Raw genomic sequence first — 55,158 nt, forward strand, 5'->3', positions numbered from 1 at the left:
GGTGCCGGATCAGCGTGATGGCGAGGACGAGGGCGCAGACGAGCGCCATGGCGATGGCCAGGACCAGCCATTCGGACACGTGGATTCTCCCGTGGCCGGGGGCGCCGCGACGTCGGACGGCGCGGTGGGCGCGGCCGGCGCGGTCGGCCCGTACGGCGCGGCCGGTCCTGGGGGCGCGGTCGGCGTCGGCCCGGTCGGCGGCGCGCCGCCGCCGCCGAGCCAGGCTCCGGCCAGACTGCCCAGGACCCCGCCCGACTTGGCCAACTGCTCCTGGAGCTGGCCGGCGATGCGCTGGACCTCCTCGCGGGCCCGCTCCTGGGCCTCCTTGGCCTGGCTGCGGGCCTGCCGGGCCTCCTCGCGGGCCCGGCGGCTCTCGTCCTTGGCCCGCCGCGCCTGCTCCTTCCACTCCTGCCGCGCCTTGCGCAGTTCCTCCTTGGCCGCCGTCCACGACTCGTCCTCGACCGGGGTCGCCGACGCGGAGGCCGCGGCCCGCATCTCGCGGCGCAGGTCACCGGCCGCTCCCCGGACGTCGTCGCGCATCTCCGCAGCCAGTTCGGTGACCGAGTCGCGGATCTCCAGCTCCAGGTCGGCGAGTTCGCCGCCGCGGTCGGCCAGTTCGGCCCGGCCCGCCTCGGTGATCGAGTACACCTTGCGCCCGCCCTCGGTGGCGTGCGTGACCAGCCCCTCGGCCTCCAGCTTGGCCAGCCGCGGGTAGACGGTGCCCGCGGAGGGCGCGTACAGGCCCTGGAAACGCTCCTCCAGCAGGCGGATCACCTCGTACCCGTGCCGCGGGGCCTCGTCCAGCAGCTTGAGGAGGTAGAGGCGGAGGCGGCCGTGGGCGAAGACGGGCGGCATGTCAGAGCACCTTCTTCTCGAGCGCGAGGGGCGCGGCGGGGGTGTCGGCGTCGGCCTGCGGGCGGCGCAGCAGTGCGATGGCCCCGGAGACCGTGGTGGCGCGCAGGGTGCCGGCGCCGGAACCGAGGGTTCCGGTGATCCGCTTGGAGCCCAGCTGGCCGGAGACCCGCAGGTCCTCGAAGGCGTTGGAGACGCCGCCGGTGGCCGTGTTGGCCTCCACGCGGGCGTCGGCGGGGTGCGGGAGCCGGATCGCGACCTGGCCGGAGACGGAGTTCACCGCGATGTCCACCGGGCGCGGTGCGGACGGTTCGAGGTCCAGGTCGATGAGCATGTCTCCGCTGACCGAGTCCCCCCGTACGCTCGCGCCCGCGCCGTCGACCACCGTCAGGCCGCCGGAGACCGAGTGGAAGCCGAGGTCACCGGTGACCGACTGCGCCTCGACGTTGCCGGAGACGGTGTGCGCCTTGACCCTGCCCGACAGTCCGGCCAGCGTGGCGCCGCCGGAGACGGCGTTGACCTCGGTGCCGCCGCGGATTCCGGAGACGAAGGAGGTGGCGTCGACCACGCCCACCGCCACGTGCGCGGCGGCGGGGACGGTGAGGGTGACGGCGGCGCTGCGCTCCCAGGCCTTGCGACCGGAGGCCGAACTCGACCAGGCCTTCCAGGGCTTGGTCTCCCACCACTTCTTGAAGCCCTGCGAACCGTTCCAGGGCAGGTCCTCGTAGGAGACGGTGAGGGTGCCGCCCTCCTGCACCACGTACAGGGGCGGTCCGTCGACCTCGGTCACCTCCAGGCGGGCCGGGCCCTCCTCGGCGGCGACCACGTTGACCGTGCCGCTCACGAGGCGGACGCGGAGCCCGGTCACCGGCTCGTCGAAGGTGAGCTTCTGCGCTTCGGCGATGTGCCACGTCGAATGCGACGCCTGCTCGGCCATGGGCTGATCCTCCTCGTGCGTTCACGGACGGGTCTCGACGCACGCAACATATCGCGTCTCCTGCGAACACGATATATCGCGGTCGGGGGAAGTCAAGAGTGGTCGCGACATGCCTATTGAGGGCTAAATGAGGCAATTCGCCTTGGCGTGTGGGCATGCCGATGTCCCGCACCACGGTTGGCCTGAGGGCGGGATGGACGAAGCACAGGCCTGGCGCCGGTCCTGCCGCGGCCCCCCGCCACCCGTCCTCCGGCTGCTGCGGCCGCGCACCCTCGGGCCGCTGCGGCCAGGCACCCTCGGGCCGCTGCGGCCACCCGCCCTCAGGCCGCTTCGGCCGCCTCCGCCGACTCCGCCGCCTTGATCGCCTCGGCCGCCTCGATCACCTCGGCCGCCTGCGCCGCCTCGGCCTCCGCCAGCAGGGGGCTCGCGTGGCGGTGGAGCCACGCCCGGTAGGGCGGCGTGCGCAGGGCCACCTCGCGATAGGCGGCGCGCAGGTCCTCGTAGAGCTCCGGGTGGGCGCCCGGCCGGGTCGCCAGGAGCAGCCGTACGGCGAGCGGGTCGCCGACCAGCGGCCGGATCGCCATGTCCTCGCGCGGACCGGAGGTCGGCTGGCAGGGGGCCACCGCCTCGCCGGAGACGATCAGCGAGCTCGCGGTGTGGTAATCGGCGTGCAGGACCGGCGGGTCCAGCCCCGCACCGGCGAACACCCGCCGCAGACCGTCCCATTCACCGTCGACCGACGGGTCCACCATCCAGCGGTCGCCGGCCAGGTCCTGTAAGGACACCACCGCGTGCCGGGCGGCCGGGTGCTCCCGGGACATCGACACGAACTGCGGCTCGCGCTCCATCAGCACGTGCACCTGCAGTCCCGCCGGCACCCGCAGCGGACTGCCCTCCACCTCGTGGACGAACGCCACGTCCAGCTGCCCCGACGCCGCCATACGCAGCAGCGCGTTCGGGGACACGTCCACCACCAGCGAGGTCTCGGTGTCCGGCAGCCGCCGGTGGATCCGCCGGAGCCAGCCCGGCAGCGCGCGGCTGGCCGTGGAGCCGATCCGCAGCCGCGGCCCGTGGGCCAGCGCCCGGGCCTCCGCCACCAGCGCGGCCATCTCGGCGAGCAGCGGCCGGGCCCGTCCCAGCACGGTGCGGCCGAAGGGGGTGGGCCGGCAGCCGGTACGGTCGCGCAGGAACAGCTCGCCGTCCAGGGCGCGTTCGATGCGGCGCAGCTGGGTCGTGAGGGAGGGCTGGCTCACGCCGAGCTGCCGGGCGGCCTTGTGCAGACTGCCGGCGTCGGCGATGGCGCACAGGGCGCGCAGGTGCCTGACCTCAAGCTCCATGTCCCGAGGGTAGGCCGCGGCCGGTACACCGCACCAGCCACCTATAGCCCCCCGAATCCCGCCATTCTCACACCAGTTGATCTGTCGAAATCTTCCCGATAGGCCCGCGCTATCGGGCAGTGACATCATCCGCCGGGCGCTTGCGCTCCCTCAGACTCCGGTTCGAACGACCCACCCCCCACCGCACCGGACGAGTAGGAGCTCCCCCACATGCGCCACTCCCGTAAGGCCGTGCTGGCCACCACCCTTGGCCTCGGCATGGCCGCCGCCCTCGGCGGCGTCGTCCCCACCGCCAGTGCAGCCACCGCCGGCAGCACCGCGAGCTACGCCGCCTACGAGCGCTCGCAGGAGAACCAGGCCGCCAACAAGGCCTTCTTCGAAGCCGTTCAGCGCTCGGTCGCCGAGCAGCGCGCCGCGAACCCGGGCGCGCTGGCCGTGACCGTCACCTACAACACCCGCAACGCGCCGAGCTTCCGCACCCAGATAGCCCGCTCCACGCAGATCTGGAACAGCTCGGTGACCAACGTCAAGCTGCAGGAGGTCTCCTCCGGCGGGAACTTCTCCTACCGCGAGGGCAACGACCCGCGCGGTTCCTACGCGAGCACGGACGGCCACGGCCGCGGCTACATCTTCCTCGACTACCGGCAGAACCAGCAGTACAACTCCACCCGGGTGACCTCGCACGAGACGGGCCACGTGCTGGGGCTTCCGGACCACTACTCGGGCCCGTGCAGCGAGCTCATGTCGGGCGGCGGGCCGGGCACCTCGTGCACCAACGCCACGCCGAACTCCACCGAGCGGGCGCGCGTCAACCAGCTGTGGGCCAACGGCTTCGCCGCCTCCGGCCTGGGGTCGAAGGGCTAGGACCCGGTCCCCTCCGGAGCCGCGTACCGCGGGCACTGCGGGTTGCGGCAAGGACCCGCCACCCACTCCGGAATGAAGATCCCGAGGGACTTGCGCCGTCGGATCACCGTCTCGACGGGGCTCCCGCAGGCCGGGCACGTGTGCTGCGCGTGCCCGGCTTGGGGGGCGACCGTCTCCTGCGTCTGCTGCTGCTCGTCACCGGCCATACCTCCACGGTAGGCCGGTTTCGCGCGTCCGGCGGATCAGCGCCTGCGCGTGTACGTGCTCACGATCTGCCCTCCGTCGTAGTGCTCGAGGCCGGTCAGCTCCAGCTCGCGGACCGCGAAGCCGGCGCGGGCCATCGGGATGCCGGATCCGGCGAACACGGGGTACGTCTTGACGACGAACTCGTCGATCTCCTCGGCGAGCTGTCCGGCCAGGTCGGCGCCGCCGCTGAGCCAGATCCCCAGGCCCGGCTGCTCCTTCAGCCGCCGCACGCGTGCCGCGACGTCGCCCGAGATGACGTCGACGGCCGGGTCGGGCGAGGCGCCGAGGGAGCGGGAGGCGACGTACTGGTCCAGATGGGCGTACGGGCTGGTGATCCCCAGCCGCAGCCCCTGGTCGTACGTGGCGCGCCCCATCAGGATCGCGTCGAAGTGCTCCCCCACCGCGTCCTGGATCCCGACGGCCGCCCGCACGTGGGTGGGCAGGGTCTCGGGGAACTGCCCGAACAGCGCGTCGGCGTAGTCCGCGACCACCCACCGGTTGAAGAAGTCGCCGTCTCCGTCCGGGTCGGCGATGAAGCCGTCGACCGACGTCGCGACGAGGTACGTGAGCTTGCGCAAGCGGTTCTCTTCCGTTCGACAGTGCCACCGCACCGGGGCACGTCAAATAAAGTACTTCAGATGAAGTGGTTACGCAAACCGCATGCGCGCACGCCCGGCGCCGAGGCCCCCGGGGCCCCGCGCCCTCGGCGACCCGGCCCGTGCCTACCCGCGCGGCTTGCGCCACATCGGCCACATCAGCGGCCCGTCCGGGAGCCGTACCGCCTCCCCCGTGAACTCCCAGCCGAGCCGTTCGTACAGCCCCTTGCTGCGCTCGCTGCTGGCCTCCAGGTACGCCGGCAGGCCCTCCCGGTCGCAGCGCTCCAGTACGGGCCGCATCAGCTCGGTGCCCAGCCCCTCCCCCTGCCGGCCCGGGGCGACGGCGATCATCAGCAGGTACTCGTGCTCCTCCGCCGTGGGGTGCACCGCGCCGGTGAGCCGGCCGACCAGCTCGCACCGTTCGTTGTCCGGGTCCGCGGCCGCCCGCATCCTGGCCGGGACCTCGTCCTCCCCCTCCGGCTCGCCCGCCGGGATCCGCAGCCACAGCGCCGCCGCGGACCCGTCCACCGCGTAGTCGATCCGGCCCTCGGCCAGGGCCACGTCCACGAAGACTCCGAGGAACGCGCCGTGCACCGCGGCCCGGTGCTCCGGGTCGGGGAAGACCCAGCTGCTCACCGGGTCGGTGCGGAACGCCTCGTCGAGCAGCCGCGCCACTGCGTCCCGGTCCGACTGATCCGCCTGACGTATCTCCAGCCCCATGGGCCTCACCCTTCGCTCAATCATCAACAACCTTGAGCGATCCTAGAGTTGGGCCCGATACGCGGACAGTCCGGTTCCGGCACCCCTCGGCGCCCGAACCGGACCGTCCCCACCTGGAGCGCCCGTACTGCCCGTACTGCCCGTACTGCCTGTGAAGCGGACGTCTGCCGCGTGCTCACCGCGTACGGCGCGTCACGAACTCCGCGAGCGCCAGCAGTCCGCCCGCCGCCCCGAGGTCCGGAACGGCCCGGGACAGCTGCTGCACGGCCCGGCCCATCCGGTCCGCGGCATGGGCCTGCGCCCAGTCGCGCCCGCCGGCCCGGTCCACCGCGTCGGCCGCCCTGCGCACGTCGTCCCCGGTCATGGGACCCGCGTACAGGGCCGCCAGCTCCTCCCCCGCCCCGGTGCCCGAGGTGAGGGCGGCCACGACCGGGAGGGACTTCTTGCGGGCGAGCAGATCTGCCCCGGCGGGCTTGCCGGTGTGCCCCGGATCCCCCCAGATGCCGATCAGGTCGTCGATCAGCTGGAAGGCCAGCCCGGCCTCCCGCCCGAAGGCGTCCATCGCGTCGACCTCGTCCGGCCCGGCGCCCGCGTACAGCGCGCCCAGGGCGCAGGCGCAGCCCAGCAGGGCCCCGGTCTTGGCCGTCGCCATCGTCAGGCACTCGTCGAGGGAGACGTGCGTGCGCTGCTCGAAGGCGCAGTCCGCCTGCTGGCCCGCGCACAGCTCGATGACGCAGGCCGCGAGCCGCGCCGAGGCCGCCGCCGCCGCGGGATGCGGATCCTCCGCGAGCAGCCGCAGCGCGAGCGCCATCATGGCGTCGCCCGCGATGATCGCGTCCGGCGTTCCGAAGACCGTCCAGGCCGTGGCCCGGCCGCGCCGCCGGGCGTCCTTGTCGATGACGTCGTCGTGCAGCAGCGTGAAGTTGTGTGCCAGTTCCACGGCCGCCGCCGCCCGGACCGCGTCCTCCACCTGCCCGCCCGGCCCCTGCAAGGCCTGGGCCGAGGCCAGCACCAGGGCCGGCCGGATGGCCTTCCCGGCGTTGCCCGCGGCCGGTGTGCCGTCCGCGTGCTCCCAGCCGAAGTGGTACATCGCGACGCGCCGCATCGAACCGGGCAGACTCTCGACCGTCCGGCGCAGGTGCGGGTTGACCGTTTCTCTTGTCCGTTCCAGCAGGGCCGCGGCCTCATGCCCCTCGCCGGTCACGATCGCCTCGGTGGTCGCCATGGCGTGTCCGTCTCCCCGTCGCTCTTCGGCCGGCCGCCTCAGCGCCACCGGCCGATCTCGACGTTCTCCAGCACGCCGAGCGCGTCCGGCACCAGCACCGCTGCGGAGAAGTAGGCGGTGACCAGGTACGAGATGATCGCCTGCTCGCTGATCCCCATGAAGCGGACCGAGAGGCTCGGCTCGATCTCGTCCGGGATGCCCGGCTGGTGCAGGCCGATCACGCCCTGCTCGTCCTCACCGGTACGCATGCACAGGATGGACGTGGTCCGGGCGTCGCTGATCGGGATCTTGTTGCTCGGGAAGATCGGCACCCCGCGCCAGGCCGGCACCCGGTTGCCGGCGATGTCCACCGACTCCGGGTACAGGCCGCGCTTGTTGCACTCGCGGCCGAAGGCGGCGATGGCCTTGGGGTGCGCGAGGAAGAACTTGGAGCCGCGGCGCATGCTGAGCAGCTGGTCCATGTCGTCGGGGCTGGGCGCGCCGTCGTGCGGCTGGATGCGCTGGTCGTACTCGGCGTTGTGGAGCAGGCCGAAGTCGGGGTTGTTGAGCATCTCGTGCTCCTGGCGCTCGCGCAGCGCCTCGACCGTGAGCCGCAACTGCTGCTCGGTCTGGTTCATCGGCTGGTTGTAGAGGTCGGCGACGCGCGTGTGCACCCGCAGGACCGTTTGTGCAATGGAGAGTTCGTACTCCCGCGGGCGGGCTTCGTAGTCCACGAAGGTGCCGGGGAGCACGGCCTCGCCCTGGTGGCCGGCGGAGAGGTCGATGGCCGCCTCGCCGTACTTGTTGGTGCGCTGCGCGGGCTGCGTCCGTACGTGCTCCACGTGCTCGCGCAGCGATTCGACACGGTCGGCGAGCAGCTGGAAGTCCTGCCGGGACAGCACGAGCGCGGTGCCGGAGGTGGCGGCGCGGGCGGTGTACTCCCAGATCGCCTCGCCGTCGACCAGGGAGTCCTCACCGAAGTACGCGCCGTCGGCGACGGTCCGCAGGACGGCGTCGTCCCCGTAGGGGCCGGGGCCCACGTGGTCGATGCGGCCGTGGGCGAGGAGGAAGACCTGGTCGGAGGCGCTGCCGAAGGAGGTGAGCTCCTCGCCCGCCTCGAAGTCGACCTGCCGGCACCGCTGGGCGAGCTCGCCGAGGACCTCGAGGTCCTCGTACTCCCGCAGCAGCGGGAGCTCACCGAGCTCGGCCGGGATCACCTGGACCTGGGTCCCGGTCTTGATGAACTCGACGCGCCCGTCGCCGACCGAGTAGCTCAGCCGCCGGTTGACGCGGTACGTGCCGCCCTGCACGGAGACCCACGGCAGCATCTTGAGCAGCCACCGGGAGGTGATCTCCTGCATCTGCGGCGCGGACTTGGTCGTGGTTGCCAAGTTCCTTGCGGCCGATGTCCCGAGACTGCGCTGCGGGGGCGTCTGGGCCTCGGTTTCGGAACCCGCCTGGACCGACATGTATTTCCCTTTCGATCACTCCATGAATCTGCGGTACACAGCCTTTCAGTACGGAACGTGATGGGACCATTACACAAAAGGGTGGGACTACTCCGTCCGAGTGCGGGGCACTCTCTAGGGTTCACCAACGCCCCATGCGCCCCTCTGGCCCCACCGGTTTCAGCCAGCGCCCGCGCGAGGGGCCCCGGCACCTCCGGCACCCCGCTGTCCGGATCGGCTCGCTCGCCGTACGAATCCGCTGGCGCGGAAGCTACTCCTCCACTACACCGGAGTGTAGTGACGTGGATACACAGGGTGTCCACGGGAGGAGGGGGTCATGGCCGCACCCATGTCCGCGGACCGGTTCGTCACCGCGTTGCGCCACGAGGGTCTGACCGTCGTCGAGGTGGGCACCTGGCGTACCCACAACCGCAACCACAAGGGCCCCTGGGGGCCGGTGCACGGGGTGATGATCCACCACACCGTCTCGAACGGCACGGCGAACACCGTGTCCCACTGCCGCCGGGGCGACTCCGACCTCCCCGGCCCCCTCTGCCACGGCGTGATCACCAAGGACGGCCGGGTCCACCTGGTCGGTTACGGGCGGGCCAACCACGCGGGCGCCGGGGACTCCGACGTCCTGGCGGCGGTCATCGCCGAGAAGGGGCTGCCGCCGGACCGCCGCGCGAACACCGACGGCAACCGGCACTTCTACGGCTTCGAGTGCGAGAACCTCGGCGACGGCGAGGACCCCTGGCCGGCGGTCCAGCTCGACGCGATCGCCCGCGCCGCGGCGGCCCTGTGCCGCGTCCACGCCTGGACGGCCCGCTCGGTGATCGGCCACCTGGAATGGCGGCCGGGCAAGATCGACCCCAAGGGCTTCACGATGGACTCCCTGCGGGGCCGCGTCGCCGAGCGCTTGAAGTAGCCGCCCGCCCGTGCGGGTCATGGCCCTGACGTGCGGGGAGAGGGGCGGTGCGGCGCACAATGGGCGGGTGAGCCATCCCGAACTGCGGCAGCGCCCGCCCTCTCCGCTGCACGAGGTCCGCGACGAGCGGTTCTCCGTGCACGGGGTGCGGCTGCTGCTGAAGCGGGACGACCTCGTGCATCCGCAGCTGCCGGGGAACAAGTGGCGCAAACTCGCGCCCAACCTGCGGGCCGCCTTGGAGGGCGGGTACCGGGCCGTGGTCACCTTCGGCGGGGCGTACTCGAACCACCTGCGGGCCACCGCGGCGGCGGGGCGGCTGCTCGGGCTGGACACCGTCGGCATCGTGCGCGGCGAGGAGCTGGCCCGCCGGCCGCTCAACGACGTGCTCGCGCGGTGCGCGGCCGACGGGATGCGGCTGCACTTCGTGTCCCGGTCGGAGTACCGCCACAAGGCCGAGCCCGAGGTGCTCGCCCGGCTGCTGGAGGGGGCCGGCGCGAGCGGGGCCTACGCGGTCCCCGAGGGCGGCAGCAATGCGCGGGCGCTCACCGGCTGCGCCGAGCTGGGCAGCGAACTGCGCGGCGCGGCCGATGTGGTGGCCGTGGCCTGCGGGACGGGCGGGACCCTGGCCGGGCTGGCCGCCGGGCTGGGGCCCGGACAGCGGGCGCTGGGCGTACCGGTCCTGGCGGGCGGCTTCCTGGGGGCGGAGATACGTTCCCTCCAGCGGGCCGCCTTCGGTGGTCCGGCCGGGGACTGGGCCCTGGCGGAGGAGTTCCACCACGGCGGCTACGCCCGTGTACCGGCCGCGCTGGAGGCCTTCGCCGCCGACTTCGAGTCCCGCCACGGCCTCCCCGTCGAGCGGATCTACGTCGCCAAGCTGCTGTGGGCCCTGACCGAACTGACCGGCTCCGGGGCCTTCCCCCGCGGCACCACCCTGGCGGCGGTGATAACGGGCCGCCCGTGAACCGGGCGACGCCGCCGCCCCTGCGGAGCGGATCGCCGCCGAGCGGGCCGGTCCGTACCCGGCGCAGGCCGCGGCGACGCCGGCGGGAGCGCCCCCTCGCGAGAGGATCCCGCTCCCGCTCCCCCGTGCGCGCCGACGCCGTCAGGTCTCCTCGCGGTACGCCGCCGCCTCTTCCAGGTCCAGACGGCGCAGCAGCCCGCGCAGCATCTCGTCGTCGATGCGGCGGCTGTCGCGCAGGGACACGAAGACCTCCCGCTCCGCCTCGATCATCTCCCGCGCCAGGCGCCGGTAGACCTCGTCCGCCGATTCCCCCGTCACCGCGTTGACCTCGCCCAGCCGCTCCCACACCGCGTTGCGCCGCCGCTCCAGCACCGTGCGCAGCCGGTCCGCCAGCGGTGGCGGCAGCTGGTTCGCGGGCGATTCCAGCAGCTCCGCCAGCCGCTCGTCCGCCGCCCGCGAGGCCTCGCTCTGCGCCTGCGCCTCCGCCAGCGTCTCGGCCTGGAGGTCCCGCGGCGGCAGTCGCAGCATCCTGATCAGCGGCGGCAGGGTCACTCCCTGGACGACGAGCGTGCCGATGACCGTCGTGAACGTGAGGAACAGGATCAGGTTCCGGTGCGGCACGGACATCGGCACCGAGAAGGCGATGGCCAGCGAGACCACCCCTCTCATACCGGCCCACCCCACGATCACCGGCGCCTTCCAGTCGGTGTCCGGCTCCCGGGTGCGGATCCGCTCCGAGATCCAGCGCGGCATGAAGGTCGCCGGGAACACCCACAGGAACCGGCTCACCACCACCGCGAGGAACACCGCGACCGCGTACCAGGCCGCGGCCGCACCCTCGTACTCGCCGAGCCCCTTGAGCACCACCGGCAGCTGCAGTCCGATCAGCGCGAAGACCACCGACTCCAGCACGAAGGCGACCACCTTCCACACCGCCTCCTCCTGGAGCCGGGTGGCGAAGTCGACCTGCCAGTTGCGGTGCCCCAGATAGAGCGCCACCACGACCACCGCCAGCACCCCGGAGGCGTGCACCCGCTCGGCCGCCGCGTACGCCACGAAGGGGATCAGCAGCGAGAGGGTGTTCTGGAGCAGCGGCTCCTTCAGCCGCTTGCGCAGCTGGTGGATCGGCACCATCAGCAGCAGGCCCACGCCGACCCCGCCCACCGAGGCCAGCAGGAACTCCGCGATCCCGCCCGCCCAGCCGGCGCTCGTCCCGACCGCGGCGGCGAGGGCCACCTTGTACGCGGTGATGGCCGTGGCGTCGTTCACCAGGGACTCGCCCTGCAGGATCGTCGTGATCCGGTGCGGCAGCCCGAGCCTGCGGGCGATGGCGGTGGCGGCGACCGCGTCCGGCGGTGCGACCACCGCGCCCAGCACCAGCGCGACCGGCAGCGACAGTCCCGGCACCACCAGGTAGGCGGCGTAGCCGACCGCGAGCGTCGCGAACAGCACGTAGCCGACGGACAGCATCGCGATGGGCCGGATGTTCGTCCGCAGGTCCAGGTACGAACTGTCCACGGCAGCCGTGTGCAGCAGCGGGGGGAGCAGCAGCGGCAGCACGATGTGCGGGTCGAGGGTGTAGGAGGGCACGCCCGGCAGGTACGCGGCGATCAGCCCGGCGGCGACCAGCAGCAGCGGCGCGGGCACCGGTGTCCGGCGGGCCGCACCCGCGACGGCCGCACTGCCCGCTACCAGTGCCACCAGCGGCAAGACCTCCATCGAAGATCCCATCCGTGTCGTCGGAGCCATCGCGCACCCGCACCCTGGCCGTACGCTGGCCATCATGAGCGAGTGCACCCACGTTGCCGAACTGCCGCGCCCCGAGCCCGCCCCCTCTGACCGGACCTGTCCCGAATGTCTGGCGCTCGGCAGCCACCCGGTGCAGCTGCGGATGTGCCTGGAGTGCGGGTACGTGGCCTGCTGCGACTCCTCCCCCTACCGGCACGCCACGGCGCACCACGAAAAGACCGGCCATCCGGTGATGCGGAGCTTCGAGCCGGGAGAGATCTGGCGCTGGTGTTTTGTCGACGGTTCGATCGTCTGAGGCGGGGTAGGTCAACCCTCCGCCGGTTCCCCCGATTTGGGCCCGCAGACCCCTAGCCACTGTGTGTACCCATGGGCTTACCATCAGTCACTGGCCGTGGGAAGGGGTGCCCCCAGCGGGCGCCACGAGGGGTGCCGCGACACGATCGCCCGGATCGCGGTAGCGTCACCGGCGAACAGAGCTCGTACCACCTTGGAGGTGAGGGTGTCCCAGATCGCAGGCGAGCCCGGGACCCAGGACTTCGTGGAAGTCCGGCTGCCCGCTGCGGGTGCCTACCTGTCGGTGCTGCGAACGGCCACGGCCGGTCTCGCAGCACGTTTGGACTTCACCCTCGACGAGATCGAGGACCTCCGCATCGCGGTGGACGAGGCCTGCGCGATCCTGCTCCAGCAGGCCGTGCCGGGCTCCGTCCTCAGCTGCGTCTTCCGGCTGGTGGACGATTCGCTGGAGGTGACCGTCTCGGCGCCCACCACGGACGGCCGTGCGCCGGAGCGCGACACGTTCGCCTGGACCGTACTGTCGGCGCTGGCCGGCAAGGTCGAGTCGACGGTAGAGGAGGACCGGACGGTGAGCATCAGCCTCTACAAACAGCGCGGCGCGGGACCAGGCCCGGCGTGAGCGGCGGGGAGATCCCGGTGCGGGGCGGGGATCGGCCCCGGGTACGGCACGAGGTCGACGGCGGCATCCCGGAGCAGCAGCACGCCCGGCCGCACCCGGCTGACACGGATGCGGAAGACGGCTTTTTGGACTCGGCGGAGCGACGGGCGGGCCCTATGAGCGACAACCAGCACGAAGAACCACGGCCGGCACAGCCACCGGCGGCCGCTGCCACGGCCTCCGGGGCGCCCGTGATCCCGGCGGCGCCCGCGTTCCAGGCGACCGCGCCGCTGCCGGATCCGCGTGACCGCAGCGGGGCGCGGGCCCTGTTCATCGAGCTGCGGGCGCTGCCCGACGGCTCGGTGGAGAAGGCCGAGCTGCGCAACCGGCTCGTACGGATGCACCTCCCGCTGGTCGAACACCTGGCCAGGCGGTTCCGCAACCGCGGCGAGCCCCTCGACGACCTGACCCAGGTCGCGACCATCGGCCTGATCAAGTCGGTGGACCGGTTCGACCCGGACCGCGGGGTCGAGTTCTCCACGTACGCCACGCCCACGGTGGTCGGCGAGATCAAGCGGCACTTCCGTGACAAGGGCTGGGCGGTACGGGTGCCCCGGCGCCTGCAGGAGCTGCGGCTCTCGCTGACGACGGCCACGGCGGAGCTGTCCCAGCAGCACGGCCGCTCCCCCACGGTGCACGAACTGGCCGAACGGCTGGGGATCTCCGAGGAGGAGGTGCTGGAGGGGCTGGAATCGGCCAATGCCTACAGCACGCTCTCACTGGACGTGCCGGACACCGACGACGAGTCGCCGGCGGTCGCGGACACGCTGGGTGCGGAAGACGAGGCCCTGGAGGGCGTCGAGTACCGCGAGTCCCTCAAGCCGCTGCTGGAAGGCCTGCCGCCGCGGGAGAAGCGGATCCTGTTGCTCCGGTTCTTCGGGAACATGACCCAGTCGCAGATCGCCCAGGAGGTCGGCATCTCCCAGATGCACGTCTCCCGCCTGCTGGCCCGCACCCTGGCCCAGCTGCGCGAGAAGCTCCTCGTCGAGGAGTAATACAGGGCCGCCGGGAGGACCGGGAGGAAACGGACGAGACTATCGGGCCTGTTCGCCGGGCCCGATACCCAGCGCCTCGGTCGCCGTCGGATTGACCAGCAGGGCCGCGACCGCCACCGCCGCCACGGCCAGGGCCACCGCGGCGGCGACCATCGCGCCGCCGGTGCTGTACAGCGTCCAGGCCACCGGCAGCGCCATCAGCTGGGTGATCAGCGCGGGGCCGCGGCTCCAGCGGCGGCCCAGGCGCAGCCCGCGGGCCGCGATCAGCGGCAGCGCGGCGAGGGCGAGCAGGGTGATGCCGCCCGTCTCCGCCTGCTGCGGGGAGTCGGGGTCGCCGGCGATGCCCACGAACAGCATGTAGACGCCGAGGCCGGCCAGCGCCAGGCCCTCCAGGGCCGTCAGCGCGGCGGCGGCGGTCAGCCGGCCGGGCAGCGGAGCGGAGGCTTCGGTGGTGGGGGTGGCGGCGGGGGCGGCGGCTTTCGCGGGCTGCTTCTTACTCACTCCAGCAGGGTAGCCGCGCACCCCGGAGGCCGGAGGGGACGGGCAGTAGGGTCGCGTTTCGAAGGGGTGGGTAGTCTGGCGCTCATGCGTGCACTTCTCGTGGCCAACCCAGCAGCGACGACCACCAGTGCGCGCACGCGCGACGTCCTGACCCACGCCCTGGCCAGCGAGATGAAGCTGGAGGCGGTGACCACCGAGTACCGGGGCCACGCCCGGGACCTGGGCCGCCGGGCGGCGCACGAAGGGCTCGACCTGGTGGTGGCCCTCGGCGGCGACGGCACGGTCAACGAGGTGGTCAACGGACTGCTGCACGAGGGGCCGGATCCGGAGCGGCTGCCCCGGCTGGCCGTGGTGCCCGGCGGCTCCACCAATGTCTTCGCCCGCGCGCTCGGCCTGCCCAACGACGCGGTCGAGGCGACCGGAGCCCTGCTGGACGCCCTGCGGGAGCAGCGCGAGCGGATCGTGGGCCTGGGCCTGGCGGCCGGCACCCCGGGCACGGAGGACGAGTCGGTCCCGGCCCGCTGGTTCACCTTCTGCGCGGGCTTCGGCTTCGACGCGGGCGTCGTGGGGCGGGTCGAACAGCAGCGCGAACGCGGCAAGCGTTCGACGCACGCCCTGTACGTACGACAGCTCGTGCGCCAGTTCTGGGACGAGCCGAACCGCCGACACGGCACGGTCACCCTGGAGCGGCCGGGCGCGGATCCGGTGACGGATCTGGTGCTGTCCATAGTCTGCAACACCTCGCCGTGGACGTTTCTGGGCAATCGCCCGCTTTACGCCTCTCCGGAGGCGTCGTTCGATACTGCGCTTGACGTACTGGCCCTCAATCGTTTGTCAACTCCGGCCGTCGCGCGCTACGCGACACAGCTTCTGACCTCGACTCCTGAACGAGGTCCGCACGGCAAGCACGCGGTGTCTCTGCACGATCTGACCGACTTCACCTTGCATTCGAAGGTTCCCCTTCCGTTCCAGATGGACGGAGACCACCTCGGTCTGCGCACCAGCGTTCGGTTCACAGGCGTACGGCGGGCACTGCGTGTGATTGTGTGAGTGGAAGGGGCCAAAGTCCTTTCACTCGAACGTTTACACGCCGGTCCACCCCCACGAAGTAGGGCTGTGACCTAGTAGACACCGACGAATCAAAAAAAACTTTCCGGAAGGGGTTGTATCCCCGTCCGAGGTTTGCGAATCTCTACATGGCGATCGGGACAGCCCGCAGAACCGGCACCCACACAGACCGCCAGAACCCCTCCACGAATCTTCGGACCACACCAGGCAACTGGGTGTCGGCCCTTCCCCCACGGGGGGATTCGTGAAAGCGTTCACATTCACAAGCAACGTGCAAGTCACATCAAGAGAGGTAGCAGCCATGGACTGGCGTCACAACGCCGTTTGTCGTGAGGAAGACCCGGAGCTGTTCTTCCCCATCGGCAACACCGGTCCTGCGCTGCTGCAGATCGAGGAAGCCAAGGCCGTCTGCCGCCGCTGCCCCGTCATGGAGCAGTGCCTGCAGTGGGCGCTCGAGTCCGGTCAGGACTCCGGCGTCTGGGGCGGTCTCAGCGAGGACGAGCGCCGTGCGATGAAGCGCCGCGCCGCTCGCAACCGGGCGCGCAACGCCAGCGCCTGACAACGACTTTCGAGCCTCGACGCGCAGCGCGTAGTACCCGTATAAGCGCTTTGCAACGTGCTCTTGAGCCCCGGACCGGGAACCCTTCGGTCCGGGGCTCAGTGCTGTCCCGGGACTGATCCGTCACACTGGGTGACGGAGGCCGCCGACGTTACTTCTGCGGGCTGGACGGTATGTCGAGGACCACTTTGGTGCCGCGCGGCTCGGCGCGGACCATGTCGAACGTGCCGCCCAGCTCCCCCTCCACGAGGGTCCGTACGATCTGCAGCCCGAGGTTGCCGGCCCGCTGCGGATCGAACCCCTCGGGCAGGCCGCTGCCGTCGTCCAGCACCGTGATCAGCAGCCGCCCGTCGGTGCGACCGGTTCCGCTGCGGACGGCCGAGACCTCCACGGTGCCCCGCTCCCCCTGGGTGAAGGCGTGCTCCAGGGCGTTCTGCAGGATCTCGGTCAGCACCATCGACAGCGGAGTGGCGACCTCCGCGTCCAGGATCCCGAACCGGCCGGTGCGCCGGCAGTCGACCTTGCCCGGCGAGATCTCCGAGACCATCGCGATCACCCGGTCGGCGATCTCGTCGAACTCCACCCGCTCATCCAGGTTCTGCGACAGCGTCTCGTGCACGATCGCGATCGAACCGACCCTGCGCACCGCCTCGTTGAGCGCCTCGCGGCCCTGCGGCGAATCCATGCGCCGGGACTGGAGCCGCAACAGCGCCGCCACGGTCTGCAGGTTGTTCTTCACCCGGTGGTGGATCTCCCGGATGGTCGCGTCCTTGGTGATCAGTTCACGTTCGCGACGGCGCAGTTCGGTGACGTCGCGGCACAGCACCAGGGAACCGATCCGGGTGCCCTTCGGCTTGAGCGGGATGGCGCGCAGCTGGATGACCCCGCCGTTGCCCTCGACCTCGGTCTCCCTGGGGGCCCAGCCGCTGGCGAGCTTGACCAGGGCCTCGTCCACCGGGCCGCGGGAGGGGGCGAGTTCGGTGGTGGTGTCGCCGAGGTGCTGCCCGACCAGGTCGGAGGCGAGGCCGAGCCGGTGGTAGGCGGAGAGCGCGTTCGGCGAGGCGTACGTGACCACACCGTCCGCGTCGAGGCGGATCAGGCCGTCCCCGACGCGCGGCGAGGCGTCCATGTCGACCTGCTGGCCGGGGAACGGGAAGGAGCCCGCCGCGATCATCTGGGCCAGGTCGGAGGCGGACTGGAGGTAGGTGAGCTCCAGCCGGCTCGGTGTACGCACAGTGAGCAGGTTGGTGTTGCGGGCGATCACGCCCAGTACCCGGCCCTCCCGGCGCACGGGGATCGACTCGACGCGCACCGGCACCTCCTCGCGCCACTCCGGGTCGCCCTCGCGCACGATGCGGCCCTCGTCGAGCGCCGCGTCCAGCAGGGGGCGGCGGCCGCGCGGCACCAGGTGCCCGACCATGTCGTCCTGGTACGAGGTGGGGCCTGTGTTCGGGCGCATCTGCGCGACCGAGACGTACCGGGTGCCGTCGAGGGTGGGCACCCACAGCACCAGGTCGGCGAAGGACAGGTCGGAGAGCAGCTGCCACTCCGAGACCAGCAGGTGCAGCCACTCCAGTTCGGTTTCACTGAGAGCGGTGTGCTGGCGTACGAGGTCGTTCATGGAGGGCACGTTGCGAGCGTACCCCGGGTACGCCTCATGACTTTCCCCACGGATGTACTCGGGAGTACACAGGAGGGGCCTCGGGCGCGTACTGTTGGAGGAAGTGACGGCATTCCGGGTCCTGTCATTGGATGGACAGAACAGAATGGTCTAGTCCACAATTGCTCTAAGCTTCCGCCCTCCCCGCACAGGAGGACGGATCGAGGTAAGCCGCGCGCTCTGCCCTGACCGCGCAGGCACCTCCCAACCGGCCGCGGGAACCGCACACCCTCGGCCGTAAGTACTCCGGGCTACGGTGCCGGACGGGTTGAGGGTCCCGTCGGGCACCGTGGCCCAGAGGAAATCGCGGCGAGGAAATCGCCCTGCCTCCCGTTATCCCGCGCCCCGAGCGCGTTGACGCCCCCTTGACCGGCGCCCGTGGCCCGTCAGGGGCTCCTGCCGACTACCCCGGTCTCCCCGCCTGCGCCGCCACTCCTGGCAAGCCTGGGCGCCCTTCAGCGGTCCACCCACAGCGGCTTAGCCGCACCCCCCGGCCACCCCCTCTCCATGCCGTCGATGGCCTGCCCGCCGGGATGCGCCCGCGGGGATTCGGACCACCATGGAAATGGGTGCGAACCCGCGTGCGACGGGCCCGATTCTGCTAGATTGGTCTATACCACCACACGCCCACACCCTTCTGAGATCGGCAGGCCCCGCGTGGAAGTTGTCATCGTCCCGGACGCCCAGGCAGGCGGCGAACTCATCGCGGAGGCCATGGCCGCACTGCTCCGCCGCAAGCCCGACGCCCTGCTCGGCGTGGCGACCGGCTCTACCCCGCTGCCCATCTACGAGGCCCTCGCCGCCAAGGTCCGGGCGGGTGAGGTCGACGCGTCCAAGGCGCGGATCTGCCAGCTCGACGAGTACGTGGGCCTGCCGGCCGGGCACCCCGAGTCCTACCGGGCGGTCGTGCTGCGCGAGGTCGTCGAGCCCCTCGGGCTGTCCGAGGCCTCCTTCATGGGACCCGACGGCTCGGCCGAGGACATCGTCGGCGCCTGCGAGGCCTACGACCGCGCGCTCGCCGAGGCCGGCGGTGTGGACCTCCAGCTGCTGGGCATCGGCACGGACGGGCACATCGGCTTCAACGAGCCGTGCTCCTCGCTGGCCTCCCGCACCCGGATCAAGACGCTGACCGAGCAGACCCGCGTGGACAACGCGCGGTTCTTCGACGACGACATGGACCAGGTGCCGCACCACGTCATCACGCAGGGGATCGGCACCATCCTCGACGCCCGCCACCTGGTGCTGCTGGCCACCGGCGAGGGCAAGGCCGAGGCCGTCGCGCAGACGGTCGAGGGTCCGCTGTCCGCGCTGGTACCGGCCTCGGCCCTGCAGCTGCACCGGCACGCGACCGTCGTGGTGGACGAGGCGGCCGCCTCGAAGCTGAAGCTGGCCGACTACTTCCGGCACACGTACGCCAACAAGCCGGCCTGGCAGGGTCTGTAGGCCCGGCCGCCACGAAGGGCCGGGCTCCCCTCTCCGGGGGCCCGGCCCTTCGTGCGTCGCGGGTGCGGGTGCCGCTGCGCGGGGCTCCCGGACGCTGCCCCACCCCGCGCCCCAATCGCCGGCGGGGCTCAAAGACCCGGGGCGCCGCCCCGCTCCGGGCGGCGCCCCGGAAGCGGCGGCGGGGCTACGCGCCCGCGAGGATCTCCGCGGCGGCCCGGCCGCACGCCGCGGACGCCCCGTGCGTCGCCACGTACAGGCGGCCCCGCGGCTCGGCCCGCGGGAGGCCCATCTCGACCACCACCGTGTCGGGCCGCGCCGCGACCAGCGCGTCGAGCACCTCCGTCATCCACGGGTGCCGGTGCGCGTCGCGCACCACCGCGACCACGGGCCGGGCCCCCGCCGAGGCCAGGACGTCCCCCGCCGAGGCACCCTCCGGGTAGACGCCGGCGGCCGTCCCCGGCACCAGCGCGGCCAGTTCGGCGGCCACGCCCCACGGGGTCTCGTCGCCCACCGCGATGTTCGCGACGGGGGCCAGCGTGGCCACGTACGGGGCGGCCGTGAGCGGGCCCCCCGCACCGGTGACGGCCACCGCCCGGCGGGCCGCCTCCAGGCCGACGCCGGACGCGCGGCTCCCCTCCGGCCGCGCCTCCTGCCGGGCCCGGAGGGTCCACTCGGCCAGCGCGCGGACCCGGGCGGCGGCCTCGGCCAGCCGCTCCTGCGGCAGCACGCCCTCCCGTACGGCCGCGACCAGCGCGTCCCGCAGCCGCAGCACGGTCGCCTCGTCGGCGAGCCCGCCGCCCACGCAGATCGCGTCGGCGCCGGCCGCGATGGCCAGGACCGAGCCGCGCTCGATCCCGTACGTCCCGGCGATGGCGTTCATCTCCATGCCGTCGGTGACGATCAGCCCCTCGTAGCCGAGCTCCTTGCGCAGCAGACCGGTCAGGATCTGCGGGCTGAGGGTGGCCGGGCGGGTCGGGTCCAGGGCGGGCACCAGGATATGCGCGCTCATCACCGCCTTGGTACCGGCCTCGATGGCGGCCCTGAAGGGCACCAGCTCGCGGGCCTGGAGGGTGTCCAGGTCCACGTCGATGCGCGGCAGCGCGTGGTGCGAGTCCACGTTGGTGTCGCCGTGGCCGGGGAAGTGCTTGGTGCAGGCGGCGACGCCGGCGGCCTGGAGACCCTCGACGTACGCGGCGGTGTGCCGGGCCGTGAGGTGGGTGTCGGCGCCGAAGGACCGTACGCCGATCACCGGGTTGTCCGGGTTGGAATTGACGTCCGCGGACGGGGCCCAGTTGAGGTTGACCCCGCACTCGGCGAGGCGCCGGCCCAGCTCGCGGGCCACCTCCCGGGTGAGGGAGGTGTCGTCGACGGCGCCGAGCGCCAGGTTGCCGGGGAAGGAGGAGCCGCCGCGGACCTCCAGGCGGGTGACGTCGCCGCCCTCCTCGTCGATGGCGACCAGCACGTCCTCGCGTTCCGCACGCAGCTGCGCGGTCAGGGCGGCGAGCTGCTCGGGCGAGGCGATGTTGCGGCCGAACAGGCCGACGGCGGTGAGGCCTTCGCCGACCCGGCGGAGCAGCCAGGCGGGGGCGGTGGTGCCCTCGAAGCCGGGCTGGAGGACGGCGAGGGCGTCGCGGGTGACCGTGTCGACCCGGTGCGCAAGGACAGTCATGGTGCCGTTATCCCTTCACGGCGCCGGCGGTCATGCCGCCGACGGCCTTGCGCTGGAGGAAGATGAAGATCAGCAGGACCGGCACGGCGAACAGGGAGGACGCGGCCATGGTGGCGCCCCAGTCGTTGCCGAAGGCGGTCTGGAACTCGGTGAGCCAGAGCGGCAGGGTCTGCGCGGACTTGTCCTTGTTCAGGATCAGGACCATCGCGAACTCGTTCCAGGCGGTGATGAAGCCGAAGAGCGAGGTGGACATCAGGCCGGGGGCGAGCAGCGGGAAGATCACCTTGCGGAAGGCCTGGCCGCGGGTGCAGCCGTCGATCTGGGCGGCCTCCTCCAGGGTCACCGGGACGGCGGCGATGAAGCCGCGCAGGGTCCAGATGGTGAAGGGGAGGACCATCACGAAGTAGATCGCGGTGAGCAGGGGGAGGCTGTTCAGCATCTCGCTGTCGCGGGCGATCATGTACATCGCGATGACCATGACCTCCCAGGGGGCCATCTGCGCCATCATCACGGCGAGGACGAGGCCCTTGCGGCCCTTGAACTTCATGCGGGCGATGGCGAAGCTCGCGGCGAGCGCGACGAGCAGGGCCAGCAGGACGGCGCCGACGGTGACCAGGACGCTGTTGGTGACGTACGTCCAGAACCGGTCGACCCCGGTGGCCTTGGTGAAGTTGTCCAGGGTCGGGGTGAAGACGAAGACCGGGTCCTTGGTGAGGATCTCGCCGGACGGCTTGAGCGCCGAGGAGAACATCCAGTACACGGGGAAGACGAAGACGAGGGCCAGCAGGAGCGCGCCGAGGTTCTTGGCGACGGCTCCCGGGCGGACCGGCCGGCGGGTGCGGAGCTTCTGCGCGGGCCGGGCGGACGGCGCGGGCGGGCCGGACGGCGCGGGCTTCGGGGCGGTGGTCGTGCTCACTGCTCCTCCTCCTGCTTCAGGATCAGGCGGAAGTAGAAGGACATGACGACCACGAGGATCACGATCGTCAGGACGGAGATCGCGGCGGCGAGGCCGTAGTGGGCCTGGCTCTGGCCCTCGACGTAGGCGAAGACCGGCAGGATCTCGGAGGCGCGGTCGGGGCCGCCCTTGTTCATCGCGTAGACCTGGGTGAAGGCCTTGAAGACCCAGATCACCTCGAGGAACGTGGTGACGAGGAAGAAGGGCTTGAGGTTCGGGAAGACGATCTTCCAGAAGGTCTGCCAGCCGTTGGCGCCGTCCATCCGGGCGGCCTCGTACAGCTCGGAGCTGACGGTGGTCAGGCCGGCGTACATGTTGAGCGCGACGAAGGGGATGGAGCCCCAGACCACCAGGATCGTGACGATCACCAGGGTGGAGAGGCCGGTCTCCATCCAGTTGTGCTGCTCGTAGCCCGCGAAGCCGGCGGTGCGCATGAGCCAGTTCATGACGCCGAACTGCTCGTCGAACAGCCACTTGAAGACCTGGACGGAGGCGACGATCGGCATGGCCCAGGCCATGACCAGCGCCATCGACAGGACCAGGCGCATCTTCTTGCCGAGCTTGTTCAGCAGGATGCCGATGAGGCTGCCGAACACCATGATGAGTGCGACGTTGGCCAGGGTGAAGCCGAAGCTCCGGGCGACGACGGTCCAGAAGTTCACGTCGCCGAGCAGCTCGGTGTAGTTGCCGAGCCCGGCGAAGGGGTACTTCCGCTGGATGAACTCGATCTTGTTGATGTCCTGGAAGGACAGGATCACGTTCTTGATCAGCGGATAGAGCAGGAGGGTCGCGAGGCTGAGCACCGCGGGCCCGATCAGCAGGTAGGGCAGCCACCCCGACGGGAGCGACCTGCCGGCCCCGCGAGGAGACGTACGGCCGCGGTCGCTCCCGCTGACCGGTGCCTTCGGCGGCGGCACGGCGGACTTCATCGGTGCGTCCTGTGGAGCGCTGGTCGCCGCCCCCTGGGAGTGCACAGTCATGGTCTTCGTTTCCTCGCGGTTGACTGTGGAGTCACATGCGCGACCGGGGGTGCGGCAGGCGCTGCGGGCGCCCGCCGCACCCCCCGGTGCGTTCACACTGCTGGGTGGTGCGGGTGCTGCGGGTGCAGCCGGTACTGCGGGGCGGGACTACTTGTTGATGCGGTTCGCGATTTCCTTGTCCGCGTCCGCGCCCGCCTTGGCGGCGTCCTCACCCTTCAGGACCTTGGTCATGAACTCCTTGATGGGGTTCGGCTCGGTCTCGACGTTCGCCCAGCCCGCGGTGACCGGCGTGATCTTGCCGTTGACCCCGGCCTTGCCCATGGCCTCCGCGAACGAGCCGGGGGCGGGGGTGAAGTTGGCGCCGGCCTGGTTCGGGAGCAGCGCGCCCTTGGTCTCGGCGGCGTACTTGGTCATCTGGTCCTTGCCTGCGGCGAGGGCCAGCCACTCCTTGGCGAGCTCCTTGTTCTTGGAGCGCTCGGCCACCGCGAGGTTCGAGCCGCCGAGGAAGACGGTGCTGGTCTTGTCGGCGGTCTTGCCCGGGATCGGGAAGTAGCCGAAGTCGGCCTCCTTGCCCGCCTCCTTCAGGGCCTTCTCGGCGCCGCCGGCCTCCCAGCCCAGACCGATCCAGGAGGCGACGCCGCCCTTGGGAACGATGTCGGTGGACTGCTGCGGGTTGGCCTCGTCCTTGTCCTTGGGGGCGGTGGAGAAGGACTGCAGCTTCTTGTAGAACTCCATCGCGGAGGCGGCCTGCGGGGTGCCCAGTCCGCCCTTCCACTTGCCGCCGTCCTTGACGGCGAGGTCGCCGCCCTCGTCCCAGATCAGGCCGGCGAGGACGTACCAGCTCTGGCCCGGCAGGTAGATCGGCTGCGAGGCCGGGTCGGCCGCCTTCAGCTTCTCCAGGCCGGCGATCCACTCGTCGCGGGTCTTCGGCGGGGTGACACCCGCCTTCTCGAAGGCCTTCTTGTCGTAGATGACGACGCGGTTGGCGGCGTACCAGGGGGCGGAGTAGAGCTTGCCGTCGACCTCGGCCGAGGCGAGCATGCTCTTCTGCCAGGCGTCGGCGCCGAGCTTGGCCTTGTCCTTCGTCAGGTCGGCGAGGCCGCCGGTGACCGCGTAGCCGGCGGTCTGGGTGTTGCCGAGCTCAAGGACGTCCGGAGGGGTGTTCTCGGAGAGGGCGGTGGTGACCTTCTCCTGGATGCCGGTCCACTTCTGCTCCTCGACCTTCACCGTGACACCGGGGTGCTTGGCCGAGAACTCCTTGTTGACCTCTTCGATCCAGGCCTTCGGCGCGGAGCCGTCCATCACCCAGACGGTGATCTCCTTGGGGCCCGCGTCGGCCGTGGCCTTGCCGTCGTCGCCGTTGCCGCACGCCGCGACTCCCGCCAACATGCCCGCCACACTGACCGCCACGATGAGCTTGCGCTTCACGCCACCCTCCTCAGGGATGCCTGCCTGCACTTCCCTTGCCCGCCGCGGTGACATACGCGAAGTACTGCCGTGGGGCCGGGATCTGATCCATATTGGTTTAGACCAGTAGCTGGAGCTTGGCCTAGACCTTTAGGGGTGTCAAGGGTCTAATGAGCGGGTGCTCGGTCCGTTATCGGACCGACACCTGGGGAGAGAGAAGGCCTGTCCCCCCGCACGTGTCACGATGTGACCGCACATATCGGAGGAGCCGGTGACGGCAGCGAAACTGGAGTCGGGAAGGCGGGCGGCGATGGCCACCGAAGGGGCGATCACGGAGCCGGAAGGCGGGGCGGCCACCCGCACGGCGCGTGTACCCAAGTACTACCGACTCAAGCGGCACTTGCTCGACATGACCGAGACCCTGCCGCCCGGCACCCCGGTGCCGCCGGAGCGCACGCTCGCGGCCGAATTCGACACCTCGCGGACCACCGTCCGCCAGGCCCTCCAGGAGCTCGTCGTCGAGGGCCGCCTGGAGCGGATCCAGGGCAAGGGCACCTTCGTCGCGAAGCCCAAGGTCTCGCAGGCCCTGCAACTCACCTCGTACACCGAGGACATGCGCGCCCAGGGGCTGGAACCGACGTCCCAGCTGCTGGACATCGGCTACGTGACGGCCGACGACACCCTGGCCGGGCTCCTCAAGATCAGCACCGGTGGACGGGTCCTGCGCATCGAGCGGCTGCGGCTGGCCAGCGGTGAGCCGATGGCCATCGAGACCACCCACCTGTCGGCCAAGCGCTTCCCCGCCCTGCGCCGTTCGCTCGTCAAGTACACCTCGCTCTACACCGCCCTCGCCGAGGTCTACGACGTCCACCTCGCCGAGGCCGAGGAGACGATCGAGACCTCGCTGGCGACCCCGCGCGAGGCCGGCTTGCTCGGCACCGACGTCGGCCTGCCGATGCTGATGCTCTCCCGGCACTCCCTCGACGCGGACGGGGAGCCCGTGGAGTGGGTGCGGTCGGTGTACCGCGGCGACCGGTACAAGTTCGTCGCCCGGCTCAAGCGCCCCGCCGTCTGAGGGCGGGCGGCCGACTGAGGGCGGGCGGCTGAGGGCCGCCGGAGACCCGCCGGAGACCCGCCGGTGTTCCGTCCCTATATACCGGGAACCGGAATACCGGAATACGGACGGGGTCTTACGTTCACCAGGCAATACCCCGTAGATTCCCTGCGCTTACGCAGATGATCGACGAGGGGACGAGGGTCATGCCTGAACCGGAAGCAACTGGGACACAGCGGGACGCGGCGGGTCCGGGCACCAGGCCGGGCTCGCCTTCTGCGAAGTCCATCGCCGTGTGGGTGCTCGTCGGACTCGTCGGGGCCGTCGGCTGGGGCGTCCTGGCCCTGTCGCGCGGCGAGGAGATCTCCGCCGCGTGGCTGCTCGCCGCCGCACTGGGCTCGTACGCGATCGGCTACCGCTTCTACTCGCGGTTCATCGCCCACCGCGTCCTGAAGGTGGACAAGACGCGGGCCACCCCCGCCGAACGCCTTGACAACGGTGTCGACTTCCACCCCACCGACCGACGGGTCCTTTTCGGCCACCACTTCGCCGCCGTCGCGGGTGCCGGACCGCTCGTCGGACCGGTGCTCGCCGCGCAGATGGGCTACCTGCCCGGCACGATCTGGATCGTCGCGGGCGTGATCTTCGCCGGCGCCGTGCAGGACATGGTGACGCTGTTCTTCTCCACGCGGCGCGACGGCCGTTCGCTCGGCCAGATGGCCCGGGACGAGATCGGCCCCGTGGGCGGAGCCGCCGCCCTCCTCGCCGTCTTCGCCATCATGATCATCCTGCTGGCCGTGCTCGCGCTGGTCATCGTCAACGCCCTGGCGCACTCGCCCTGGGGAGTCTTCTCCATCGGCATGACCATCCCGATCGCCCTCTTCATGGGCTTCTACCTGCGCGTCCTGCGACCCGGCCGGGTCACCGAGGTCTCACTGATCGGCGTGGCCCTGCTGCTGCTCGCCATCGTCGCGGGCGGCTGGGTCGCGGAGTCCTCGCTGGCGGACACCTTCACCCTGGAGAAGGAGACGCTGGTCATCTGGATGATCGCGTACGGCTTCCTGGCCTCGGTGCTGCCGGTGTGGATGCTGCTCGCCCCGCGCGACTACCTCTCCACGTTCATGAAGGTCGGCACCATCGCGCTGCTCGCCCTCGGCGTGTTCATCGCGATGCCCACCCTCAAGATGCCCGCCGTCACCGACTTCGCCTCGCGCGGCGACGGCCCGGTCTTCGCCGGCTCGATGTTCCCGTTCGTGTTCATCACGATCGCCTGCGGCGCCCTGTCGGGCTTCCACGCACTGGTCTCCTCGGGCACCACCCCGAAGATGATCCAGAAGGAAACCCAGGTCCGGATGATCGGCTACGGGGCGATGCTCACCGAGTCCTTCGTCGCCGTCATGGCCGTGATCACCGCCTGCATCCTGGAGCCCGGGCTCTACTTCGCCATCAACTCCCCCGGCGGCGTCATCGGCACGACGGTGGAATCGGCCTCGCAGGCGGTCACGAACTTCGGCTTCGCCATCTCCCCGGAGGCCCTGGCCCAGGCCGCGAAGGACGTGGAGGAGACGAGCCTGCTCTCGCGCACCGGTGGCGCGCCGACCTTCGCCCTCGGAATGTCCGAGATCTTCGCCTCGGTGATCGGCGGAGGCTCGATGAAGGCGTTCTGGTACCACTTCGCGATCATGTTCGAGGCGCTGTTCATCCTCACCACGGTGGACGCCGGCACCCGGGTCGGCCGGTTCATGCTCCAGGACACCCTGGGCAACGTGCACAAGTCTTTCAAGGACGTCAGCTGGAAGCCCGGCGTGTGGCTCGCCAGCGCCGTCGTCGTCGGCGGCTGGGGCTACTTCCTGTGGGTCGGCGTGAAGGACCCGCTGGGCGGCATCAACCAGCTGTTCCCGCTGTTCGGCATCGCGAACCAGCTGCTGGCCGCCGTCGCCCTGGCGGTCTGCACCACGCTGCTGGTGAAGTCGGGGCGGCTCAAGTGGGCCTGGGTGACGGCGGTTCCGCTGGCCTGGGACGCCACCGTGACGCTCACGGCCAGCTACCAGAAGATCTTCTCCGAGGACGTCCGGGTCGGCTTCTTCGCCCAGCGCGACAAGTACCAGGCCGGCATCGACGCCGACAAGGTGCTGCCGCCCGCCAAGACCATGGACGAGATGCACACGGTGGTCACCAACGCCACGGTGGACGGGGTCCTGTGCGCCCTCTTCGCCCTGCTGATCGTCATCGTGCTGGCCGACGCGGCCCGCACCTGCTTCAAGGCGATCAGCAACCCGGAGTCGGCGAAGCTCGCCGAGGTCCCGTGGACGGAGTCGAAGATCATCGCTCCCGCAGGGCTGGTCCCCACCGCCGAGGAGAAGGCCGAACTCGCCGCGGCGGGCCTGGATTCGGGCGGCGGGCGGGTCAAGGAGCCGGTGGCCTGATGAGCCTGCGCAGCGCACTGGCGAGGGCGCGGTACTTCGTACGGGAGTTCTCGGGGGAGGCGGCCTACGACCGGTACGTCGCCCACACCCGCTCCCACGACCCGCACGCGGAGGTCCCGACCCGTCGCGCGTTCGAACGGGCCCGCACGGACGCCCGCGAGGCGGACCCGCGCGAGGGCTTCGGCTGCTGCTGAGCCCGTGACGGCCCGAAGGGTCCTACCGCCTGGCGGTAGGACCCTTCGGCTTGCTCAGCGCACCCAGTCCTTGAGGGGCTCGGTCTGGAGGGTGATGCCTACGGGGTCGGGAAGGTGGATGTCCTTCCCGAAGGGGACCGTGCGGACGGTCTCATACCGCCGCCCGTCGGGCTCGCTGTAGACCGAGACCTCACAGCTGTCCCTGTCGATCAGGAGGTAGACCGGAATGCCGGTCTCCGCGAAGGCCCGGGGCTTCTCGATACGGTCGCGCCGATCGGTGTCGGAGTCATACGAGGTGACCTCGACGACCATCAGGACAGAATCCGGGTCGACCCAATCACCTTGCGCCTTCATAAAGCCACTCGGTGCCAGCACTCCATCAGGCTTGGCACGCCCCTCGCGATACTGCTGCACCTTCAGTCCCTGCTCGGGGTACAGGAAGAGCTCGGGTCGGTGCTGGATGCAGATGCGCAAGAGCCACTCGATGATCAGTCCGTGGCCGCCGTCCGGCACGGCCTTGACTCCCAGCTTCCCGTCGATGAATTCCAACCGCAGCCCTTCGATCTCTCTGGCGCCTATACGCGCCAGGGACTCGAACTCCTCGGTCAGCATGTGGGGCCGGTCGGTCATCACGGGTGATGCCTCACTCACCTTCATCGACGGTGCTGTATCCGACGATAGCGCCGGGCACCGACACCCGTCCTGCACACTCGACCCCATGGACATCGTGATCAGGGAAGCACTGCCTGCGGAGTACGAGGCGCTCGGGGCGATCACCGCGCAGGCCTATCTCGGGGACGGGCTGCTCACCTTCGGCGAGGAGGACCCCTACCTCGCCCGGCTGCGGGACGTGGCCGGGCGGGCCGCGGACAGCGAGATACTCGTCGCCGCCCACAGCGACGGCCAGCTGCTCGGGGGTGTGGCCTTCGCCCCGCCGGGGAGTTCGTTCCGCGACATCGCGGGGTCCGACGAGGCCGAGTTCCGGATGCTGGCCGTCGCCCGGGAGGGCCGCGGGCAGGGGATCGGCGAGGCGCTCGTACGGGCCTGCATCGACCGCGCCCGCGCCCTGGCGGGCGTCCGGCGCCTCGTGCTGTCCACGTCCGACGACATGCCGACCGCCCACCGGCTCTACGAACGCCTCGGTTTCGTACGGACTCCCGCGCGGGACTGGGAGCCCTTCCCCGGCCTCGCTCTGCTCACGTACGGTCTCGAACTGTAGCCGCGGCGACACAACATCTAGGGGGTCGCACACGAGGCGGCCCCCACATGTATGCTCATGCCTGCTGTCGCCGCAGGGGAATCCGGTGCGAATCCGGAACTGTCCCGCAACGGTATGAAAAGTCCGAGGACCTGCCGACGGCGCACCCGGCTCGACCGAACCGGGTGCCGATACGTCCGGGCCTCGCGGTTGGGCCGGTGGACGCCATGCGGTGTACGCGTTCTGCCACGCCCGCATGCGCCTCCCCGTGCCCGCCCGCCGTCGACCGGGCCGAGCGAGGGAGAGCTCCCGCCGTGACCATCGCGCCTTCCGCACCGCGCGCCGAGTCCGTTTCTGGCGACACCACCGAGGGCCCGGGGGCCACGCTGCTGCGTACCCTCACCGAACTGACGGCGGACCTCCCCGACACCGACCCCGGCCGGGTCGCCGCCGCCGCACTGCGCGGCCGCAGTTCCGCCGCCGACGAGGCCGAACTGCGCGGCCTGGCCACCGAGGCTGCCGCCGGCCTGATCTCCGAGGACCCGGCGTACTCCAAGCTGGCCGCCCGGCTGCTGACGCTGGCCGTCCGCGACGAGGCCGCCGGCCAGGGCGCCACCTCGTTTTCCGCCTCGGTCGCGGTCGGGCACCGCGAGGGCCTCATCGCCGACCGCACGGCCCAGTTCGTGACCACGCACGCGGCCAGGCTGGACGCGCTGGTGGAGCACGCCCTCGCCGAGGGCGCCGACGACCGCTTCGGCTTCTTCGGCCTGCGCACCCTGCACAGCCGCTACCTGCTGCGCCACCCGATCACCCGCCAGGTCATCGAGACCCCGCAGTACTTCATGCTGCGCGTGGCCTGCGGTCTCGCCGAGGACGAGAGCGTCCAGGCCGTCGAGGAAGTGGCCTCGCTCTACCGGCTGATGAGCCGCCTCGACTACCTGCCGTCCTCCCCCACGCTCTTCAACTCCGGCACCCGGCACCCGCAGATGTCCTCCTGCTACCTGCTGGACTCCCCGCTGGACGAGCTCGACTCGATCTACGACCGCTACCACCAGGTCGCCCGCCTCTCCAAGCACGCCGGCGGCATCGGCCTCTCGTACTCCCGCATCCGCGCCCGCGGTTCGCTGATCCGCGGCACCAACGGCCACTCCAACGGCATCGTGCCGTTCCTGAAGACCCTCGACGCCTCCGTCGCCGCCGTGAACCAGGGCGGCCGCCGCAAGGGCGCCGCCGCCGTCTACCTGGAGACCTGGCACGCGGACATCGAGGAGTTCCTGGAGCTCCGCGACAACACCGGCGAGGACCAGCGCCGCACGCACAACCTGAACCTCGCCCACTGGGTCCCGGACGAGTTCATGCGCCGCGTGAACGCCGACGCCGACTGGTCGCTGTTCTCCCCCGCCGACGTGCCCGAGCTCGTCGACCTGTGGGGCGACGCGTTCGACGCCGCCTACCGCAAGGCCGAGGCCGCGGGCCTCGCCCGCAAGACCATGCCGGCCCGCGACCTGTACGGCCGGATGATGCGCACCCTCGCGCAGACCGGCCAGGGCTGGATGACCTTCAAGGACGCCTCCAACCGCACGGCGAACCAGACCGCCGAGCCGGGCACCGTCGTCCACTCCTCCAACCTGTGCACCGAGATCATCGAGGTCACCAACGACGGCGAGACGGCTGTCTGCAACCTCGGCTCGGTCAACATGGGCGCCTTCGTGGTGGACGGGGACATCGACTGGGAGCGCCTGGACGAGACCGTCCGCACCGCCGTGACCTTCCTCGACCGCGTGGTGGACATCAACTTCTACCCGACCGAGCAGGCCGGCCGCTCCAACGCCCGCTGGCGCCCGGTGGGCCTGGGCGCGATGGGCCTCCAGGACGTCTTCTTCAAGCTCAAGCTGCCCTTCGACTCCCCCGAGGCGAAGGCCCTGTCCACCAAGCTGTCCGAGCGCATCATGCTGGCCGCGTACGAGGCCTCCTGCGACCTCGCCGAGCGCAGCGGCCCGCTGCCGGCCTGGGAGCAGACCCGCACCGCCCGCGGCGTCCTGCACCCGGACCACTACGACGTGCAGCTGAACTGGCCGGAGCGCTGGGACGCGCTGCGCGCCCGGATCGCCCGGACCGGCATGCGCAACTCGCTGCTCCTGGCCATCGCCCCGACGGCGACGATCGCCTCGATCGCGGGCGTGTACGAGTGCATCGAGCCGCAGGTCTCCAACCTCTTCAAGCGCGAAACGCTGAGCGGTGAGTTCCTCCAGGTCAACGCCTACCTGGTGGACGAGCTGAAGCAGCTCGGCGTGTGGGACGCGCAGACCCGCGAGGCGCTGCGCGACGCCTCGGGTTCGGTACAGGGCTTCGGCTGGATCCCCGCCGAGGTGCGCGAGCTGTACCGCACGGCGTGGGAGATCCCGCAGCGCGGCCTGATCGACATGGCGGCGGCCCGTACCCCGTTCCTCGACCAGGCCCAGTCGCTGAACCTGTTCCTGGAGACGCCCACCATCGGCAAGCTGAGCTCGATGTACGCGTACGCCTGGAAGCAGGGCCTGAAGACCACGTACTACCTGCGCTCGCGCCCGGCGACGAAGATCGCCCGTGCCGCGACCGGCTCGGCCGTCCCGGCCGCCGCCACCCCGCTCCCGCAGGCCGTCGACGCCGAAGCGCTGGCCTGCTCCCTTGAGAACCCCGAGTCCTGCGAGGCCTGCCAGTAATGAGCTCCACCGACCACAAGAACCTCCTGGACCCGGGCTTCGAGCTCACGCTGCGGCCCATGCGCTACCCGGACTTCTACGAGCGCTACCGGGACGCGATCAAGAACACGTGGACGGTCGAGGAGGTCGACCTCCACTCGGACGTCGCGGACCTCGCGAAGCTGACGCCGGCCGAGCAGCACATGATCGGCCGTCTGGTCGCGTTCTTCGCGACGGGCGACTCGATCGTCTCGAACAACCTGGTGCTGACGCTGTACAAGCACATCAACTCCCCGGAGGCGCGCCTGTACCTGTCGCGCCAGCTGTTCGAGGAGGCCGTGCACGTCCAGTTCTACCTGACGCTGCTCGACACCTACCTGCCCGACCCGGACGACCGGGCGGCCGCCTTCGACGCGGTCGAGGAGATCCCCTCCATCCGCGAGAAGGCGCAGTTCTGCTTCCGCTGGATGGACTCCGTCGAGAAGATCGACCGGCTGGAGACGCAGGCCGACCGCCGCCGCTTCCTGCTGAACCTGATCTGCTTCGCGGCGTGCATCGAGGGCCTGTTCTTCTACGGTGCCTTCGCGTACGTGTACTGGTTCCGCTCCCGCGGCCTGCTGCACGGCCTGGCCACCGGCACCAACTGGGTCTTCCGCGACGAGACCATGCACATGAACTTCGCCTTCGAAGTCGTGGACACGGTCCGCAAGGAGGAGCCGGAACTCTTCGACGACGCCCTCCAGCAGCAGGTCACCGACATGCTGAAGGAGGCCGTGGCGGCGGAGCTGCAGTTCGGCCGCGACCTGTGCGGCGAGGGCCTGCCGGGCATGAACACCGAGTCGATGCGCGAGTACCTGGAGTGCGTCGCGGACCAGCGCCTGGTCCGCCTCGGCTTCCCGGCCGTGTACGGATCGCAGAACCCGTTCTCCTTCATGGAGCTGCAGGGCGTGCAGGAACTGACCAACTTCTTCGAGCGCCGCCCGTCGGCGTATCAGGTCGCCGTCGAGGGCACGGTCGACCTGGACGAGGACTTCTGAACGGTGTGAACCGTGGATCGGCCGGCAGCAGCCTTGCGCAGCTGCCGGTCGATCCTGCGTTCACGGGCCATGCCGTACAGGGAGGGGCCGAGGAGCAGGACCGCGAGGGCGAGGACGGTGAGGTAGTTCAGGAAAGTGCTCATGGGCCTACTTTCGGCCGGGCGAGCAAGATCGGACAGTGGCAGGACTGTCATGAAGGAGCGAATTACTGCCACACTGGAGTCATGCTCACCAACGTGGCCGTGGCCCTCGTCGACGGCGTGGCACCCTTCGAGTTCGGGATCTTCTGCGAGGTCTTCGGGATCGACCGCAGCGCGCAGGGGCTGCCCGTGTATGACTTCGCCGTGTGCGCGGCCGAGGAAGGGCCGCTGACCATGGCGGACGTCGGCTTCGCGGTCGCGCCCGCGCACGGCCTGGAGCGGCTGGAGGAGGCGGATCTGATCTGCCTGCCCGCCGACCGGCAGGCGCCCGTGCGGGAGTACCCCGAGCCGTTCCTCGAGGCCCTGCGCCGGGCCGTGGACCGGGGTGCGCGGGTGCTGAGCGTGTGCAGCGGGGCTTTCGTCCTGGGCGCGGCCGGACTGCTCGACGGCCGGCGCTGCACCACGCACTGGATGCACGCCCCGGCCCTGTCCCGCCGCTACCCCCGGGCCGTCGTCGACCCCGACGTGCTCTACGTGGACGAGGGCCGGGTGATCACCTCCGCGGGCACCGCTTCGGGCATCGACGCGTGCCTGCACGTCGTGCGGCAGGAGCAGGGCGCCGAGGTGGCCAACACCATCGCGCGGCGGATGGTCGTGCCGCCCCACCGGGACGGCGGGCAGGCCCAGTTCATCCAGCGGCCGCTGCCGCGCACGGCCTGTGACACGGTGGGCGAGGTGATCGGGTGGATGGCCCGCCACCTCGAGGACGAGATCACCGTCGAGCAGCTCGCCGAGCGCGCGCACATGTCACCGCGTACCTTCGCCCGCCGCTTCCTGCAGGAAACCGGCACCACCCCCTACCAGTGGGTGCTGCGGCAGCGGGTCCTGCTGGCCCAGGAGTTGCTGGAGACCACGGACGAGACCGTCGACGCGATCGCGGGCCGCTGCGGCTTCGGGACCGCGGCCGCCCTGCGCCACCACTTCCTGCGGACGCTCGGCACCACCCCGAACGCCTTCAGGCGCACCTTCCGGGGCCCCCGGGCCGTGGCATGATCCCGCACCGGTGGCGGCCGGGGACGCGCGTTGGCGAGAACCGGGCCGCCTTTGGCCCAAACCAGTCCCCTGTGTAGTCGAGCGGTGTCGTACGGTGATGACGCCCGGTCCGTCGCTCCCGCACGGCGACCGGCCGCGCACCGTAATACACAGCTCAGGAGGGCCCGCCCATGTCCCGTACCGACAGCGGCTGGAACGCCGTACCGGCCGACAGCGGTTGGGGCTGCGCGCAGAAGTAGCGCAGCAGTAGCAGCCAACGCGGCAGGGCCCCGCCTCCCGAGAGGGAGCGGGGCCCTGCCGCGTGTGCGGTGCGTACGCGGTGCACGTGCGGTGCGCGCGCTGCGTGCGCGGAAGGTCAGTCGGCGGACGATCAGTCGTTGGGGACCGTCTCGTAGCGCGGGGTGCCCTCCGCCATCTGCCGCAGGGCGTCCTTGCGGTCGCGCTTCGAGAGACGGTCGATGTACAGGTACCCGTACAGGTGGTCGGTCTCGTGCTGGAGGCAGCGCGCGAAGTAGCCGGTGCCACGCACCTTGATCGGGTTGCCCTGCGCGTCCTGGCCCTCGACCTCGGCGTAGTCCGGGCGGGCCAGCGAGGCGTACGCCGTCGGGACCGACAGGCAGCCCTCGTTGGAGTCGTCCAGCACCCGCGCGCCGGCGGGCAGCTCGACGAGCTTCGGGTTGACGACCACACCGGTGTGGCGCACGCCTTCGTCGTCGGGGCAGTCGTAGACGAAGACCTTGGCGTCCACGCCGATCTGGTTCGCGGCCAGGCCCACGCCCTCGGCGGCCTTCTGGCTGGCGAACATGTCGTCGATCAGCCGGGCGAGCTCGTCGCCGAACTCGGTGACGTCCTTGCACTCCCGGTGCAGGACCGGGTTGCCGACCACCGTGATGGGGCGGGCGGTGCCTCGCTCGCGGTGGGCGAGCTCGCGCTCCGCGCAGTTCTCGGTGTCCACGACGTACCCGTCGTTCACCTCGCCCGCGACCTCGACAACCTCGTTCTCCTGCTGCGCCATGTCCGCCGTACGCCTTCCCTAAGTCACCGGTGTGCCCGTACAGCCTACGGCCCCCGGCTCAGCAGACTTCCTCGAGATCCCGCCACTCCCGGGTGTCCGGGCTGTCGGCGACCCAGCCGTCCAGCAGCCCGCGCACCAGACCGGCCGGAGCCGCGATGCCGCACTCCCGCTCGGGTACCCACAGCGAACCGGACCCGGCCGTACGGTGCCCCAGCGGCCCCGGGTGCCCCGGCTCGCTGTGGTCGTGCGGATCCAGGTGCTCCCCGTCGCCCTCGTCGCTCGGCATCTCGCTCTCCGAGCAGGTCCGGCACAGCAGCCGCACCGAAGAGGACCAGTCCTCGGCGGCGAAGCCCGCGTCCGAAGCCAGCTGCTCCAGGGCGTTGCGGTCCGCCTCGCCGGCCGCCTCCAGCAGCACCACCCACGTGGGCACGGGCGAGGGCGCCCACAGCTCGATCTCGTCGAAGACGGGGTACGAGGGCCCGGCCGCGGTGACCCGCTCGCCGTGCGGGACCCCGTCGTGGAGCACCACCTCGCCCCAGCGGCGCCCCGAGGAGGGCAGGGGGATGGACAGGACCTCGAGCCGGGCCGGATCCAGCCTGCGGCCCCAGACCACCTCGGCCTCGCCCTCGGGCGACAGCCGTACGGCGGCGCTGCCCAGCTCCATGCCCACCGGTTCGCCGCTGTTCTTCCCGCCGGCGCCCGAGCCGTGCGCGTCGCCGGGCACCTTCAGCCCGTACGCCTGCCAGGCCCGCCGGGCCAGCGGCCAGTCCTGCAGCGCGGTCGCGGCGATCCCGACGTTCCACCAGTCCGGGGCGCCCGTCTCGCGGTCCAGCAGGGCCACGGCGCGCAGTCCGGCGGCCCGTGCCTGTTCCCAGTCGTGCCGGAACTTGTGCAACAGGGCCAGGTTGAACCAGGACTCGGACAGCCAGGGCTCCAGGTCCGCGGCTCTGGTCAGGAGCGCTCCCGCGTCCTCGTACCGCCCGTCCCCGATCAGCGTGAACGCGCGGTCGGTGGCCTGCCGCCACGAGGCGGAGGGCCGATGCCGTACCTTCCCGAAGATCCTCACGATTCCCGCCTGCCGGTCCTACGGTGCAGCCTTGCGGACACTCTCACTCTCACTCTTACTGGCATCCAACCATGCCCGCTCGGACGGCCGCTCATTACCCATGGGTTACCCCGGTGGGACGGGAACAACTCTGTCACGTCCGCCCCTGGCCAGAACCCTCGCCAGACACTCCACGACCTCCGGCTGGTAGTCGTGCCCGGTGCCCAGGCGGAGCTCTTCCAGGGCCGCCAGTGAGCCGCTCGGGTGACGGACCCCGCCCACCAGGTCGTCGTACGCGTTCACCGCGCGCACGATGCGTGCGGCGACGGGCTGCTCCCGGTAGGGGTCCGCCTGCCGCTCCACGACCACGGCGACCTCGGCGGCCACCCCGGTCAGGCGGGCCACCTCCCCGCCCAGCTCGGCGATTCGGCGGGCCTCGGCGGCGGGCAGCAGGGCGGTGGCCCCGTCCGGGACCGGGTCGACGAGGGAGAGCTGCCCGATGTCGTGCATCAGCGCCGCGTACTCGAGGACCGTGAGCTCCCGCTCCGACAGGCCCAGCTCCCGGCCGACGGCGCAGCTCAGGGCGGCGACCCGGCGGGAGTGCCCGGGCGGGGTGTAGCCGGCGATCTCGGTGGCCCGGGCCAGGGAGGTGATGGTCTGGCGGTAGGTGGTGCGGATCGCGGTGATCCGGTGGAAGGACATCTGGGTCAGGAGCAGGGGCACGCTGAAGACGGGCAGCGCCCACAGCCCGGCTCCCGCGACGCCGAGGGCCATCACCACGCCGGTGGCGCAGATCGCCGAGCCGATGCCGAGCTGGGCGCGCAGCTCGTCGCGCAGCAGGGGGCCGTACGGCCAGCCGGTACGGGCCCCGGCGAGGAGGGCGGCGAGGACGGCCTCGCACAGGGCGGTCAGGCCGAGGAGGCAGAGCAGGAACAGGACGAGGTACGGGCCCTGGCCGAGCCGCTCCTCCAGTCGGCCGGAGTTGTAGAGCGGCTGGAAACAGACGGCGGCGAAGGCGACGGTGAGGACGCGGCGGGCGAGGTGGTCCACGGCGGGGCCGCGGCCCCGGGCGATGTGCGGGACGATCCCGGCCAGGGCTGCCGCGACGACCACGGCGACAATCTGGAGGACCCCGTGGTGGGTGGGCTGCCCGGCGTTCTGGCCGAGGAGGGCGTAGGCGAGGGCTGCGGCGGAGGCGAGGGGCGCCGGCCGGCGGTCGGTGGGGGCGTGGTGCTCGCGGGGGTCGCGGCGGGCGAGCTCACCGATGGTGATGAGGAGGCCGAAGGCCAGGGCGATGCCGGGTTCGACGAGGCCGTACCACAGGGTGTGGCCCAGGCCGACGGCGGTGAGCAGGCCGGCGGCCCCGCGCACGCTCCCCACGGCGGTGGCCCTCACGCCCCGTCCCCCGCCCCGCGGCGGACGTGTGCGGGGGATCCGGTGGTGCGGGAGAGCGGCTCCCGGGGTGCGGTGGGCGCGGCGTCGTGGTCATCGTGGTCATCGTGCTCGCCGTGCTCCTCTTCGCGGAGGGGAGGGTCGGCGGGCGGAGCCGGTGCCGCGGGGCGCGGGCCCTGGACTGGGCCTTGGCCCTGGCCCTGGCTTTGGCCCTGCCCCTGGCCCTGGCCCGGCAGGGCGGGCAGCGCTCCGCAAGCGGTGTCCGGGCCCGGAGCCGAGCCGCTGATCACCTGGAGGTCCGCGTCGGAGGTGACCACCGGATGCCAGCCGTGCCGTCCGATGGCCCCGGTCAGGGCGTCCACCATCGCCGGATCGAACTGCCGGCCGGCGCACCGCTCCAGCTCCGCCAGGGCCACCGGCACCGGCCGGGCCCGGCTGTAGGACCGGGTCGAGGTCATCGCATCGAAGGCGTCGGCCACCGCCACCACGCGGGCGAGCACCGGAATCTGCTCGCCGGTCAGCCCGTAGGGGTATCCCGAGCCGTCGACCCGCTCGTGGTGGTGCAGGATCGCGGACCGGGCCTCCCCGAGGAAGCCGATGCCGCGCACCATCTCGTGCCCGTATTCGGGGTGCAGCTCGATGATCCGGCGCTCCTGCGCGGTGAGCGGCCCGTCCTTGCGCAGCAGCCGGGTCGGGACGCCGAGCTTGCCGACGTCGTGCAGGATCCCGGCGATGCGGACGACTTCGAGGCGGTCCTCGGACATGCCCAGCTCGCGGGCGATCATCGCGGAGGCCTGGCCGACGCGCTCGCTGTGGCCGCGCGTGTAGCGGTCCTTGATGTCGACGGCCTGCACGAGCGCGCGGATGGTGGCCTGGTGGGCGGCGCGTTCGCGGTGGTACTGGGCGAAGACCCAGCAGGAGATGTACATCGGCAGCAGGACGAGCAGGGCGGCCGGGAGCCCGTAGGGGCTGCGCCACATGACCGCCATCATCAGTCCGGCGAGGCCGTGCACGCAGTGCGGGGCGAGGGACCGGGTGAACAGTCCGCGCCAGGCGGTGGCGGCGGGCCGGCGTTCCGCGGCGGCCAGGACGCCGCCGTCGAGGGCGGTGAGCACCAGGCAGAAGGCGACGGCCGCGGCCGCGGCGGGGAGCAGCACGTACGGGAAGTCCGCCATCCAGACGGGCGGGTCCGCCGAGCCCGGTGGACCGGACGGCGCGGAGGTGCCCAGGGCGGCCGGGCCGCGCAGCAGCCGGAACGTTTGCCCTGCGACCCAGGCGGCGATCACCTGCTGCGCCCCGTGCCAGACCCGGCGCACCGTGGCGGGCCGCTGGACGACGGTCCCCGCGAACCCGCCGGGGAGCGCCACGAGCGCGGCGGCGGCGGGCGGCAGCAGGAGGACGGCGGCCAGCAGGACGGGGAAGAAGGCGCCGATGCCCTCGGGCACCCGGCTGCCCAGCAGCGGGCAGATCCTGACCAGCTCGCAGCCGAGGTAGAGCACGGCGAGCAGGGCCACGGCGGCCCAGGGGGTGGCGGAATCGGTGAAGGCGGGCGCGACGCAGGCGAGGGCCGCGAGGACGGCGCAGAGGATGTAGGCGCGCGCCGCCGGCGGAAGTACCCGCATGGCGCTCTCCTCCCCGTGCGGTGCGAGCAAGCCAGGTACCGAATCAAACCAGCACCGAATGGGGAGAATAAGTGGGGGCCCTTGAGAAGCGGGCCACATTTTCACATTGCGGCATACAGACGCCCCCGGATTAGCACCTTCGGGTGAACGAAGTGGCGTTCCGGGGGCGGATGTTGTTCCAGTAGGGCCGAACGGCCGGCAGAGGCGTCAGCCGGGGGCGGGGTTGTCCGCGGTGACATCGGCGGTGATGTCGTGATCGGGCACGGCCTGTCCCGACCGGATCAGTTCGATCCGTCCCATCACCTTGGACCGCAGGTCGCTCGGCACGTCGTCCGATCCGCAACAGCGCTTGACCAGCTTCTTCACGGCCTGCTCCAGGCCGTACTTCTCCAGACAGGGGCTGCATTCGCCGAAGTGCGTCTCGAACTTCGTGCAGTCGCTGTCGGGCATCTCGTGGTCGAGGAACTCGTAAAGGTGGTCCAGGACCTCAGCGCACTCCGTCTCGTGCGGCTCTCCGCAACTCATGAGCCCGAGCCTTTCCGGTCGTTCGACTCTCCCGCGCCCGCGGTAACCAGCCCGCGTTCACGGGCATAGTCCTCCAGCATTCCGCGGAGTTGACGGCGGCCACGGTGCAGTCGTGACATGACCGTACCGATGGGTGTACCCATGATGTCGGCGATCTCCTTGTACGCAAAGCCCTCTACGTCGGCAAGATAGACCGCGATGCGGAACTCCTCCGGAATGGCCTGGAGCGCTTCCTTCACGTCCGAATCGGGCAGATGGTCGAGCGCCTGCGATTCGGCGGAGCGCAGACCGGTCGACATGTGCGACTCGGCGCGCGCCAGCTGCCAGTCCTCGATCTCCTCCGCGGCACTGCGCTGGGGTTCGCGCTGCTTCTTGCGGTAGGAGTTGATGAACGTGTTGGTGAGAATGCGGTAGAGCCACGCCTTCAGGTTGGTGCCCTCGCGGAACTGGTGGAAGGACGCGTATGCCTTCGCGTACGTCTCCTGGACCAGGTCCTCGGCGTCGGCCGGATTGCGCGTCATGCGCAGCGCGGCCGAATACATCTGGTCGAGGTAGCCGAGGGCGTCCCGCTCGAAGCGCGCATTGCGCTCCGGGGTCGTCTCCTCCGCGTGGCCTTCGTCGGTCCCAGCGACAGGACCCACCTCCTCCGACTGCGTGGCGATTCCGAAAGCGGAGCCGCTCGAATCGGAGAATAGTCGACCATCCCGGCCCTCCGCCGCCCGAAGCGTGCTGCGCTTGGGGCTGGGGAGAACCGTCCAGTCCAGGTCAGCGGCCTGCCGACGGTTCTGACTGATGACCTGGGTCATGCGCTCCCTCTCCTCCGACAAGTTCCCGTACGTACCGACATCCGGCACAACAGACGGTGTGGGCGGCGCATTCCCCGGTGCGGGCGCGGTTTCCGGCCCGTTCCGGCCCGTTCCGGCCCGTTCCGGGACGCGTGCGGGCCGGGGTGATCGGGATCACCCCGGGATCCGGCGGGCCCCGATCAGACCTCGAGTGCGGTGAGCCATTCGGCCACCGCTGCGGTGATCACGGCGAGGGCCTCCTCCTGGGTGACGTCCGCCTTCTTGGGCACGGCGAAACCGTGGTCCCCGTACGGGATCTCCACCAGCGTGTACGCGCCGCCCGGCGGGAACTCCTCCGGCCGTCCGAAGGGGTCCCGGCCGCCCTGGACCACGAGCGTGGGCCGCCCGGCGCCGAGCAGCTCCTCGGCCCGCGACTTCTCCGGCCGGCCCGGCGGGTGCAGGGGGAAGGCCAGCGCCAGGACGCCCGCCGCGCCGAGCGCGGCGGCGGTCCGGCAGGCCACCCGGGCCCCCGCGCTGCGGCCGCCCGCGACCACGGGCAGCCCGGGCTCCGTGAGGGCCGGCCACAGCCCGTGCCACCCCTCGTCGAGCACCTTGGGAGCGGCGGCGACCTTCTTCCCGGCGACCCGCCAGGGCTGTTCGACGAGGGCCACGGTGACGCCCCGCGCGGGCAGCGCGGCGGCCAGCGCCTGGAGGTCGCGGGCCTCGATGCCGCCGCCGGCACCGTGGCTGACGGCGAGCACGAGGCGGGCCTTGCGGGCGGTGTGCCAGGTGATGCGGGCCTCGCCCGCCGGGGTGTCGACGCTCTGGGTGCGACTGCTCATGCGCCCCATCCTGCCCGGCGCGACACCGCCTAGAAGAGCGTGCCCTCTTCCGGCGCGGCGAGTTCCGCGAGCAGTTCGGGCGCGTTGTTGCGTACGTTGCTGACGGCGGTGGAGACCGGATAGGCCCGCATCAGGCCGCCCGGCGGCGGTGCCAGCAACCGGCGCAGCGAGCCCTCGGTGTCGGTGTTCGCGGGGTCCAGCCAGGCGTCCCAGCGGTCGGGGGTCAGCATGAGCGGCATCCGGGGGTGGATGTCGGACAGCGAGCGCGGGCCCTCGGCGGGAGCCGCCGCCAGCGGCGCGGTCTCGGCCTCGGTGGTGATCACCGAGCAGGTGACCCGCCAGGCGAGCGGATGGGCGTCGGGCAGGGTCCGGTCGCGCCAGAACTCGTAGATGCCGGCCATGGCGAAGACGGAGCCGTCGGCGGGGAGCACGAAGTAGGGCTGCTTGCGGGCCCGCTTCTTCTTCCCCTCCACCTCCAGCTGCCGCTCGTCATGGGCGGTGACCCACTCGTAGTAGCCGTCGGCGGGGACGATGCAGCGGCGCTGCGCGAAGGGGCGGCGGAAGGAGGGCTTCTCGGCGAGCGTTTCCGACCGGGCGTTGATCATCCGGGCGGCGCCGTCGGGGTTCGCGGCCCAGGAGGGCACGAGCCCCCATGTCAGCGTGCGCAGCTGGCGAACCGGACGGGGGTCCGGCGCGTCTTTCAGGGGGCGGTCGAGGACGACGTGGACCTGTTTCGTCGGGGCGACGTTGAAATCGGGGGCAAGGGTCTCCTCCGGCTCCCACTTCTCGATGCCGAAGGCCTCCACCAGGTCCTCGGGTCCACGACTCGCTGCAAACCGTCCGCACATGCCTGCCACACTGCCATGTCACGAGAACCCGACGGCAAGGAGTCCGCCCCTCCATGGACAGCAGCACGACGGCCGGCCTCTGGGACCGGCTCACGGGTATACAGACCGCGCCCGACCTGTGGCTGGTGATCGCGACCGGGCTGGCCGCCCTGGCCGCGGTGGGCCCGCGCCCGGTCTGGCTGCTGTCGCGCAACGCGGTGACCATCGCGCACGAGGGCGGCCACGGCCTGCTGGCGCTGCTGACCGGTCGGCGGCTCGACGGCATACGGCTGCACTCGGACACCAGCGGGGTCACCGTCAGCCGGGGCAAGCCGACCGGGCTCGGCATGATCCTGACCGCCGCGGCCGGGTACACCGCGCCCTCGCTGCTCGGGCTGGGCGGGGCGGCGCTGCTGTCCGCGCACCGGATCACGCTGCTGCTGTGGGCGGCCACGGCCCTGCTGGTGGCGATGCTGGTGATGATCCGCAACGCGTACGGGGCGCTGACCGTGGTGCTGACCGGCGGCACCTTCCTGCTGGTGTCCTGGCTGGCCCCCGCCGAGGTGCAGGCCGTCTTCGCGTACGGCGTGGTGTGGTTCCTGCTGCTCGGCGGCGTCCGGCCGGTCTTCGAGCTCGGGGCGAAGCGCCGGCACGGCGGTGCGCCGGATTCCGACGCCGACCAGCTCGGCCGGCTCACCCACGTGCACCCGGTGGTGTGGCTGCTCCTCTTCCACGTCGTCGCGCTGTGCTCGCTGGTGGGCGGCGGCCGCTGGCTTCTCGCCCTCTGAGACGGCGCAGCGATCAAGATCCGGGCATGGGGGAAGCCACTAAAGTGGGGGCCATGACCGAGACCCCCGCGCTCCCCGCCCTCTGGCCCGCCCCGATCGCCGACGCTGCCGTCCACGCCACCGTCACCGTGCCGGGGTCCAAGTCGGTCACCAACCGCGCCCTCGTGCTCGCCGCGCTCGCCGCCGAGCCGGGCTGGGTGCGCCGGCCGCTGCGCTCACGCGATTCGCAGCTGATGGCGGAGGCCCTGCGCGCGATGGGCGTGGGCATCGAGGAGACCGTCTCGTCGAGCTCCGCCGGGGACGGCGCCGGCGGCGAGGCCTGGCGGATCATCCCGGCCGCCCTGCACGGTCCGGCCACCGTCGACGTCGGCAACGCGGGTACGGTCATGCGCTTCCTGCCGCCCGTCGCCACCCTCGCCGACGGCGACATCCGCTTCGACGGCGACCCGCGCTCCTACGAGCGCCCGCTGGGCCAGGTCATCGACGCCCTGCGCACGCTCGGCGCCCGGATCGACGACGACGGCCGGGGCGCACTGCCGCTGACCGTGCAGGGCGGCGGGGCCCTGGAGGGCGGCGTCGTGGAGATCGACGCCAGCAACTCCTCCCAGTTCGTCTCCGCGCTGCTGCTGTCCGCCCCGCGTTTCAACCAGGGCGTCGAGGTGCGGCACGTGGGCGCGAACCTGCCGTCGATGCCGCACATCCGGATGACGGTGGAGATGCTGCGCGCGGCCGGCGCCCAGGTCGACACCCCCGAGTCGGGCGGCGAGAAGAACGTGTGGCGGGTGGCGCCCGGCGCCGTGCTCGGCCGCGACCTGGTCGTGGAGCCGGACCTGTCCAACGCCCAGCCGTTCCTGGCCGCGGCGCTGATCACCGGCGGTACGGTCACCATCCCGGACTGGCCGCGCCGCACCACGCAGCCCGGCGACGCGCTGCGCCGGATCTTCACGGAGATGGGCGGCTCCTGCGAGCTGACCGACGCGGGCCTGGTCTTCACCGGCACCGGCAAGATCCACGGCATCGACGTGGACCTGGGCGAGGTCGGCGAGCTCACCCCCGGCATCGCGGCGGTGGCGGCCCTGGCCGACTCGGAGTCGGTCCTGCGCGGCGTCCAGCACCTGCGCCTGCACGAGACGGACCGGCTGGCCGCGCTGACCAAGGAGATCAACGCGCTGGGCGGCGACGTCACCGAGACGGCCGACGGCCTGCACATCAGGCCGCGCCCGCTGCACGGCGGCACCTTCCACACGTACGACGACCACCGGATGGCCACCGCGGGCGCGGTGATCGGCCTCGCGGTGGAGGGCGTACTGATCGAGAACGTGGCGACGACCGCGAAGACCCTGCCGGACTTCCCGACGATGTGGACGGACATGCTCTCAGGGGATTCCGCAGCGGGAGCGGGAGCGTAGGGCCGCGTCATGCGCAGGTACGGCAAGCACACCGACGAGGACGACATCCGCCAGCGCCCCAACCCCAAGGGCAACCGGCCGCGGACCAGCATCCGGCCCAAGCACGAGGACGCCTCCGAGGGCTTCGTCCTCACCGTCGACCGCGGGCGGCTGACCTGCCTGGTCGAGGACCGCACGGTCACCGCCATGAAGTCCAGGGAACTGGGCCGCAAGGCGGCGGTGGTCGGCGACCGGGTCTGGATCGTCGGTGACCTGTCCGGCAAGAAGGACACCCTGGCCCGGATCGTGCGGATCGAGGAGCGCCGGTCCGTCCTGCGGCGCACCGCCGACGACGACGACCCGTACGAGCGGGTGGTCGTCGCCAACGCCGACCAGCTGGCCATCGTCACGGCCCTGGCCGACCCGGAGCCGCGGCCCCGGATGATCGACCGCTGTCTGGTGGCGGCGTACGACGCGGGTCTGGAACCGCTGCTCGTGCTCACCAAATCCGATCTGACCTCCGCCGACAAGATCCTGGAGATCTACTCGACGCTCGGCGTGAACTACGTGGTGACCAACCGCGAGGAGCTCGCGGCGGGCGAGGCGGCGGACCGGGTCCGGGAACGGCTCCACGGCCGGATCACCGCCTTCGTCGGCCACTCCGGCGTCGGCAAGACCACGCTGGTCAACTCGCTGGTCGCCGAGGGCCGTCAGCGCGCGACCGGGCACGTCAACGCGGTCACCGGCCGCGGCCGGCACACCACCACCTCGGCGCTCGCGCTGCCGCTGCCGGGCGGGGACGGCTGGGTCATCGACACCCCGGGCGTGCGGTCGTTCGGTCTGCACCACGTGGACCCGTCCCGGGTCATCCTGGCCTTCCCGGACCTGGTGCCCGGTACCGAGGGGTGCCCGCGCGCGTGCAGCCACGACGAGCCGGACTGTGCGCTGGACACGTGGGTGGAGGACGGCCACGCGGACCCGGCGCGGCTGTATTCGCTGCGGCGGCTGCTGGAGACGCGCGAGCGGCGCGAAGGGGACTGAGGGGACTGACGCGTCGCCGGGTTTGCCGAAGATCGTGTCTGGATAAATGCATAATCGCACCAAGTGACGAGAATTCACGTGACGCGGGGAGGCATTCGACATGGCGTGGCTGCTCGTCGTGGTTGCGGGACTCCTGGAGACCGGGTTCGCGGTCTGCCTCAAGCTGTCCCACGGCTTCACCCGGCTGTGGCCCACCGTCGCCTTCGCCTGCTTCGCGCTCGGCAGCTTCGGCCTCCTCACGCTCGCCCTCAAGAAGCTGGACGTGGGCCCGGCGTACGCGGTGTGGACCGGTATCGGCGCCGCCGGGACGGCCATCTACGGCATGCTCTTCCTCGGCGACCTGGTCTCCACCCTGAAGCTCGTCTCGATCTCCCTGGTGATCCTCGGGGTCATCGGGCTCCAGCTGTCCGGTTCTGCACACTGAGCAGCCGCAGCAGTTCCCCCGCCCCCGGCTCCTCCCCCGGTGCCACTACGTAGGACAGAGCGAGCCGTACCGCGAGTTCGCACCGCTGGACGTCCTCGGCGGGCATGAGCGCGGCGGCCGCCCGGTCCCGTACCGCCCGGGCCAGCTCACCGGGCCCGGGCGCGCGGCCCGCGGCGGGCAGGTCCGGGTCCCAGAAGCCGGTCAGCAGGGCCCGTAGGAGGGGATGCGCGCGGGCCGCCCGTACGGTCCACTCCGCGACCGCGGCGAGCCGCTGGGAGGTCGGGGCCGGGGTGGACAGGGCCCGCTCCACCCCGTCGAGGTACCACTCGCCCTCGCGCCGGATCAGGGCGCGGCCCAGGCCCCCCTTGCCGCCGAACTCGTTGTAGAGGGTCTGCCGGGACACTCCGGCGGCCGCCGCCACGTCGACCATCCGCACGGCCGGCCAGGGGCGGGCCGCGAGCGCCGCTGCCGCCGCCTCCAGCAAGGTCTCCCGGGCTGCCGGCATCGTCGCCTCCCACTGGGCCGTTCCCGCTGGGCTTCCCGGCCAGAGTTGACGGGTCGACAGATCCTGTCAAGGGCGCGTCCCGGACGCGGCGGCCGCCACGATACTGTTCGGCCATGTCCGAGTATGACGATGACCTGCGCCTTGCCCTCGAACTCGCCGACGCGGCGGACGTCGCGACGATGGAGCGGTTCCGTGCCCTCGACCTCAAGGTCGAGACGAAGCCGGACATGACCCCCGTGAGCGAGGCGGACCGGGCCGCCGAGGAGATCATCCGGGCCGGCATCGAAGCCGCCCGGCCCGACGACGCGATCCTCGGCGAGGAGTACGGCCTCAAGGGCAGCGGCCCGCGGCGCTGGGTCGTGGACCCGATCGACGGAACGAAGAACTACGTGCGCGGGGTCCCGGTCTGGGCGACCCTCATCTCGCTGATGGCGGAGGGCGACGACGGGGTCTTCCGCCCGGTGGTGGGCGTGGTGTCCGCGCCCGCGCTGGGCCGCCGCTGGTGGGCGGTGCGCGGCGGCGGCGCCTTCGCGGGCGGGGCGCTCGGCGGGACCGCCGCGATCGGCGTCTCGAAGGTGGCCGGGCTGGGCGATGCCTCGTTCGCCTACTCCTCGCTGAGCGGCTGGGAGGAGCAGGGCCGCCTCGACGGCTTCCTGGACCTGACCCGTGCCTGCTGGCGCACGCGGGGTTACGGCGACTTCTGGCCGTACATGATGGTCGCGGAGGGCTCGCTGGACCTGTGCGCCGAACCGGAGCTGAACCTGTGGGACATGGCGGCCATCGCGGTCGTCGTCCAGGAGGCGGGCGGCCGGTTCACCAGCCTGGACGGGGTGGACGGGGTGCACGGCGGGAACGCGGCGGCCTCCAACGGGCTGCTCCACGAGGAGATGCTGGAGCTGCTGCGCCCGCGCGCCTGAGCGCGCGGGGCGCGCCGACACGCCGAGCGCGCGGGGCGCCTGCCCATACCCCGCTGCACGCCCCCTTGTTGACGGTCCGTGTCCGTGGGAATCTGAGAATCCTCCGCTTGTGCGCTTGTGATTCCTTTCTCGAGGATCCTGTCGGCGCACCACACCCAAGCGGAGGGACTCACCCCAGGAGGTGGCTCTCTTCATGCTCGTCCGTGACGCAATGAGCACCGTGATCCTCACCCTCGGACCCGCGCACACCCTGCGCCAGGCGGCCTGCCTGATGTCGGGGCGGCGCGTCGGCGCAGCCGTCGTACTCGACCCCGACCACAGCGGGATCGGCATCCTGACCGAGCGCGACATCCTCAACTCGATCGGCGCGGGACACGATCCCGACCGCGAGACCGTCGGTGCGCACACCACCAACAACGTGGTGTTCTGCACCCCGGAGGCCACGCTGCAGGAGGCGGCCGAGGCCATGGCCCACGGCGGCTTCCGGCATCTGATCGTGCTGGAGCACGGCGGCCCGGTGGGCATCGTCTCCGTACGCGACATCATCCGCTGCTGGGTGCCCGCGCGGCGCACCGTCGCGGCGTAGCACGAAGACGGGCCGGGACCTCTGGGGTTCCGGCCCGTCCCGCATTGGACTGCGTCCAATAAAGGATGACGTCCAGGTCCGTATCCGTTCGGGAGTTACACCCGATACCCCTCGCTGTTAGGCTGACGTCCATGAGTGACCTGCTGGAACGACTTCGCGGACGCGGATGGCGCATGACCGCACAGCGGCGTGTCGTGGCCGAGGTGCTCGACGGTGACCACGTTCACCTGACGGCCGACGAGGTACACGCGCGCGCCGTGGCCAAACTGCCGGAGATCTCCCGGGCGACGGTCTACAACACCCTGGGCGAGCTCGTGACGCTCGGCGAGGTGCTGGAAGTCGCCACGGACCGCCGCGCCAAGCGGTACGACCCGAACGCCCACCGGCCCCACCAGCACCTGGTCTGCGCCCAGTGCGGCGCGATCCGCGACGTGCACCCCTCGGGCAACCCGCTCTCCGACCTCCCCGACACCGAGCGCTTCGGCTTCGTCGTGTCGGCGGTGGAAGTGACGTACCGCGGGATCTGCCCGAACTGCGCAGCCGCCTGACCCCGCACGACGCACAGCAGGGCCCGGACCCCCAGGGGAGTCCGGGCCCTGCTGCGTATCCGTGACCACGAGCCGGCCTCGTGCCGAAAACGACTCAGGGCCCGGATCCATGGGATCCGGGCCCTGAGGCTTCAGTAGCGGGGACAGGATTTGAACCTGCGACCTCTGGGTTATGAGCCCAGCGAGCTACCGAGCTGCTCCACCCCGCGTCGGTAAACCCGACTTTACGTGAGGCCACACGACAGATGCAAATCGGTTAACCCCCGGCCGCCCGGGCCGGCCGCCCAGGTCAGGCCGAGAGCTCCTCGGCGAGGGCGTCGCGGAGCCGGGCCGCGCGCTCCGAGACCTCCGCAGGGCCCAGCTCCATGGCGCGCACGCACCACTTCTGCCCCTCGGCGAGGTCACCGTGGCGCGCTGCCAGCAGCCCCAGCCGCAACGCCGCGCGGCCGTGCCCGGCGACCGCGGCGCGGGTCCACCACAGGGCGGCCTCCGGCTCGCTCCCCTCGCGGGCCAGCAGCAGCCCCAGGTTGAACGCACCGTTGCGGGACCCGGCCTCGGCCGCCTCCCGGTACCAGCGCGCCGCGGCCGTCAGGTCGCCGCGGGCGGCGGCGAGCATGCCCACGCGCACCTGGGCCCGGCGGTGCCCCAGCTCGGCGGCCCGCTCGTACCACTCCTCGCTCTCGGTCCGCGGGGCGCCGCCCACCGGCTCGCCCAGTGCCACCGGCTCCGGCGGCGGAGCCAGCGACTCCAGCAGCGAGGCCAGCCGGAAGGCCGCCTCCGCGCTGCCGCCGCCCGCCGCGCACCGCAAGTGCCGCTCGGCCGCCCGCTCCTCGCCGTCACGCACCAGCGCGATGCCGACCTGGAGCGCTGCGTCGGTGTGACCCGCCGACGCGGCCCGCTCGTACCACTTCAGCGCCGTGCGGTCCTCGTCGCGGCTGGCGAACAGGATCCCGAGGTTGAAGGCGGCGTCCACGCTGCCCGCCTCGGCCGCCTTCGAGAACCACGGCTCCGCGCCCGCCGCGTCCCCGCCCTGGAGCAGCAGGATGGCGAGCGCGTTGGCAGCCTCGCGGTGGCCTGCGTAGGCCGCCCGCCGATACCACTGCTCGGCCTGCGCGGTCCGGTCCTGTGCGACGCACAGCAAAGCAAGGTTGTACGCCCCGTTTTGGTCGCCCGCGTCCATGGCGGTGCGGTACCAGCGCTCCGCGGTCTGGGTCTCGCCGCGGGCGGCGTGCAGCGCGCCCAGCGCGTTCGCGGCGTTGCCGTCGCCGTCCCGGGCAGCGCGGTGCCACCACGCGGCGGCGCTGTCCTCGTCCCCGGCGTCCCGCAGCAGGAAGCCCAGCGCGCAGGCCGCCCGGGCCTCGCCCTGCTTGGCCGAGGTCAGGTACCAGCGCCCGGCCTCCTTGAGCTCCCCGCGCGCCTCCAGCAGCGCGCCCAGGTGCAGCGCGGCCCGGCGGTGCCCGCGCGCGGCTGCCTGCCGGTACCACTGCTCGGCCTCGGCGGGGTCGCCCTTGCGCAGGTGCCGCGCCAGCCGGTAGGCGGCTTCGCGGTGCCCCTGCTCCGCCGCGGCGCGGAACCACCGCTCCACGCCCTTGTCCCCGCGGTGCTCGAGGAGGTCGGCCAGACCGTACGCCCCCAGCGCGTGGCCGGATTCCGCCGCTTGGCGCAGCCAGTACTCGGCGGCGGGCTCGTCCCCGCGCTCGCGGAAGTGGCGGCCCAGGGCGTGCGCGGCCGGAGCGGATCCGGCGACGGCCGCGACCCGCCACCAGCCGGCGGCCTCCTCTGGGTAGCCCCTCTGGTGCAGCAGTACGCCCAGGTTGTTCGCGGCGGCGCGGTCCCCTTCCGCCGTGGCACCGCGCAGGTACGGCTCGGCTCCGTCCAGGTCGCCGCGGCGCAGCAGCAGCGCGCCGAGCACGCTCATGGCGCCCGGGTCGCCCTTGTCGGCGGCCACCCGGTGCCGGGCCTCGAGCTCGGCGTCGCTCGCCGTGTCGGTCTCGGCGAACATTTCCTCCGCGAAATCCGCATCGGTCAGCGCGGTTTGCGCGTTGTCAACGGGAGCCGAGTCACCGGCTCCCGTACCCGGCTCGGCATCCGCCCTCGCAAACCGCCCTGTCTCCAGCAGAGTTGACCTGTCCCCCATAAATCCCATCGTCGCATCACCTGCTACCCGCGTACACCTGGTATGTCGCAGCCAGTGAGGTCACTACAGCGTTTTGTCGACATGCCCATAGAGAGTCAAGTCAAACACGCTCCTGCCCCAACTCACCCGTCTCAGCTACCGCGTGTCCGTTCCGGGCATGACGAAGGCCCGGATCCCATGGATCCGGGCCTTCGTCTTCAGTAGCGGGGACAGGATTTGAACCTGCGACCTCTGGGTTATGAGCCCAGCGAGCTACCGAGCTGCTCCACCCCGCGTCGGTGAAACCACAGTATCACGACGCGGGACGGAGCCCTTACCGATAAACGGTCAGCCGCCCGGCTTGGGAGCCGTCAGCTTCGCCTCGGCCTCGATCGCCCGCTTCAGCGCGGCCTTGATCTCGTCCTGCGCCTTGCCGAAGGCCGCCCAGTCGCCCGCCTGCCGGGCCTTCTCGGCGTCCTCGACAGCCCTCTGCGCGTCGGCGAGCGCCGCCTTGACCGTCGGATCCTGGCTGACGGGCGGGGGCGTGGTGGTGCCGTCGCCCGGGGGCTGGGTCGGCGGCACGGGGGTCGTCGGGGCCTCGGCCCCGAAGACCACGTTCAGCGCCTTCTCCAGCGTGTCCTCGAACGCGGTCTGCCCGCCGTACGTCACCAGCACCTTTCGCAGCAGCGGGTACTTGAGCCCCGAACTGCGCACGTACACCGGCTCCACGTAGAGCATTCCGCCGTCGAGCGGAACCGTGAGCAGGTTGCCGTACTCGACCTCCGAGTCGCCACCGCGCAGCAGGCGGATCGACTCGGCGATCTTCGGCTCGGACTGGAACTTGCTCTGGACCTGCTTGGGGCCGTCGACCGGCTTGCTGGTCGGCAGCTTCAGCACGCTGATCTTGCCGTAGTCCGGGGTGCCCGGATCGGCGTTGACCGCCATGAAGGCGCTCAGGTTGTCCCGCTCGTTCGGCGTGAACGTCGTCGTGAGCGAGAAGACCTGGTCCTTCTCCGTCTGGCCCGGCAGCTTCATCGACAGGTAGTACGGCGGGACCGCCGTGCCGGCCTTGGTGGTCGGGTCGTCGGGGACGGCCCAGGCCTCACTGCCGCTGAGGAAGGTCTGCGGGTCGGTGACGTGGTAGCGGGTCAGCAGCTCGCGCTGGACCTTGAACAGGTCCTGCGGGTAGCGCAGGTGGTCCATGAGCGGCTTGGAGATCTCGCTCTTGGGCTTCACCGTTCCCGGGAACGCCTTCATCCAGGTCTTCAGGACCGGGTCCTGGGTGTCCCACTGGTACAGGTTCACCGTGCCGTCGTAGGCGTCGACGGTGGCCTTCACCGAGTTGCGGATGTAGTTGACCTGGTTCTCCTGCGCCACCACCGCGCGCTGGCTGTTGGTCAGCGAGTCCGCGGTGCTCTGGCCCAGCGTGGTGCGCGAGGCGTACGGGTAGCCGTTGGTGGTCGTGTAGGCGTCCACGATCCACTTGATCCTGCCCTCGACGACCGCCGGGTACGGGGCGCCGTCGATGGTGAGCCACGGGGCCACGGCCTCGACGCGGTCCTTGGGCGTGCGGTTGTACAGGATCCGCGAGCCGTCGCCGATGGCACCCGAGTACAGGATCTGCGGCTCGCTGAAGGTCAGCGCGTACGCGGCGCGGTTGATCGGGTTGTCGAGGCTGACACCGGACTTCCCGGTGTAGCTCGTCTCCTTCTCGCCCTTGTCGTCGGAGTAGTCGAGCTCCTTCTGCGGCCCGCCGACGATCGAGTACTGCTTCGTCTGCTCGCCGTAGTAGATGCGCTGCTCGAAGTCCGTGCCGAACATGCCCTTCGAGGGCAGGTCGGACTGGGTGAAGTCGGGAGCGCCCTGGTCACCGACGGTGGTGCCCTTGGCCGCGACCACGCCGTAGCCGTGCGTGTACTTGAAGTGGTCGTTGATCCAGTTGTTCTTCGGGATGCCGGCGATGTTCAGCTCGCGCAGCCCGATGACGGTGTCCTGGCCGTTGTACCGGTCGACGGCGAGCGTGGACGGGAACGCGTAGTAGCCCTTGACCTGCTGGAGCTGCTGGAAGGCCGGCGAGACGATGTTCGGGTCGAGGAGGCGGACGCTGGCGGTCGTGTCGGCCGCCTTGCGCAGCTGGTTCTTGTCCGTGCCCGCGGCCGGGACGCCCGGGTAGTCCTTGACCTCGGAGCCGGCGATCCCGTAGGCGTCGCGCGTCGCCTTGATGTTCTTCTCGACGTACGGCGATTCCTTGGCCTGCTCGTTCGGCTGGACCTGGAACTTCTGCACGATCGCCGGGTACAGCCCGCCGATCAGGATCGCCGAGAGAACCATCAGGCCGAAGCCGATCACCGGCAGCTGCCAGGTGCGGCGCCACAGCGTCGCGAAGAACAGCACGGCGCAGATCGCGGCGATGGCGACGAGGATCGTCTTGGCCGGGAGGTACGCGTTCGCATCGACGTAGCGCAGGCCGGTCCAGTTGTCCGCGGCCTTGAAGTCGCTCGACTTCACGGCCAGGCCGTACCGGTCGAGCCAGTACGCGATCGCCTTCAGCGTGACGAAGAGGCCGAGCAGCACCGACAGGTGGCCGGTCGCCGCCGCGGTGGCCCGGGCGCCGGGGCTGGTCACGCGCAGTCCGCCGTACAGGTAGTGCACGACGGCCGCGGCGATCACCGACAGCACGACCGCGGCGAAGCCGAAGCCGAGCAGGAAGCGGTACCAGGGCAGGTCGAAGGTGTAGAACGACACGTCCAGGTGGAACTCGGGGTCCTTCCGGCCGAAGGGCACCCCGTTCACGTACATCAGCCAGGTCTTCCACTGGCCGGCCGCCGAGGCGCCCGCGATCAGGCCGACGAGCACGGCGATGCCCAGCAGCAGCCACTTCTTGTACGGGGCGACGCTCATCCGGTAGCGGTCGAGGCTCTGCTGCTCCATCGACATCGCGCTGAGCGGCGGTCGCAGCCGGTGCGCCAGCCAGATGTTGAACCCGACGGCACCCGCCATCAGCAGGCCGAAGACGGCGAAGAGGCCGATCTTGGTCCACAGGGTGGTGGTGAAGACGGTGGAGTACTTCACGGAGCGGAACCAGAGCCAGTCCGTCCAGAAGCCCGCGAACATGATGAAGAGCATGAGCAGGACGGCCAGCACGCCCAAGGTCATGAGGAGAGTGCGGGCCCGCCGGGACGGGCGGCCGACTCTCATCCGTGGCCCCGAAGGGCCTCCGCCGCGGTCCGGCATCTGGAAAGCCAAGGTGCGCACCTCTGAAAGTCGCTGGGTCTGGTATTCAACGGGGCCCCCGATCGTAGAGCCCACTCATGCAACTTACTGAGGCTTTAGTCAGTTCCCGGTATCCGGGGGAAAGGAGGCAGGATGTTGTCCATGTCCAACCTTTCGCCTTCCCCCACGCCGCCCGACAAGCCGACTCCGTCGGCGGCGCCAATGGCGGCCGGCCCCCTGACCCGGGCCTGCCTCGAGATCGACGAGTACGCGGCCGGCCTCGGCTGGGACCAGCCCGCCCGGCTGTTCGCCCTCGTCGACACCGCCCGGCTCAAGAAGCAGGAACCGCGCCTCGCCGGCCAGCTCGGCCTCGACGAGGACGACGCCGGCAAGGCCTCCCTCACCCCGATCGAGCAGGACGAGCTGCCCGCCGGGACCCCCCTCGACAAGTTCCTCGGCACCATCGCCTGGCCCGACGCCGTCGTCGGCTGCGCGCTGACGGTGGAGCGGCTGATGCTGCCGCCGTCGGCGGAGGCCTCCGTTCCGGAGGGGCTGAACGACAAGCAGCTGGCGAAGTGGGTCGCCGGGCACCCGGAGCGCCAGGAGGTCCGGCTGACCGTGGCCGTGCTGCGCGACGGGTCGCGGGAGTCGGCCGTACGGCTGCGCGAGAAGGACTCCTCGACCGAGGTCCTCACCGGCGGGGGCCTGGTGCCCGGCCTGGCGGAGGCCCTGGCGGCGACGTTCTCCTGAGACCCGGGGGTCCTGCTGCGCCGTGGGGACGGACCGGTCAGGGCTTGGCCGCGCACTGCGGCAGCCCGGCCGTGTCCCCCTTGCTGATCTTCTCCAGCGACTGGGTGGCGTCGGCGATGGTCGAGACCTTGACCAGGGTCAGCCCGTCGGGCACGTGGGCGGCCGCGGAGGCGCAGTTCTCGGCGGGCGTCAGGAAGTAGCGGGCGCCGGCCTGGCGGGCCCCGATGGTCTTCATCTGGATGCCGCCGATGGGGCCGACCTTGCCCGCGTCGTCGATGGTGCCGGTGCCCGCGACGAACTTGCCTCCGGTGAGGTCCTCCGGGGTGAGCTTGTCGACGATGCCGAGGGCGAACATCAGGCCGGCGCTGGGACCGCCGACATCGGCGAGCTTGATGTCGATGGTGAACGGGAAGGTGTGGTCGGTCCCGGCCCGGATGCCGACGATGGCGTGGCCGTCGCCCTCCGCCTTGCCCGCCGTGATGGTGACCTTGGTGGAGCCGGTGGGCTCGCGGTTCGCCTTCGCGGCCTCGGCCGCCTCGGCGGCGGGCACGATGGTGAACTCGACCGGCTCGCCGGGCTTGTGCTTGGTGACGAGCTTCGCCACGTCCTCGGGGGCGGTGACGGGGGCGCCGTCCACCGCCTTGATGACGTCACCGGCGTGCAGCGTTCCGTCGGAGGGGCTCGCCTTGACCACCGAGGCGACGATGACGCGGGCGGAGACCGGGATGCCGAGTTGCCTGAGGGCCGCCACCTTGGCGCTCTGCTGCGACTGGCTGAACTCCTCGGCGTTCTCCTGGGTGGACTCCTCGTCCGTCTTGCCGTTCGGGTAGAGGTTCTCGTGCGGGACGACGATGTTGTCGTCGGCCAGCCACCCGTACACCGCCTCCAGCAGGTTCATGTCGTAGTCCGCGCCGGTGACGCGGACCGTCGTCATGTTGAGGTGACCGCTGGTGGGGTAGGTCTTGCGCCCCGAGATGTTGAGGACGGGCTCGCCGTGCGAGTCGCCCAGTGTGTT

Annotated in this window: 53 protein-coding genes, 2 tRNA genes and 1 riboswitch (1 of these 56 only partly in view); of the genes, 24 read left to right on the plus strand and 31 right to left on the minus strand. The window is 71.4% G+C overall.

Annotated elements, in window-relative coordinates:
- Nucleotides 1-9 precede the first annotated feature (9 nt).
- The 3 genes from AB0D44_RS10950 to AB0D44_RS10960 all read right to left on the minus strand — a co-directional run bounded on the left by AB0D44_RS10950 (nucleotide 10) and on the right by AB0D44_RS10960 (nucleotide 3,126).
- Nucleotides 10-855 (minus strand): helix-turn-helix transcriptional regulator, encoded by an 846-nt coding sequence (locus AB0D44_RS10950; protein ID WP_362587701.1) that lies wholly within the window; start codon nucleotides 853-855, stop codon nucleotides 10-12.
- A gap of 1 nt (nucleotide 856) precedes the next feature.
- A complete protein-coding gene (locus AB0D44_RS10955; protein WP_362587704.1) occupies nucleotides 857-1,789 on the minus strand; it encodes a hypothetical protein in 933 nt (310 codons plus the stop codon).
- Nucleotides 1,790-2,109: 320 nt separating this feature from the next.
- A complete protein-coding gene (locus AB0D44_RS10960) occupies nucleotides 2,110-3,126 on the minus strand; it encodes a LysR family transcriptional regulator (protein WP_362587707.1) in 1,017 nt (338 codons plus the stop codon).
- A 210-nt stretch (nucleotides 3,127-3,336) separates the two neighbouring features.
- Here AB0D44_RS10960 and snpA point away from each other — a divergent pair, with 210 nt between their 5' ends.
- Nucleotides 3,337-3,990 (plus strand): snapalysin, encoded by a 654-nt coding sequence (gene snpA / locus AB0D44_RS10965; RefSeq protein WP_362587710.1) that lies wholly within the window; start codon nucleotides 3,337-3,339, stop codon nucleotides 3,988-3,990.
- On the opposite strand, the gene AB0D44_RS10970 is transcribed toward snpA, so the two are convergent.
- The 5 genes from AB0D44_RS10970 to AB0D44_RS10990 form a co-directional block, all read right to left on the minus strand.
- Complete coding sequence (locus AB0D44_RS10970) at nucleotides 3,987-4,196, minus strand: hypothetical protein (protein WP_362587713.1); 210 nt, start codon at nucleotides 4,194-4,196, stop codon at nucleotides 3,987-3,989. The genes snpA and AB0D44_RS10970 overlap by 4 nt on opposite strands.
- A gap of 36 nt (nucleotides 4,197-4,232) precedes the next feature.
- Complete coding sequence (locus AB0D44_RS10975; protein WP_362587716.1) at nucleotides 4,233-4,814, minus strand: dihydrofolate reductase family protein; 582 nt, start codon at nucleotides 4,812-4,814, stop codon at nucleotides 4,233-4,235.
- Between the two features lie 144 nt (nucleotides 4,815-4,958).
- Nucleotides 4,959-5,552: a GNAT family N-acetyltransferase gene (locus AB0D44_RS10980; protein ID WP_362587718.1), complete on the minus strand. Its 594-nt coding sequence runs from the start codon at nucleotides 5,550-5,552 to the stop codon at nucleotides 4,959-4,961.
- A gap of 175 nt (nucleotides 5,553-5,727) precedes the next feature.
- Nucleotides 5,728-6,777: a family 2 encapsulin nanocompartment cargo protein polyprenyl transferase gene (locus tag AB0D44_RS10985; protein WP_362587721.1), complete on the minus strand. Its 1,050-nt coding sequence runs from the start codon at nucleotides 6,775-6,777 to the stop codon at nucleotides 5,728-5,730.
- A gap of 38 nt (nucleotides 6,778-6,815) precedes the next feature.
- Nucleotides 6,816-8,225, minus strand: coding sequence for a family 2B encapsulin nanocompartment shell protein (locus AB0D44_RS10990; protein WP_362587724.1), 1,410 nt, complete (start codon nucleotides 8,223-8,225; stop codon nucleotides 6,816-6,818).
- A gap of 316 nt (nucleotides 8,226-8,541) precedes the next feature.
- On the opposite strand from AB0D44_RS10990, the gene AB0D44_RS10995 reads away from it, so the two are divergent.
- Together AB0D44_RS10995 and AB0D44_RS11000 are read left to right on the plus strand one after the other, a co-directional pair.
- Entirely contained in the window at nucleotides 8,542-9,132 is a 591-nt protein-coding gene (locus tag AB0D44_RS10995; protein WP_362587727.1) for an N-acetylmuramoyl-L-alanine amidase, read from the plus strand.
- A 67-nt stretch (nucleotides 9,133-9,199) separates the two neighbouring features.
- Entirely contained in the window at nucleotides 9,200-10,093 is an 894-nt protein-coding gene (locus tag AB0D44_RS11000; protein ID WP_362587730.1) for a pyridoxal-phosphate dependent enzyme, read from the plus strand.
- Nucleotides 10,094-10,234: 141 nt separating this feature from the next.
- On the opposite strand, the gene AB0D44_RS11005 is transcribed toward AB0D44_RS11000, so the two are convergent.
- Nucleotides 10,235-11,812, minus strand: a complete 1,578-nt coding sequence (locus AB0D44_RS11005; protein WP_362587733.1) for a Na+/H+ antiporter — start codon at nucleotides 11,810-11,812, stop codon at nucleotides 10,235-10,237.
- A gap of 64 nt (nucleotides 11,813-11,876) precedes the next feature.
- Between AB0D44_RS11005 and AB0D44_RS11010 the strand changes: the two genes are divergently transcribed.
- The 3 genes from AB0D44_RS11010 to AB0D44_RS11020 all read left to right on the plus strand — a co-directional run bounded on the left by AB0D44_RS11010 (nucleotide 11,877) and on the right by AB0D44_RS11020 (nucleotide 13,789).
- On the plus strand, nucleotides 11,877-12,137 hold the full coding sequence (locus AB0D44_RS11010; protein ID WP_362587735.1) for a UBP-type zinc finger domain-containing protein: 261 nt from the start codon (nucleotides 11,877-11,879) through the stop codon (nucleotides 12,135-12,137).
- A gap of 204 nt (nucleotides 12,138-12,341) precedes the next feature.
- Nucleotides 12,342-12,755 carry an anti-sigma regulatory factor gene (locus AB0D44_RS11015; RefSeq protein ID WP_030153599.1) on the plus strand — a complete coding sequence of 138 codons (414 nt, stop codon included), beginning with the start codon at nucleotides 12,342-12,344 and terminating at the stop codon, nucleotides 12,753-12,755.
- Nucleotides 12,752-13,789 (plus strand): RNA polymerase sigma factor SigF, encoded by a 1,038-nt coding sequence (locus AB0D44_RS11020; RefSeq protein WP_362587738.1) that lies wholly within the window; start codon nucleotides 12,752-12,754, stop codon nucleotides 13,787-13,789. Before AB0D44_RS11015 ends, AB0D44_RS11020 begins: the two co-directional genes overlap by 4 nt.
- A gap of 39 nt (nucleotides 13,790-13,828) precedes the next feature.
- Here AB0D44_RS11020 and AB0D44_RS11025 read toward each other — a convergent pair whose 3' ends face one another.
- Entirely contained in the window at nucleotides 13,829-14,290 is a 462-nt protein-coding gene (locus tag AB0D44_RS11025; protein ID WP_362587741.1) for a hypothetical protein, read from the minus strand.
- Nucleotides 14,291-14,374: 84 nt separating this feature from the next.
- Between AB0D44_RS11025 and AB0D44_RS11030 the strand changes: the two genes are divergently transcribed.
- Complete coding sequence (locus AB0D44_RS11030) at nucleotides 14,375-15,340, plus strand: diacylglycerol kinase family protein (protein WP_362587743.1); 966 nt, start codon at nucleotides 14,375-14,377, stop codon at nucleotides 15,338-15,340.
- A gap of 319 nt (nucleotides 15,341-15,659) precedes the next feature.
- Nucleotides 15,660-15,917 carry a WhiB family transcriptional regulator gene (locus AB0D44_RS11035; RefSeq protein ID WP_003953983.1) on the plus strand — a complete coding sequence of 86 codons (258 nt, stop codon included), beginning with the start codon at nucleotides 15,660-15,662 and terminating at the stop codon, nucleotides 15,915-15,917.
- Between the two features lie 151 nt (nucleotides 15,918-16,068).
- Here AB0D44_RS11035 and AB0D44_RS11040 read toward each other — a convergent pair whose 3' ends face one another.
- Nucleotides 16,069-17,538 (minus strand): PAS domain-containing sensor histidine kinase, encoded by a 1,470-nt coding sequence (locus tag AB0D44_RS11040; protein ID WP_362588007.1) that lies wholly within the window; start codon nucleotides 17,536-17,538, stop codon nucleotides 16,069-16,071.
- A gap of 696 nt (nucleotides 17,539-18,234) precedes the next feature.
- On the opposite strand from AB0D44_RS11040, the gene nagB reads away from it, so the two are divergent.
- Nucleotides 18,235-19,020 (plus strand): glucosamine-6-phosphate deaminase, encoded by a 786-nt coding sequence (nagB, locus tag AB0D44_RS11045; protein ID WP_362587746.1) that lies wholly within the window; start codon nucleotides 18,235-18,237, stop codon nucleotides 19,018-19,020.
- A gap of 184 nt (nucleotides 19,021-19,204) precedes the next feature.
- Here the strand turns inward: nagB and AB0D44_RS11050 are convergent, their stop codons facing one another.
- The 4 genes from AB0D44_RS11050 to AB0D44_RS11065 all read right to left on the minus strand — a co-directional run bounded on the left by AB0D44_RS11050 (nucleotide 19,205) and on the right by AB0D44_RS11065 (nucleotide 24,052).
- Entirely contained in the window at nucleotides 19,205-20,689 is a 1,485-nt protein-coding gene (locus tag AB0D44_RS11050; RefSeq protein ID WP_362587749.1) for a glycoside hydrolase family 3 protein, read from the minus strand.
- 7 nt (nucleotides 20,690-20,696) lie between these two features.
- Nucleotides 20,697-21,476: a carbohydrate ABC transporter permease gene (locus AB0D44_RS11055; RefSeq protein WP_362588010.1), complete on the minus strand. Its 780-nt coding sequence runs from the start codon at nucleotides 21,474-21,476 to the stop codon at nucleotides 20,697-20,699.
- Between the two features lie 125 nt (nucleotides 21,477-21,601).
- Nucleotides 21,602-22,624 carry a sugar ABC transporter permease gene (locus AB0D44_RS11060; protein WP_362587752.1) on the minus strand — a complete coding sequence of 341 codons (1,023 nt, stop codon included), beginning with the start codon at nucleotides 22,622-22,624 and terminating at the stop codon, nucleotides 21,602-21,604.
- Nucleotides 22,625-22,771: 147 nt separating this feature from the next.
- Nucleotides 22,772-24,052, minus strand: a complete 1,281-nt coding sequence (locus tag AB0D44_RS11065; protein ID WP_362587755.1) for an extracellular solute-binding protein — start codon at nucleotides 24,050-24,052, stop codon at nucleotides 22,772-22,774.
- 289 nt (nucleotides 24,053-24,341) lie between these two features.
- Here AB0D44_RS11065 and AB0D44_RS11070 point away from each other — a divergent pair, with 289 nt between their 5' ends.
- The 3 genes from AB0D44_RS11070 (at nucleotide 24,342) to AB0D44_RS11080 (ending at nucleotide 27,705) form a co-directional block, all read left to right on the plus strand.
- Nucleotides 24,342-25,106, plus strand: a complete 765-nt coding sequence (locus AB0D44_RS11070; RefSeq protein WP_362588013.1) for a GntR family transcriptional regulator — start codon at nucleotides 24,342-24,344, stop codon at nucleotides 25,104-25,106.
- Between the two features lie 185 nt (nucleotides 25,107-25,291).
- On the plus strand, nucleotides 25,292-27,511 hold the full coding sequence (locus AB0D44_RS11075) for a carbon starvation CstA family protein (protein ID WP_362587758.1): 2,220 nt from the start codon (nucleotides 25,292-25,294) through the stop codon (nucleotides 27,509-27,511).
- Complete coding sequence (locus AB0D44_RS11080; RefSeq protein WP_362587761.1) at nucleotides 27,511-27,705, plus strand: YbdD/YjiX family protein; 195 nt, start codon at nucleotides 27,511-27,513, stop codon at nucleotides 27,703-27,705. Before AB0D44_RS11075 ends, AB0D44_RS11080 begins: the two co-directional genes overlap by 1 nt.
- A 54-nt stretch (nucleotides 27,706-27,759) precedes the next feature.
- Here the strand turns inward: AB0D44_RS11080 and AB0D44_RS11085 are convergent, their stop codons facing one another.
- The gene (locus tag AB0D44_RS11085) at nucleotides 27,760-28,362 is read right to left on the minus strand and encodes a Uma2 family endonuclease (protein ID WP_362587764.1); all 603 of its coding nucleotides are present in this window, start codon (nucleotides 28,360-28,362) and stop codon (nucleotides 27,760-27,762) included.
- 61 nt (nucleotides 28,363-28,423) lie between these two features.
- Between AB0D44_RS11085 and AB0D44_RS11090 the strand changes: the two genes are divergently transcribed.
- From AB0D44_RS11090 to AB0D44_RS11100, 3 genes are all read left to right on the plus strand, one after another.
- Nucleotides 28,424-28,924 carry a GNAT family N-acetyltransferase gene (locus tag AB0D44_RS11090; protein WP_362587767.1) on the plus strand — a complete coding sequence of 167 codons (501 nt, stop codon included), beginning with the start codon at nucleotides 28,424-28,426 and terminating at the stop codon, nucleotides 28,922-28,924.
- 44 nt (nucleotides 28,925-28,968) lie between these two features.
- Nucleotides 28,969-29,078, plus strand: a riboswitch (cobalamin riboswitch).
- Between the two features lie 139 nt (nucleotides 29,079-29,217).
- A complete protein-coding gene (locus AB0D44_RS11095; RefSeq protein WP_362587770.1) occupies nucleotides 29,218-31,605 on the plus strand; it encodes a ribonucleoside-diphosphate reductase subunit alpha in 2,388 nt (795 codons plus the stop codon).
- Entirely contained in the window at nucleotides 31,605-32,621 is a 1,017-nt protein-coding gene (locus AB0D44_RS11100; protein ID WP_362587773.1) for a ribonucleotide-diphosphate reductase subunit beta, read from the plus strand. Before AB0D44_RS11095 ends, AB0D44_RS11100 begins: the two co-directional genes overlap by 1 nt.
- Here the strand turns inward: AB0D44_RS11100 and AB0D44_RS11105 are convergent.
- The gene (locus tag AB0D44_RS11105) at nucleotides 32,576-32,764 is read right to left on the minus strand and encodes a hypothetical protein (RefSeq protein WP_362587776.1); all 189 of its coding nucleotides are present in this window, start codon (nucleotides 32,762-32,764) and stop codon (nucleotides 32,576-32,578) included. The two genes, AB0D44_RS11100 and AB0D44_RS11105, sit on opposite strands and share 46 nt — an antisense overlap.
- 81 nt (nucleotides 32,765-32,845) lie before the next feature.
- Here AB0D44_RS11105 and AB0D44_RS11110 point away from each other — a divergent pair, with 81 nt between their 5' ends.
- Nucleotides 32,846-33,814: a helix-turn-helix domain-containing protein gene (locus AB0D44_RS11110; RefSeq protein ID WP_362587779.1), complete on the plus strand. Its 969-nt coding sequence runs from the start codon at nucleotides 32,846-32,848 to the stop codon at nucleotides 33,812-33,814.
- Nucleotides 33,815-34,184: 370 nt separating this feature from the next.
- Here the strand turns inward: AB0D44_RS11110 and def are convergent, their stop codons facing one another.
- The 8 genes from def to AB0D44_RS11150 all read right to left on the minus strand — a co-directional run bounded on the left by def (nucleotide 34,185) and on the right by AB0D44_RS11150 (nucleotide 41,888).
- Entirely contained in the window at nucleotides 34,185-34,829 is a 645-nt protein-coding gene (gene def, locus AB0D44_RS11115) for a peptide deformylase (protein ID WP_362587782.1), read from the minus strand.
- A 58-nt stretch (nucleotides 34,830-34,887) separates the two neighbouring features.
- A complete protein-coding gene (locus tag AB0D44_RS11120) occupies nucleotides 34,888-35,895 on the minus strand; it encodes a hypothetical protein (RefSeq protein ID WP_362587785.1) in 1,008 nt (335 codons plus the stop codon).
- Between the two features lie 105 nt (nucleotides 35,896-36,000).
- Nucleotides 36,001-37,269 (minus strand): HD domain-containing protein, encoded by a 1,269-nt coding sequence (locus AB0D44_RS11125; RefSeq protein ID WP_362587788.1) that lies wholly within the window; start codon nucleotides 37,267-37,269, stop codon nucleotides 36,001-36,003.
- A complete protein-coding gene (locus tag AB0D44_RS11130) occupies nucleotides 37,266-38,888 on the minus strand; it encodes an HD-GYP domain-containing protein (RefSeq protein WP_362587790.1) in 1,623 nt (540 codons plus the stop codon). The genes AB0D44_RS11125 and AB0D44_RS11130 overlap by 4 nt, the downstream gene beginning before the upstream one ends.
- Nucleotides 38,889-39,095: 207 nt before the next feature.
- Entirely contained in the window at nucleotides 39,096-39,413 is a 318-nt protein-coding gene (gene rsrA, locus AB0D44_RS11135; protein WP_362587793.1) for a mycothiol system anti-sigma-R factor, read from the minus strand.
- Nucleotides 39,410-40,054: a sigma-70 family RNA polymerase sigma factor gene (locus tag AB0D44_RS11140; protein ID WP_362588016.1), complete on the minus strand. Its 645-nt coding sequence runs from the start codon at nucleotides 40,052-40,054 to the stop codon at nucleotides 39,410-39,412. Before AB0D44_RS11140 ends, rsrA begins: the two co-directional genes overlap by 4 nt.
- Before the next feature lie 344 nt (nucleotides 40,055-40,398).
- Nucleotides 40,399-41,040, minus strand: coding sequence for an alpha/beta family hydrolase (locus AB0D44_RS11145; RefSeq protein ID WP_362587796.1), 642 nt, complete (start codon nucleotides 41,038-41,040; stop codon nucleotides 40,399-40,401).
- Nucleotides 41,041-41,069: 29 nt separating this feature from the next.
- Nucleotides 41,070-41,888 (minus strand): SOS response-associated peptidase, encoded by an 819-nt coding sequence (locus AB0D44_RS11150; protein ID WP_362587799.1) that lies wholly within the window; start codon nucleotides 41,886-41,888, stop codon nucleotides 41,070-41,072.
- Nucleotides 41,889-41,941: 53 nt separating this feature from the next.
- On the opposite strand from AB0D44_RS11150, the gene AB0D44_RS11155 reads away from it, so the two are divergent.
- The 4 genes from AB0D44_RS11155 (at nucleotide 41,942) to AB0D44_RS11170 (ending at nucleotide 45,508) form a co-directional block, all read left to right on the plus strand.
- A complete protein-coding gene (locus AB0D44_RS11155) occupies nucleotides 41,942-42,655 on the plus strand; it encodes a M50 family metallopeptidase (RefSeq protein WP_362587801.1) in 714 nt (237 codons plus the stop codon).
- Nucleotides 42,656-42,708: 53 nt separating this feature from the next.
- The gene (gene aroA, locus AB0D44_RS11160; protein WP_362587804.1) at nucleotides 42,709-44,064 is read left to right on the plus strand and encodes a 3-phosphoshikimate 1-carboxyvinyltransferase; all 1,356 of its coding nucleotides are present in this window, start codon (nucleotides 42,709-42,711) and stop codon (nucleotides 44,062-44,064) included.
- 9 nt (nucleotides 44,065-44,073) lie between these two features.
- A complete protein-coding gene (gene rsgA / locus AB0D44_RS11165; RefSeq protein ID WP_362587807.1) occupies nucleotides 44,074-45,084 on the plus strand; it encodes a ribosome small subunit-dependent GTPase A in 1,011 nt (336 codons plus the stop codon).
- Between the two features lie 100 nt (nucleotides 45,085-45,184).
- Nucleotides 45,185-45,508: a multidrug efflux SMR transporter gene (locus AB0D44_RS11170; RefSeq protein WP_355412255.1), complete on the plus strand. Its 324-nt coding sequence runs from the start codon at nucleotides 45,185-45,187 to the stop codon at nucleotides 45,506-45,508.
- Here the strand turns inward: AB0D44_RS11170 and AB0D44_RS11175 are convergent.
- Nucleotides 45,474-46,013, minus strand: coding sequence for a TetR/AcrR family transcriptional regulator (locus tag AB0D44_RS11175; protein ID WP_362587810.1), 540 nt, complete (start codon nucleotides 46,011-46,013; stop codon nucleotides 45,474-45,476). The two genes, AB0D44_RS11170 and AB0D44_RS11175, sit on opposite strands and share 35 nt — an antisense overlap.
- A gap of 113 nt (nucleotides 46,014-46,126) precedes the next feature.
- Here AB0D44_RS11175 and hisN point away from each other — a divergent pair, with 113 nt between their 5' ends.
- The 3 genes from hisN (at nucleotide 46,127) to AB0D44_RS11190 (ending at nucleotide 48,064) form a co-directional block, all read left to right on the plus strand.
- Nucleotides 46,127-46,930, plus strand: a complete 804-nt coding sequence (gene hisN / locus AB0D44_RS11180; RefSeq protein ID WP_362587813.1) for a histidinol-phosphatase — start codon at nucleotides 46,127-46,129, stop codon at nucleotides 46,928-46,930.
- 193 nt (nucleotides 46,931-47,123) lie between these two features.
- Nucleotides 47,124-47,516 (plus strand): CBS domain-containing protein, encoded by a 393-nt coding sequence (locus tag AB0D44_RS11185; RefSeq protein WP_362587816.1) that lies wholly within the window; start codon nucleotides 47,124-47,126, stop codon nucleotides 47,514-47,516.
- A gap of 131 nt (nucleotides 47,517-47,647) precedes the next feature.
- Complete coding sequence (locus AB0D44_RS11190) at nucleotides 47,648-48,064, plus strand: Fur family transcriptional regulator (RefSeq protein ID WP_362587819.1); 417 nt, start codon at nucleotides 47,648-47,650, stop codon at nucleotides 48,062-48,064.
- A gap of 135 nt (nucleotides 48,065-48,199) precedes the next feature.
- On the opposite strand, the gene AB0D44_RS11195 is transcribed toward AB0D44_RS11190, so the two are convergent.
- The 4 genes from AB0D44_RS11195 to AB0D44_RS11210 form a co-directional block, all read right to left on the minus strand.
- A tRNA-Met gene (locus tag AB0D44_RS11195) sits at nucleotides 48,200-48,273 on the minus strand.
- A gap of 80 nt (nucleotides 48,274-48,353) precedes the next feature.
- Entirely contained in the window at nucleotides 48,354-50,210 is a 1,857-nt protein-coding gene (locus tag AB0D44_RS11200; protein ID WP_362587822.1) for a tetratricopeptide repeat protein, read from the minus strand.
- Nucleotides 50,211-50,402: 192 nt separating this feature from the next.
- Nucleotides 50,403-50,476 (minus strand) — tRNA-Met (locus AB0D44_RS11205).
- Nucleotides 50,477-50,528: 52 nt separating this feature from the next.
- The gene (locus tag AB0D44_RS11210) at nucleotides 50,529-53,414 is read right to left on the minus strand and encodes a UPF0182 family protein (RefSeq protein ID WP_362588019.1); all 2,886 of its coding nucleotides are present in this window, start codon (nucleotides 53,412-53,414) and stop codon (nucleotides 50,529-50,531) included.
- A 141-nt stretch (nucleotides 53,415-53,555) separates the two neighbouring features.
- Here AB0D44_RS11210 and AB0D44_RS11215 point away from each other — a divergent pair, with 141 nt between their 5' ends.
- Nucleotides 53,556-54,143 carry a PPA1309 family protein gene (locus AB0D44_RS11215; protein ID WP_362587825.1) on the plus strand — a complete coding sequence of 196 codons (588 nt, stop codon included), beginning with the start codon at nucleotides 53,556-53,558 and terminating at the stop codon, nucleotides 54,141-54,143.
- Nucleotides 54,144-54,180: 37 nt separating this feature from the next.
- Here the strand turns inward: AB0D44_RS11215 and AB0D44_RS11220 are convergent, their stop codons facing one another.
- Nucleotides 54,181-55,158, minus strand: the 3' portion of a protein-coding gene (locus AB0D44_RS11220) for a PDZ domain-containing protein (protein WP_362587828.1). It continues 114 nt past the right edge of the window; 978 of the gene's 1,092 nt are visible here — the last part of the coding sequence; the start codon falls outside the window, past its right edge; the stop codon is at nucleotides 54,181-54,183.

The sequence above is a fragment of the Streptomyces sp. NPDC048349 genome (assembly GCF_040651925.1).
Classification (GTDB): domain Bacteria; phylum Actinomycetota; class Actinomycetes; order Streptomycetales; family Streptomycetaceae; genus Streptomyces.

Coding starts and splice junctions, on each gene's coding strand:
- AB0D44_RS10950 (WP_362587701.1), bottom strand. CDS start 855: ATGCCGCCCGTCTTCGCCCACGGCCGCCTCCGCCTCTACCTCCTCAAG.
- AB0D44_RS10955 (WP_362587704.1), bottom strand. CDS start 1,789: ATGGCCGAGCAGGCGTCGCATTCGACGTGGCACATCGCCGAAGCGCAG.
- AB0D44_RS10960 (WP_362587707.1), bottom strand. CDS start 3,126: ATGGAGCTTGAGGTCAGGCACCTGCGCGCCCTGTGCGCCATCGCCGAC.
- snpA (WP_362587710.1), top strand. CDS start 3,337: ATGCGCCACTCCCGTAAGGCCGTGCTGGCCACCACCCTTGGCCTCGGC.
- AB0D44_RS10970 (WP_362587713.1), bottom strand. CDS start 4,196: ATGGCCGGTGACGAGCAGCAGCAGACGCAGGAGACGGTCGCCCCCCAA.
- AB0D44_RS10980 (WP_362587718.1), bottom strand. CDS start 5,552: ATGGGGCTGGAGATACGTCAGGCGGATCAGTCGGACCGGGACGCAGTG.
- AB0D44_RS10985 (WP_362587721.1), bottom strand. CDS start 6,777: ATGGCGACCACCGAGGCGATCGTGACCGGCGAGGGGCATGAGGCCGCG.
- AB0D44_RS10990 (WP_362587724.1), bottom strand. CDS start 8,225: ATGTCGGTCCAGGCGGGTTCCGAAACCGAGGCCCAGACGCCCCCGCAG.
- AB0D44_RS10995 (WP_362587727.1), top strand. CDS start 8,542: ATGGCCGCACCCATGTCCGCGGACCGGTTCGTCACCGCGTTGCGCCAC.
- AB0D44_RS11005 (WP_362587733.1), bottom strand. CDS start 11,812: ATGGAGGTCTTGCCGCTGGTGGCACTGGTAGCGGGCAGTGCGGCCGTC.
- AB0D44_RS11010 (WP_362587735.1), top strand. CDS start 11,877: ATGAGCGAGTGCACCCACGTTGCCGAACTGCCGCGCCCCGAGCCCGCC.
- AB0D44_RS11030 (WP_362587743.1), top strand. CDS start 14,375: ATGCGTGCACTTCTCGTGGCCAACCCAGCAGCGACGACCACCAGTGCG.
- AB0D44_RS11035 (WP_003953983.1), top strand. CDS start 15,660: ATGGACTGGCGTCACAACGCCGTTTGTCGTGAGGAAGACCCGGAGCTG.
- AB0D44_RS11040 (WP_362588007.1), bottom strand. CDS start 17,538: ATGAACGACCTCGTACGCCAGCACACCGCTCTCAGTGAAACCGAACTG.
- AB0D44_RS11050 (WP_362587749.1), bottom strand. CDS start 20,689: ATGACTGTCCTTGCGCACCGGGTCGACACGGTCACCCGCGACGCCCTC.
- AB0D44_RS11060 (WP_362587752.1), bottom strand. CDS start 22,624: ATGACTGTGCACTCCCAGGGGGCGGCGACCAGCGCTCCACAGGACGCA.
- AB0D44_RS11070 (WP_362588013.1), top strand. CDS start 24,342: ATGGCCACCGAAGGGGCGATCACGGAGCCGGAAGGCGGGGCGGCCACC.
- AB0D44_RS11075 (WP_362587758.1), top strand. CDS start 25,292: ATGCCTGAACCGGAAGCAACTGGGACACAGCGGGACGCGGCGGGTCCG.
- AB0D44_RS11080 (WP_362587761.1), top strand. CDS start 27,511: ATGAGCCTGCGCAGCGCACTGGCGAGGGCGCGGTACTTCGTACGGGAG.
- AB0D44_RS11085 (WP_362587764.1), bottom strand. CDS start 28,362: ATGAAGGTGAGTGAGGCATCACCCGTGATGACCGACCGGCCCCACATG.
- AB0D44_RS11090 (WP_362587767.1), top strand. CDS start 28,424: ATGGACATCGTGATCAGGGAAGCACTGCCTGCGGAGTACGAGGCGCTC.
- AB0D44_RS11100 (WP_362587773.1), top strand. CDS start 31,605: ATGAGCTCCACCGACCACAAGAACCTCCTGGACCCGGGCTTCGAGCTC.
- AB0D44_RS11105 (WP_362587776.1), bottom strand. CDS start 32,764: ATGAGCACTTTCCTGAACTACCTCACCGTCCTCGCCCTCGCGGTCCTG.
- AB0D44_RS11110 (WP_362587779.1), top strand. CDS start 32,846: ATGCTCACCAACGTGGCCGTGGCCCTCGTCGACGGCGTGGCACCCTTC.
- def (WP_362587782.1), bottom strand. CDS start 34,829: ATGGCGCAGCAGGAGAACGAGGTTGTCGAGGTCGCGGGCGAGGTGAAC.
- AB0D44_RS11130 (WP_362587790.1), bottom strand. CDS start 38,888: ATGCGGGTACTTCCGCCGGCGGCGCGCGCCTACATCCTCTGCGCCGTC.
- rsrA (WP_362587793.1), bottom strand. CDS start 39,413: ATGAGTTGCGGAGAGCCGCACGAGACGGAGTGCGCTGAGGTCCTGGAC.
- AB0D44_RS11145 (WP_362587796.1), bottom strand. CDS start 41,040: ATGAGCAGTCGCACCCAGAGCGTCGACACCCCGGCGGGCGAGGCCCGC.
- AB0D44_RS11150 (WP_362587799.1), bottom strand. CDS start 41,888: ATGTGCGGACGGTTTGCAGCGAGTCGTGGACCCGAGGACCTGGTGGAG.
- AB0D44_RS11155 (WP_362587801.1), top strand. CDS start 41,942: ATGGACAGCAGCACGACGGCCGGCCTCTGGGACCGGCTCACGGGTATA.
- aroA (WP_362587804.1), top strand. CDS start 42,709: ATGACCGAGACCCCCGCGCTCCCCGCCCTCTGGCCCGCCCCGATCGCC.
- rsgA (WP_362587807.1), top strand. CDS start 44,074: ATGCGCAGGTACGGCAAGCACACCGACGAGGACGACATCCGCCAGCGC.
- AB0D44_RS11170 (WP_355412255.1), top strand. CDS start 45,185: ATGGCGTGGCTGCTCGTCGTGGTTGCGGGACTCCTGGAGACCGGGTTC.
- AB0D44_RS11175 (WP_362587810.1), bottom strand. CDS start 46,013: ATGCCGGCAGCCCGGGAGACCTTGCTGGAGGCGGCGGCAGCGGCGCTC.
- hisN (WP_362587813.1), top strand. CDS start 46,127: ATGTCCGAGTATGACGATGACCTGCGCCTTGCCCTCGAACTCGCCGAC.
- AB0D44_RS11185 (WP_362587816.1), top strand. CDS start 47,124: ATGCTCGTCCGTGACGCAATGAGCACCGTGATCCTCACCCTCGGACCC.
- AB0D44_RS11190 (WP_362587819.1), top strand. CDS start 47,648: ATGAGTGACCTGCTGGAACGACTTCGCGGACGCGGATGGCGCATGACC.
- AB0D44_RS11200 (WP_362587822.1), bottom strand. CDS start 50,210: ATGGGATTTATGGGGGACAGGTCAACTCTGCTGGAGACAGGGCGGTTT.
- AB0D44_RS11210 (WP_362588019.1), bottom strand. CDS start 53,414: ATGCCGGACCGCGGCGGAGGCCCTTCGGGGCCACGGATGAGAGTCGGC.
- AB0D44_RS11215 (WP_362587825.1), top strand. CDS start 53,556: ATGTCCAACCTTTCGCCTTCCCCCACGCCGCCCGACAAGCCGACTCCG.